Raw genomic sequence first — 45,578 nt, 5'->3', positions numbered from 1 at the left:
CCCCGCCGCCGCTCCGGCCGCGCCGGCGCAGCAGGCCCCCGCCGCGGCGGCCGCCCCCGCGCCGATCAAGGTCGACACGACCCTGCGCGGCACGACGCAGAAGATGACCCGGCTGCGCAAGATCACCGCCGACCGCATGATGGAGTCGCTCCAGACGTCGGCGCAGCTCACCACGGTCGTCGAGGTCGACGTGACCCGCATCGCGCGGCTGCGCGACCGGGCCAAGGCGGCGTTCGAGGCCCGTGAGGGCGTCAAGCTGTCGTTCCTGCCGTTCTTCGCGATGGCGGCCGTCGAGGCGCTCAAGGTCCACCCCAAGCTGAACGCCGTGATCAACGACGAGACCAGCGAGGTGACCTACCACGACGTCGAGAACCTCGGCATCGCGGTCGACACCGACAAGGGCCTCATCGTCCCGGTAGTCAAGGGCGCCGGCGACCTCAACATCGCCGGGCTGGCCCGCAAGATCGCCGACCTGGCCGAGCGCACCCGCACCAACAAGATCAGCCCCGACGACATCGGCGGCGGCACCTTCACACTGACGAACACGGGCAGCCGCGGCGCCCTGTTCGACACCCCGATCCTGAACAAGCCGCAGGTCGGCATGCTCGGCACCGGTGTGGTCGTGAAGCGCCCGGTCGTGGTCGACTCGCCCGAGGGCGAGGTCATCGCGGTCCGCTCGACGGTCTACCTCGCGCTGACCTACGACCACCGCCTGGTCGACGGCGCCGACGCCGCCCGCTTCCTGACGACGATCAAGCGCCGTCTCGAAGAGGGCCGTTTCGAGGGCCAGCTCGGCCTGGCCTAGTCACGCACCGGAAACCCCCGCCTGGCCTTCGGGCCGCGCGGGGGTTTCCGCGTGTACGGGCATTCTCCGCCGCTCGCGGCGATGAGCCGCTCGTGGCGCCTCAGCCGCTCGTGGCGCCTCAGCCGGTCGTGGCGGCGGAAGGCGGGGCGGCGGACGGGCGCTACTTCTGCACGGGCTTGGGCACGGTGACGGCGGTTTTGAGTTTCTTCTTCGGGGTGGGGGCCGGGGTCGCGGTCACGGGGCGCTTGGTCTTTTGGAGGGCCTCCTCCCGGCTCAGGTAGTTCGTGTAGGCGACGTCGTCGGCGTCGACCTCCGGGAGGTGGCTCTCCTCCTCGCTGGACAGGTAGTCGGTCTCGGCTCCCTTGGTCTGGAAGCCGATGAAGGCGCCGACCGCGGCGCTGATCGGGCCCGACCTGATGGCCGTCTTGAGGCGGGTGGCGGCGTCGCCGGGGAGGTGGGGCGGCACGGCGTCGAGGTCGAGCAGGCGGATCAGGACCTCGGGGTCGGAGATCAGCGCGCCGGGCGTTCCCGGGTAGGCGTTCTGGTGGGTGGCCAGGGGGCGGGCGAAGCGGTCGGGCAGGCCCTTGGTGAGGGTCAGATAGCACTGCAGGCAGCAGGCCTTGGAGATGCCGAGGGCGTCGGAGCCGGTGGTCTCGGCGACGGTGGCCGCCAGCATCTCGGCGTGCACGCCCTCGGACTCCTTGTCGTGGTTGACGAAGGCGCGGACGTGCAGGCGGCCGTGCTTGTGCTCCAGTTCCTTCAGGTAGGCGAGGGTCTTGACCAGCCGCCGGTGGATCTTGACGTACTCGCCGTCCGTCTTGCTGCTGGTGGCGTAGATGGTCTTGGTGAGTTCCTCGACGGCGACGTTCTGGCGCTCGGCCGGCAGGCGGGACATCTGGAGGAGCCGGGCCACGCTGACACCCATGGTCGAGGTGCCGTTGTTGGCGAAGACGGCCAGGTCGCGCCCTTTGCGGAGGACGGAGACGCAGACCCGGTCCCGGTTCTGGCAGTAGATCATGTCGGCGAGGCGGTCCATGCTGCGGTCGTCGGCCAGGCCGGGGTCGGCGGCCATGGCGGCGAGCTGCTGCGGGTAGGTGGCGCCGAGCGCCTTCTTCTGGTGCTCCATCAGAGCGGCCACCCACTGCTGGGTGAGCGTCTTGATCTTCCCCCAGTCGGCGTGCTTGGGGAGGTTCTTGCGGTTGGCCGCCCGCATCGCGGGCCACTGCGCGAAGGCGCCCTCCTCGACGATCTCGTTCATCATGGGGCGGAGCTTGGTGAGCAGGAAGCCCTTTCCCCGGAGCCGCTCACATGCGGCCTCGATCGCCTCCACCTGGCCGGGGAACGTCGGCAGGCTGGGCACCCACTTCGCCGACGCGGCGATCTCGGCGAGGATCTCGATCGGATCGGTCGCCTTGACGCTGAACGCGCGGGCCACCAGGGCCCAGAAGTCGGCGTCTTCCGGGTCGGCGGTCAGCAGGAAGTCGTAGGGCGGGTCGGGGAGGACCCGGCGGATGTCGTCGAGCAGAGCACGGCCGAGCCGCAGTTCATCGGTGTCGGCGCCGTCGTCGAGGGCGTCCACGACCGTCTTGACGGTTTCGCGGTGCCGCTCGACGATCCCGCGCAGGACGGACATATCCCTGAGGGGGACCTCGGCGTGGAGCAGGAGCAGGTTCTCGGCGGGGATGCCGTGCCCGGAGTCCTCGTCGCCGTTCTCGTCGCCGTCGCCGTCTTCGGCGGCGTGGTCCTCGGACATGGCGTCGTCGGGCTCGGGCTCGTCGTTCTGGTCGTCGGAGACCTCCTCGATGGAGTCGCCGGAGTCGTCGGAGATGACGATGATCTCCGGCTGCTTCTTCGCCGGCTGCTTCTTCTTCGATTTGTGCATCGTTGTCCTCCCGCCGTGGTCGCGCTCCGGTCATGCTCCATCACGAAACACGTTTGAACGAGACCCTGTCCGGTACGTCACCAAACGGGGGCGTGATACGAAGGGGTGACTATGAAGATCGCGGTGACGGGGGCCTCGGGCCTCATCGGGACGGCGCTGACCGCCTCCCTGCGGCAGTCGGGTCACGAGGTGCTCTCGCTGGTCCGCAGAACGCCCACGAGCCCCGGACAGGTCCAGTGGGACCCGTCGGGCGGGGTGCTCGACCCGGCCGATCTGGCGGGCGTCGAGGCCGTCGTCCATCTGGCGGGGGCGGGCATCGGGGACCACCGGTGGACCGACTCGTACAAGAGGACGGTCATGGAGAGCCGCCGCAAGGGGACCTCGACGCTGGTCAAGGCGCTCAACGCGATGGACAAGCCCCCTTCGGTGCTGCTGTCGGGGTCGGCGGTCGGCTACTACGGCGACACCCGCGACCGGGTCGTCGACGAGACCGCGCCGCGCGGGACCGGGTTCCTGGCCGACGTCTGCGGGGCGTGGGAGGAGGCCGCGCAGCCCGCCCGGCAGTCGGGCATGCGGGTGGTGACCATGCGGACGGGCGTGGTGCTCTCGAAGCGCGGCGGCATGCTGGGGCAGATCCTGCCGATCTTCCGGATCGGGCTGGGCGCCCCGCTGGGGTCGGGCGAGCAGTACCTGTCGTGGATCTCGGTGCCCGACTGGGTGAGCGCCGCGCGGTTCCTGCTGGGGGCCGACATCGACGGCGCGGTCAACCTGACGGCGCCCGAGCCGGTGACCAACAAGACGTTCACCAAGGAGGTCGCGGCGGCGGTGAAGCGGCCGTCGATGCCGCTGGCCGTGCCGGGGTTCGTGCTGAAGACGGCCGTCGGCGGGTTCGCCGAGGAGGGCGTCCTCATGGGGCAGCGGGTGGTGCCGGCGCGGCTGACCGCGGCGGGGCACCACTTCTCGCATCCCACGATCAAGGAAGCCCTGGCAGACGCCCTGCGGTGAGGGAGCGTCTCCCGTAGCATGGGCCCCCTCATTTGGCCGACGACACGGGAGTGAAGCATGGGACGCAGCGGGCAGTCGCACATCGTCGCGATCGGCGGCGGGTCGTTCCGCCCGACCGAGCGGTTCGGGACGCTGGAGGCGACCGGGCTGCTCCGTTACGTGCTCGACCTGACCGGCGTCGACCGTCCCAAGCTCGGCCTGATCGCCACGGCCGTCGGCGACCACCCCGACTGGCTGCTGAAGATGTACGAGGCCTTCCGGTCCTTCGACGTCGACCTCAGCCACCTGTCGCTGTTCCCGATGCCCAACGTCGACGACCCGCGCGAGTGGCTGCTGGAGCAGGACGCGGTCTACGTCAGCGGCGGCAGCGTCGCCAACCTGATGGCGCTGTGGCGGCTCCACGGCCTCGACGAGGCCATGGAGGAGGCGTGGAACAACGGCGTCGTGCTCTCGGGGCAGAGCGCGGGCGCGTTGTGCTGGCACGTGGGCGGCAACACCGACTCGTTCGGGCCCGAGCTGCGGCCGTGGGCCGAGGGCCTGGGGCTGCTGCCCTACTCGTGCGGGGTCCACTACAACAGCGACGTCCAGCGCCGTGACCTGCTGCATCGGTCGGTCGCCTCCGGCGAGCTGCCCGAGGGTTACGCCGCCGACGAGGGCGTCGCGCTCCACTACGTCGGGACCGAGTTCATCCAGGCCGTGACGGTCGACCCCGACGGATACGCGTACCGGATCGAAAGAGATGGTGAAGAAGGGGTCAAGGAGTTCCGTATCGAACCACGGCGACTCGCGTCTACAGTTGACGTGTGAGGCTGGCGATCGTCCGACTTGGTGTCGATGTCCCCTATGAACAGGCGTGGAGCCTGCAGCGGGTCGTCCATCGGCGCCGCGTCGCCGACGAACTGCCCGACACGGCCCTTCTCCTCGAGCACGCCCCGGTCTACACGGCCGGCAAGCGCACCCGTCCGGCCGACCGGCCGTCCGACGGCACCCCCGTCATCGACGTCGACCGGGGCGGCAGCGTCACCTGGCACGGCCCCGGCCAGCTCGTCGGCTACCCGATCGCCAAGATCGACGACGTCATCCCCTATGTACGCCTGCTCGAAGAGGTCCTGATCCAGGTCTGCGCCGACTTCGGCGTGGTCGCCGGGCGGGTCGAGGGGCGGCCGGGGGTCTGGGTGCGCGGCGAGGCCCACCACGGCATCCCCGACCGGCGGCTGGGCGCGATCGGCATCCGGGTCGAGCGCGGCGTGACGATGCACGGCTTCGCGCTCAACTGCGCCAACGACCTGAGCTGGTTCAACCGGATCGTGCCCTGCGGCATCCCCGACGCGGGGGTCACCTCGTTGTCGGCCGAGACCGGGCGGCGCATCACGGTCGACGAGGTCATCCCGTTCGCCGAGAAGCGGCTGGGCGACGCGTTCGGCGCCGAACCGGTGTCGATGTTCGAAGAAGAATTGCTCGGTCGCCGGCAATAACTCCTTGGAATTGGAACACCAGGTGGCCGCATTCCATGCCTAGACTGCGATCATGACGAACGGCGAACCTCGTCCGGACGCGATGCTGGACCACCTGATCGCCGTGCTCTCCCAGCTCACCACCGAAGACCCGCCGAGCGACCCGCAGGCCGCCGAGGCGCGGGCCATGCTGGAACTCGGGATCGACGTGGCCTATCTCGACGACCCGGAGGGCGCGGCGAGGGCCGCGGAATGGCTGCAACAGCGCGTGAAGCTCATTCTGGGGCAGTTGGAGAAATGCCGAATGGGATTCGTCGAGTAGAGGGCTTTACGCCGAGATCGCCTACGCCGGCTTCCCGACGCACACCACACCTCCCGGGTCACGCCCTTCTGGACGATCACCTAACGGATCCCCCACGACGGTCACCGCCCGCGCCGCCGTGACCGACAGGGCGCCCAGGCGTCGGAGGGTGCGACGGTCACCGTCGGCGGCACGACCCGGCCGCTGCCGGCGCTGGGCTCGGCCGCCGAGGGGTTCGCCTCGACCGTGCCGTGCGACGCCGCCGACGGCACGACCCGTTCGGCCACCGCGACCGTGGCCTCCGCCGACGAGGGCCCGGGGCTCACCGGCGACGACACGGCCACGGCGAGCCACATCGTCAAGCGCGCCCAGGGTGACGGTGTCGGTCGCCGCCACGCCGTCGGTGAAGGCGGGTGAGGCCGTCCCGTACGCGGTGACGTACAAGACGCCGCGAGCGACTGACCCTCACCCCGCCGCCCGGGGTGCGCACCACCGAGCCGCTGATCCGCGACGGCCCCCGGTCAGCGGTACGACACCGGCGGCGACGGCACGCTCAGCCGGCAGGAGACGGGCGCGGCGTGCCCGCTGCCGGTGCGGCAGCCCCGTCAGCCGCGCTGCTCAACCTGGGCAGCCGGCGGGTCGACGCCGATACCAGGGTCGAGACCGTCACGATCAGGCGGCCGGGTCTGAAGGCGGTCGGCGACGCCGTCAGGTGTGCCCAGGCGACCCTCACTCAGAGTCCATCTCTTCAGAACGGGATCCGTTACACCGACGCCACACTCTTCGCTCACGGAAATCAACGCGGGTATCGCGAACCGCCATTGATATCGGCGAACGCGGCCGTCCCATTGGTTGTCGCGTTTCCCTTTGTTTACATCACGCCGGAAAGTAACTATCTTGCTCCCACATGGGCGGTGCCATGGGGCGCCTCCGCACGCGTTCGGGGGCGCTGAACGTCGCTCTGAACGAGACGAGAGCCATGGGTTTCAATCGTGACACGATCAGGTCTAAGGCGTTCTCCCTGCTCGTCGTTCCCCTGCTGGCCCTGACCACCGTCTGGGCCTACGTCGCCGTGACCTCGGTGGCCGAAGCCACCGGCCTGTTACGGTCCGGGGAACGTTACACGGCCTACCTGGGCCCCGTGGAGGCGCTGCGCGAGGCCCTGCGGCAGGAACGCCGGTTCAGCGTCGCCGCGCTCCGTGACGCCCGCGTGAGCGCGCGCGAGTACCTGTCGGAGCGCCGCGCCCTCACCGACCGGGCGGTGGCCGACTTCCGCGCGGCGACCGCGCGGCAGGACCCGGCCACCCTGCCGGGCACGACCCGGCTGCTGCTGGCCCGGCTCGACGGGCTCGCGGCCGTGCGGGGGTCCGTCGACGGAGGGGTCTCCACGGCGGTGACCACGGTCGGCGTCTACAGCGACCTCGTCGACGAGATCTACACCTTCTCCTCGACCCTGGCCAAGGACGGCGGCCTCACCCCCGAGCAGTACTCGCAGATCCGGTCGCTGAACTCGCTCGACTTCGGGCTCGACCTGCTGGCCCGGGAACAGAGTCTCATCGGCTACGCCATCGCCGACGAGAACCTGGCCCCCTCGATGCACGCCGCCTTCGTCGAGCTGCTCGTCAGCCGCCGGTTCCTGCTGCGCAACGAGGCGGCGGCGCTCGACCCCGACGTGCGGGCCGGGCTCGACCGGCTCCTCGTCAAGCCCGTCTACAGCGCGCTGACCGAGGGCGAGAACCGCATCGCCGCCTTCGTGCCGACCGACGGCGAGCTCCCCTACGGCCTGCAGCAGTGGCTCAAGGACGGCGCCACGGTCACCGCCGAGGTCGACGGCCTGCGGAGGACCGCGATGGACCGGGCGCTCGGCGCGGCCGGGGAGCGGGTCAGCACGATCCTGTGGCGGACGGCGTTCATCACCGGGGCCGGCCTGATCATCCTGATCGTGTCGGTGCTGATCTCGGTCCGGTTCGGCCGCCGTCTCGTGCGCGAGCTGGGCGACCTGGAGACGACCGCCACCGACGTGGCCCGCTCGCGGCTGCCCGACCTGGTCCGGCGGCTGCGCGCGGGCGAGTCGGTCGACCCGGTCAAGGAGACCCCGCGCGTCGCCGAAGGCCAGACGGTCGAGGTCAGGAACGTTTCGGGGGCGTTCAACCACGTGCTCGGCGAGGCCGTGCGGGCCTCGGTCGGGCAGGCCGAGCTGCGGCGCAGCGTCGGCCAGGTGTTCCTCAACCTGGCCCGACGCAACCAGTCGCTGCTGCACCGGCAGTTGTCGCTGCTGGAGGTCATGGAGCACCGCGTCGACGACCCGACGACGCTGGAGGACCTGTTCCGGCTCGACCACCTCTCGACCCGCATGCGCCGCCACGCCGAGAACCTGATCATCCTCTCGGGCGCGGCGCCGTCCCGCCGGTGGCGGGAGCCGGTCCCGATCTTCGATCTGGTACGGGGCGCCGTCACCGAGGTCGAGGACTACACGCGCGTCGTGCTCCAGGAGATGCAGCAGGCGCCGACCGTGCAGGGCTCGGCCGTCAACGACCTGATGCACCTGGTCGCCGAGCTGATCGAGAACGCGACCGTGTTCTCCCCGCCCGGCACCCGCGTCTTCGTGCGCGGTGAGATCGCCGCCAACGGCTACGCCCTGGAGATCGAGGACCGCGGCCTCGGCCTCGACCACACCAAGCTGGAGGCGCTGAACCGGCGCATCGCCGAACCGCCGGAGTTCGACCTGGCCGACAGCGAGCGGCTCGGCCTGTTCGTGGTGGCCCGGCTGGCCGCCCGGCACGGCGTGCGGGTGCTGCTGCGCAAGTCGCCGTACGAGGGCGTGACCGCGATCGTGATGATCCCGCCGGCCCTGCTGGCGGCGCCCGAGGACCGGCGGGCCGCCTACTTCCCCTCGGCCCCGGCGCCCGCGCAGGCGCCCCCGGTCCGGCGTACGCCGCTGCCGCCGCCACCGCCGCCCTCGGCGCCGGCCGTACCGGACGACCTCGACATGGAGGGACTGCCGCAGCGGGTCCCGCAGACCCATCTGGCGGCCCCGCTGCGGGGCGAGGCCCCCCAGCGGCCACAGGCTCAGGCACCACAGCAGACCGGCTCCGACGCGGCCTCCGCCGAACGGCGGGCCGGGCTGATGACGTCCATGCAGCGCGGCTGGGAACGCGGCCGGCGCGAAACGGGGATAGGGAAGGACAGGACCGATGGCTGATCTCGCCAGGGAACTCGACTGGTTGCTCGACGACCTCATCCGGCGGGTACCGGGGGTGCGGCACGCGGTGGTGCTCTCGGCCGACGGGCTGGCGATGGGCGGGTCCCAGGAGCTGAGCAGGGAGGACACCGAGCACCTGGCCGCCATCGCGGCCGGGAGCCACAGCCTCGCGCAGGGCGCGGGACGGCGGTTCGGGGTCGGCAACGTCCGCCAGACGATCATCGAACTCGACGGGGCGTTCCTGTTCGTCACCGCCGCCGGAGACGGCGCGCGGCTGGCCGTCATGACCAGCCCCGACTCCGATCTGGGCGTGGTCACCTACGAGCTCACCATGCTCGTGAAGCGGGTCGGGGAGCACCTGAGCTCGCGGCCAAGGGCGGTACATGGCCGCTGACGAGGACCCGGAGCCAGGGCCCCTGGTCCGGATGTTCGCCGTCACCGGCGGACGCGCCCGCCCGGTGGGCGAGGCCTTCGATGTGATCGCCGTGGTGACCACGATCGGCATGCCGTACGACCAGGCCGGCCTCTCCCCCGAGCACCTCGCCGCGCTCCGGCTCGCCACCCGGCCCGTCACGGTGGCCGACATCGGCACCCGGTTGCGGCTGCCCCTGAACATCACCCGCGTGCTGCTCGGCGACCTGCGGCACGAGGGTCTGGTGTCGATCGAACCTCCGGCGGCGACGGCCGGAGTCCTGAACGAGCGGATCTACCGGGAAGTGCTAGATGGACTACGCGCGCTCTGACACTCTGGCGATCAAGATCCTGATCGCGGGCGGGTTCGGCGTGGGCAAGACGACCATGGTGTCGGCGGTCAGCGAGATCCAGCCGCTGTCCACCGAGGAACTGCTCAGCGACCGGGGCGCGCGGATCGACGACACCAGCGGCGTGGAGGCGAAGACGACGACCACGGTCGCCCTCGACTTCGGCCGGATCACCCTCCGCGAGGGCCTGTGGATCTACCTGTTCGGCACCCCCGGGCAGGACCGGTTCTGGTTCATGTGGGACGAACTGGCCATCGGCGCGCTGGGCGCGGTCGTGCTGGCCGACACCCGCCGCCTCGGCGACGCCTTCCCGGCGGTCGACTTCTTCGAGCAGCGCCGGATCCCGTACATGGTCGCGGTCAACCTCTTCGACGGGGCCCGCCGCCACAACCCCGACGTGATCCGGAGGGCGCTGGCGGTGCCCGGCCACGTGCCGATGGTGCCGTGCGACGCGCGGGAGAAGGAGTCGGTCAAGGAGGTGCTGCTAACCCTGGTGCGCCACGCACGGGAGGCGTCGCGGGTCGGAGCCTGACGCGTATTGCGAATGACAGGCCGCCCGCCCCGTTTGCACAATGCTGACATGTTTCGCGTGCCGGCCGTCGTGGTGGCCCTCGTGGTGCACCTGTTCACCCTCGCGTTCGTGGCGATCGGCGTCGCGCTGATCGCCGCCGCGCCCGGCTTCCTGCCCGCCTGGCTGCTCGGCGTCTTCCTGATCGCGGTCGGGATCATGCTCCGGCCCCGTCTGGGGAGGGTCGCGCCGGACGCCGAGGTCCTGCCCGAGGAAACGGCTCCGGTCCTGTACGGCCTGGCCGCGCGCGTGGCGGCCGAAGCCGGGGTGCCCCGGCCGCTGGTGGCGGTCCACGACCTGGGCCTGGGCGCGACCTACGCGCGGGTCGGCCTGCGGCGGCGGCCGGTGCTGACGATCGGCCTGCCCGTCTGGCTGGCCCTGTCCCCATCGTTGCGGGTGGCCCTGCTGGCCACGGCGTGCGCGCAGGACCGGCTCGACGACGGGGTGGTCGTGGGCGGGGCGAAGGCGACGCTGGCCGAGGTCAGGGTGGCCCTGTTCGGGCTCGGCCCCAATGAGGTGCGGCAGCGGGCCCACCTGGAGATGGCCATGACGCTGGGGGCGTGGGCACCCAAGACGGCCTACGAGACGGCCGGCTGGTTCGGCCGGATGCTGGGCTGGATCGTCGGATGGCCGGCGGTGCTGGCGGAGGTCGTGCTGAACCGATTGACCCGGGCGAGCACGGCCCGCGCGGAGGCCGGGATCGCCGCGACGGCGGCGGCCGTCGCCGGGCCGGACGCCATCGCCGAGCTCGCCGAAGTGATCACCTCCCGGAGCTACCTGGCCCCGATGCAGGCCGCCGCGCTGCGCGGCGAGGACGTGACCGCCATCCGCCGGGCCGCCCTCGACCGGGCGGCGGTGCGCGAGATGACCTCCGGCGACCCCGGCCCTCCCGTGGCCGTGCTGACCGAGTCGGAACACGTCGATCAGGAGCTGCGGGCGCACTACGAGCGGGCGGTCAGGGGCCTTGGCCTGCTGTCCTGAGGGAGGGCATAAGCTGTCAAGGTGAGTGTTGCCCCTGACGGCCGTAAGCTCCTCCGCCTGGAGGTGCGCAACAGCCAGACCCCGATCGAACGCAAGCCGTCGTGGATCAAGACCCGGCTGAAGACGGGCCCTGAATACACCGAGCTGAAATCCCTCGTCCGCCGCGAGGGCCTGCACACGGTGTGCGAAGAGGCGGGTTGCCCGAACATCTACGAATGCTGGGAAGACCGCGAGGCGACCTTCCTGATCGGCGGCGACCAGTGCACCCGGCGTTGTGACTTCTGCCAGATCGACACCGGCAAGCCCGCCGAGTACGACCGCGACGAGCCCCGCCGCGTCGCCGAGTCGGTCCAGCAGATGGGCCTGCGCTACGCGACCGTGACCGGCGTGGCCCGCGACGACCTGCCCGACGGCGGCGCCTGGCTCTACGCCGAGACCGCCCGGCAGATCCACACGCTGCTGCCCGGCTGCGGCGTCGAGCTGCTGGTGCCCGACTTCAACGGCAACGCCGACCAGCTGGCCGAGGTCTTCTCCGCCAAGCCCGAGGTGTTCGCCCACAACATCGAGACGGTGCCGCGGATCTTCAAGCGCATCCGCCCCGCCTTCCGCTACGAGCGCTCCCTCGGCGTGATCACGATGGCCCGCGAGGCCGGCATGGTCACCAAGTCCAACCTGATCCTGGGCATGGGCGAGGAGCGGGAGGAGGTCGTCCAGGCGATGCGCGACCTCCACGAGGCGGGCACCGACCTGCTCACCATCACCCAGTACCTGCGCCCCACCCCCCGCCACCACCCGGTGGAGCGGTGGGTCAAGCCCGAGGAGTTCGTCGAGCTCCAGGCCGAGGCCGAGGCGATCGGCTTCGCCGGGGTCCTGTCGGGGCCGCTGGTCCGCTCGTCCTACCGGGCCGGCAAGCTCTACCAGCAGGCGATCGAACAGCGCGCCCGCGCCTGAGACCAGCCACACCGGAACGGCCGGGGGATCATCCCCCGGCCGTTTCGCGTGCTACGGGGTGATCTCCAGGTAGGAGACGCCCGGCATCGGGAGGTCGAAGGCCACCCTGATGGTCGAGCCGCTCGTCGTCACCGGAGGCGTGAGCTCCTCCAGGACGTTGGCCGCCCGCAGCGTCTCCCACTCCTCGCCGGTCGGCCAGTCGGTCCGCCCGTGCCAGTGGGCGCGGATGTTGGAGTGCCTCTCGTCGATGCGGTGGTGGGTGACCGTGTGGTCGCCGTCGGCCAGGTCGTCGACAGTCAGGGTGATCGTGCGGGACAGGTCGGGGTCGCCGTCGGCCTTCGCCTGGTTGAGGGTGCCGTTCCAGAGCAGGATGCCGACCGTGCCGTCGGGGCGGCGGGCGGCCCAGACCTCCACTCCCCCGGCGTCTCCCTCGACCTTGGCGGCCAGTTCGTCGTCGCCCAGGCGGTTGGCCAGGTCCAGCGCCCACCATCTCGGTTTGCGCAGGTTGCCGACGCTCAGCAGGCCGAAGCCGCCGTGGAACAGCCTGGGCGGGCGGCCGAGTTCCTCGAAGTGGTCGGAGGCCACCCAGTGGGACAGCGACTCGACCCGGCCGGCCGCCGACTTCATGCCGTGCAGCAGGAAGGACGCGCCGAAGGGGCCGTCGCCGATGCCGTGGAAGTGGGTCGGGGTCGGGCCCCACTCCGTCCACCAGATCGGGGTTCCGGAAAGGCCGTGGCGCTCCAGGGCGGGGCGCCAGTCCAAGGGCGCGTTGCCGTAGGTGTGGGTGGAGACGAAGTCGACCGGCAGGCCGCGCGCGATCAGCTCCTCGACCCACCCGTTGGCCGCCGACGACGGGCCGCCCACGCGGAGCGAGGGGTGGACGTCCTTCACGGCGGCGGCGCTGATCTCGTAGAGGCGGAAGTAGTCGTCGGGGGTGCCGGACCAGAAGACCTCCAGGTTCGGTTCGTTCCAGACCTCGAAGGCCCAGTTGTCGACCAGTTCCCGGACGCCGTACCGGTCGGCGCAGTGCTGGGTGAAGGCGCGGACCAGGTCGCCCCAGGCGTCCCAGTCGTTCGGCGGGCTGATGATCGCCTCGTAGCCGAAGACCGTCTTCGACGGGTCGGCGGCGAGCTTCTCGGGCATGAACGACAACTCCACGATCGGGCGCATGCCGATCTCCATCAGGGTGTCGTAGATCTGGTCGACCCGGGAGAAGTCGTAGCCGTCGTCGAGGATGCCGACCTCGTCCAGGATCGCGTGGGCCCTGACGGTCGCCACGCCCAGCTCCGTGTGGGCCAGCCGGAGGGCCTCGACGAGCTCCTTCTCCTCGAACAGGTACGACAGGTGCTCCGACCCGATCATGAACCGCCACGGCCGGGGCAGCTCCCGGGTCACCGTCCCGGGGACGCCGACCTTGGCCACGCCCGGCCCGCCGGGCGACCCGTGCACGGGCGACCCGGCCGGGCCGCCGACCGCCGACACCCGGTACCAGCTCGGGTCCTGGCCCGTGTCGACGTAGCGGCACGACGGCACCGCGGCGACGTCGACGTCGGGCTGGCTCGTCACCCCGTAGGGGCCCTCGCGGAACGGCGAGCGCTCGACGGTGTAGCCGGTCGCTCCCGGGACCGGCTCCCACGTCAGGGTGACGCAGCCGCGGCCGGGGGTGGCGCGCAGGCCCCCCGGCGGGGGCAGGTCCGCGGCCGGAGCCGGGCTCACCTCCCCCGACGGGCGGTGGATGCGCGCCTGCCAGTCACGACGGGCCTTCACGAACGGACCTCCCAGCTCTCCTGCGACAACACCGGCTTGAGCGCCCTCTCGACGTCGCGGGAGGCGAAGTAACCCCGCAGTTTGTCCCTGGTCAGCCGGTTGCCGAGCGCGATCATGATCATGCCCTGGTCGAGGGCGAGGTACTGCTTGGCGACGGTCTTGCTCTTGACGGCCACCGCGTCGTAGAAGCCGCCGGGGCCGTAGGCGTCGAAGTCCTTCTTGATCTTGGCGAGGTTGGTGAGCGCGTCCTTCTCGGCGTAGCGCAGGGCCAGGAAGGAGGCGTGCGGGGTCACCACGCCGTCGCCGTAGGCGGCAGGCTCGGGCTTGGCCGGGCGGCAGTCGCCGTAGCCGTAGTCGACCGAGGTGCGCTCCTGGTCGGAGGTGTAGCCGTCGGTGTCCATGCCGAGCGCGTCGACGCCGTACTCGCGGTAGCCGCCGGCCGGGTTGTTCGACGGGGAGAAGCCCCAGTAGCCGTACTTGGCGTCGTCGAGGCCGTGGACCTTCTGGGCCTTCACGTAGACCGGGTGGTTGCGGCCCCACGACTTGGCGCCCCAGACGTCCTCGGGGACGAGCTGCGGCACCATCAGCGCCTCGAACATGCTGCCGCCCCAGGTCGGCACCAGCCGCATGCCCTTGTATCCGTAGGTGCCCTCGAAGACGCGCACGCCCTCGAAGGTCTGCCACGAGCCCTCGGCCCGCTGCTCGGCCCAGCCGAAGTCGCAGTCGTCATTGGGGTGGGTGCGCAGCATGCCGAAGTAGTGCGCCTTCGGGATCTGGTTCAGCGCGATGCCCACATACGACGTGATCCGGGTCTCGGTCATCGCGCCGTAGTGGTGGCAGGTGGAGTGGACGGTCGTCCCGGAGCCGTTGTAGTCCGACTCGACCGAGCAGCCCTCGGGCTTGACCGGCCAGAACCCGCCGCGCAGCAGCCCGGTGCCCTGGGCGGCGGCGCCCTGCGGGTCGTAGTAGGCGGAGAAGTCCATGCTGCGCACCAGCCGGTCGGCGTCGCGCGCGACCGACGGCACGGCCGAGCGGATCATGAGTAACGCCGCCCCGAGCCAGCCGTTGTCGACGCTGGAGGCGAACGCCGCGACCGGGTCGCCGCTGTCGGGCCAGGTCGTCACCAGGGCCAGCGTGTGGGGGTCGTACCAGTTGAAGAACTGGCCGGTGGGCTCGTGGCGTTCGAGCTTCTGGACGTTCTGGAGCACCTGCCGCACCCGCCGCTCCGCGTCGCGCGCGGAGATGATCCCGGTGTCGCGGGCCGCGACCGTGCTCCACAGGTAGGTCGCGATGTTGGTCGGGGAGGTCACCTTCGCCCGCGTGGCCGGGTCGAGGGTGCCCTCGATCTTGTCGGCCGGCAGCCCCGTCGCGGGGTCGACCATGGCCGCCATCGATTTCCAGGTGTCCTTGGCATAGGTCTTCAGGGTGTTCTCCGCCGGAGCGGCGGGGGTGACGGCCAGCAGTACGGCCAACGCCAGGTGCATGCGCGCGTTCCTTACTTGAGTCCGGTCGAGGCGATGCCCTGCACGAAGTAGCGCTGCAGGAACAGGAACAGCAGGAGGATCGGGGCGACCACGACGACGGCGCCGGCGATGAGCAGGCCGTACTGGGTCGCCTGGGCGTTGCTGAAGATGGCCAGCGCGACGGGCAGGGTGTACATGTCCTCGCTCTGGGCCACCACGGCGGGCCAGAGGAAGTTGTTCCACGAGGTCATGAACGTGATCAGGCCCAGGGTCGCGAGGGCGGGCCGGCACAGCGGCAGCACGATCGAGAAGAAGATGCGGAACTCCCTGGCCCCGTCGACGCGGGCGGCCTGGATGAGCTCGTCGGGGATGTCGGCGATGAACTGGCGCATCATGAAGATCCCCAGCGGCGCCACCACGAACGGCAGCACGATCCCGAGGAAGGTGTTGACCAGCCCGAGCTTGGCGATCAGCACGAACTGCGGCACCATCACGACGATCGCCGGCACCATCATCTGCACCATCACCAGGCCGAACAGGGTGTTCCTGAACCGGAACCGCAACTTGGCGAAGGCGTAGCCGACCATCGAGCAGAACAGCAGGTTCGCGACCACCAGGGCGATCGCGATGACCGCGCTGTTGAGGAACGCGGTGCCCATGTTCATCCGCTCGAACAGGCCCGAGTAGTTGCTCGTCGTCCACTCGGCGGGCAGCAGCGTCGGCGGGTTGCGCCTGATCTCGCCCTCGGGCTTGAACGACGCGAGCAACGTCCACAGGAACGGGAAGACCACCACGAGCAGGCCGGCGGCGAGCAGGACGTAGGTGGACGCGCGGCGTTTCACGAGCGCCTCCCGATCCGGAACTGGAAGACCGCCAGGGCGACGATCACGGTGAACAGGACGGTGGCGGCGGCGCCCGCGTAGCCGTAGGCGCCCGCGCCGAACTGGTTGTAGATGGCCAGCGACGCCGAGGTGGTCGCCCCGGCCGGGCCGCCCCTGGTCATGACCAGGGGCTCCTCCATGAACTGGGCGAACCCGATGGAGGAGTAGACCGTGCAGAACAGCAGCGCGGGCTTCAGCATCGGCACGGTCACCGACCGGAACCGCTGCCAGCGCCCGGCGCCGTCGATGTCGGCGGCCTCGTAGAGCTCCTTCGGGATGCCCTGGAGGGCCGCCAGCAGCACGACCATGTCGAACCCGAAGCTCCGCCAGGCCGTCATCACGATGATCACCGGCAGGGCGGTGCGCTCGTCGGACAACCAGGCCGGGCCGTCGATCCCGATCCAGCCGAGGAACTGGTTGACCGGCCCGGCGTCCGGGTCGAGCAGGAAGCGCCAGGCCACGGCGATGCCGATGATGCTGGTGATGTACGGGGTGTAGTAGCCCAGCCGGAAGAACGCGGCGGGCAGCCGGGCGATGCCGGAGTTGAGCGCGACGGCGGCGGCCAGGCCGAGCGCGATCGTCAGCGGCAGCGCGGTCACCACGAAGATCAGCGTGTTGAGCGCCGCCTTGCGCATCAGCTCGTCGTTGAACAGGCGCAGGTAGTTCTCCACGCCGACGACGTCGACGGCGAGCGGGTCGCGGACGTCGGTGCTGCGCATGTCGGTGAAGCTCATGCCGAGACCGGCCAGCAGCGGACCGGCCCAGAACACGACGAACACCACGAGGAAGGGCAGCACGAAGATCCAGGCCACCCAGGAGCTCCTGGGCCCTCGCGGCGCGACCGGCGCCTTCCCCAGAACCGGGGGTCTTTCCAGGGTGGTCGCCATGGCTCAGGCCCCGGTGCCGATCTGGTCGGCCTGCTCCTGCATGCGCTTGGCGGTCGCGGCGGAGTCCTGCTTGCCGAGGGCGTACTTCTCCAGCTCGACCTCCATCACCCGGGCGACCTGCTCCCAGGTGGGCACGGCCGGGGCGGGCCTGGCGTCCTTCAGCTGCGCGCCGAAGACCTGCACCCGCTCGTCGGCGGTCAGCGCGGGCTCCTGCCAGGCGGCCTGGACGCTGGGCAGCGACGACGCGGTGGTGTACCACTCGGCCTGCACCTTCGGGTCGGTCAGCCAGGTGAGGAACTTCCAGGCGGCGGCGCGGTTCGGCTTGTCCTTGAAGACGACCATGTTGCTGCCGCCGACGAGGCTGGTGCCGCCCGAGGGGCCCTTGGGGTAGGGCGCGACGGCGAACTTGTCCTTGAACGACTCGCCGCCCTCCTGCTCCATCGAGGTGATCATCCAGGGGCCGGAGTAGAAGGCGCCGACCCGGCCCGAGACGAACGTCTGCGGGAACGCGCCGGTCGGCTGGTTGGTCACGGCCAGGCCGTCCTTGAAGAACGACCCCCAGTGTTCGAGGGCCTGGACCATCTGCGGGGTGTCGAGCGTCCACGTGCCGTCGGCCTGGAAGTCGCCGCCGGCCTGGTAGAGCAGCGGGGCGATCTCCTGCCAGGAGCCGGTGCGGAAGTTCTGCTCGACGCCCAGCTCGGCGCCCTCGTCCTTGAGCTGTTTGACGAAGCCGGTGACCTCCTCCCAGGTGGCGGGGGCCTTGGCGTCCTTGACGATGTCGGTGCGGTAGTAGAAGGCGCGGGTCTCGACGTACCAGGGGATGCCGTAGGCGGCGCCGTCGACGACGCCGGTGGCCCACGCGCTGGGGAAGAAGGCGTTCTGGTCGACCAGGTCGGCCGGGGTCGGCTCGATCGCGCCGGTCTTGACCATCTCGCTCAGCCAGGTGTTGCCGATCATCGAGACGTCGGGGGTGGCGTCCCCGGCGATGGCGGCGGTGATCTTGTCGTGGGCGACGTCCCAGCCCAGGGCCGTGACGTTCACGGTGACGCCGGGGTTGGCCTGCTCGAACTTCTGCGCGAAGGCGTCGAGCTTCTCCCCCTCGGTGCCCATCGCCCAGACGGTCACCGTGCCGCTGGCCTTGGCGGTGTCGACAGCTTGCGCCTCCTCGGCGGCCCCGCTGGAGTCGCGGCCGCAGGCGGTGGCGGCGAGGGCGACGGCGAGCAGTCCTATGGCGTACGTCTTCTTCACTGTTCCTCCGGGGGGTGCACTTGATGGGCGCCACAACTCGCCCGGATGACGAGGTCGGTGGCGAGAACGCGGGTGGTGGCCGTCGGCTCCGCCCCGGCGATCAGCTCGTCCAGGAGGCGGGCGGCGGCGGCGCCGAGCTCCCGCAGGGGCTGGCGCACGGTGGTGAGGGCGGGCCGCGCGTGACGGGCGGCCATGATGTCGTCCCAGCCGGTGACGGCGACGTCGCCGGGCACGCTGAGCCCGAGCTCCTCGGCGGCCAGGATCACGCCGAGGGCGACCTGGTCGTCGGCGCACATGACCACGTCGGGGCGGGCCTTGAGCAGCTCCAGCCCGGCTTCGTGGCCGCCCTCGACCGTGTACGGGCACTCCACCGGCCGGGGCGCGGTGATCCCGTGCTCACCGAGGGTGCGGGCGACGGCCGTCCACCTCTCGCTGACGTCGCCCTCGTCGTGGCCGCCGGCCAGCGCGAACGCGCGGTGCCCGTGGGCGATCAGGTGGACGGTCAGCGCCTCGGCGGCGTCGGCGTTCTCGCTCCGCACCGCCTCGGTGCCGGGGTGGGCCTCGCGGGCCAGCATGACCATCGGCAGCCCCGAGTCGATCAGCTCGGTGAGCAGCGCGTCGGGCAGGGTCTGGCCGAAGACGACGAGCCCGTCGACCCGGGTGGCCAGGTCCTTGACCGTCTCGGGCACCCCGGCCCGGTCGCGGGTCGACAGGATCAGCACCGACCGGCCGAGCTCGGCGGCGACCTCCTCGTAGCCGAGGAGGACCTCGCCGAAGTAGGGGCCGGACAGGTCGGGGAAGACGATCCCGTTGGCGGCGTGGCGGCCCTCGGCCAGCGACACCCCCAGGCGGCTCGGCGTGAACCGCAGCTCCTCGACCGCGCGCAGCACCTTCTCGCGGGTGGCGGCCGACACCGGGCCGGTGCCGCGCAGCGTGCGGGAGACCGTGGCGATCGACACCCCGGCCAGCCGCGCGACTTCGTAGATCGTCGAATCAGGCACCCGTCATCCTTCGCTCTGGGCTGTAAGCGCTTCCACTGCCCGTGCGAAGGGGGATCACACCGAGTTCTGTCACGGTTTCATAACTACGGCTGTGCGGGGTCCAGGTCTCGTTTTCACGATTGGAGCCCGGGATTTGTATCCTTCAGGGCATGGCGAAGGACTCGGCGAACCCAGGCCGCATCAAGCAACTCCGGATGGTCGCGCAGATCATCAAAAAGGCCAATCCCAAGGGGATGCCGATCGTCTACGCGACGGTCGTGGCCGTCATCGCGCTCGCGGTCGTGATCGGCCTGCTGACCGGCGCGTTCTGGTACGTGCTGGTGCTCGGCATCCCGGTCGCGCTGCTGGCCGGCATGCTGCTGTTCGGCCGGTTCGCGCAGCGCGCGCAATATTCCCTGCTCGACGGTCAGCCCGGCGCGGTCTACGCGATCCTCCAGGGCATGCGCGGCAACTGGATGGTCGAGGAGAAGCCGGTCGCGGTCAACCGCGAGCAGGACCTCGTCTTCCGCCTCGTCGGCTACCCCGGCGTGATCCTCGTCTCCGAGGGGCCGGGCACCCGCGTCCAGAAGATGCTGGTCGCCGAGAAGAAGCGGGTCCAGCGGGTCGCCATCGACGTGCCGGTCTACGACGTGCAGTGCGGCGACGGCGAGGGCCAGGTTCCGCTGGCCAAGCTCCAGCGCCACCTGATGAAGCTGCCGCGCAACCTGAAGAAGCCGGCCGTCTCCGAGGTCAACAACCGCATGCGCGCGCTGACCCCGTCGATCCCGATGCCGAAGGGCCCGCTGCCCAAGGGCGCCCGCCTGCCGAAGGGCGTCCGTCCCCGGTGACGACCCCCGACGGTCTCACCTCCGCGCGGGCCAACCGGGGCTACTGGGACTCCGCGGCCGACGACTACCAGGCCGAACACGGCGCGTTCCTGCGTGACGACGGGTTCGTCTGGTGCCCCGAGGGGCTCGACGAGGCGTCGGCCCGGCTGCTCGGCGACGTCCGGGGGCTCTCGGTCCTGGAGGTCGGCTGCGGCGCCGGTCAGTGCGGGCGCTACCTCGCCGCGCAGGGCGCGTCGGTGGCGGCGTTCGACGTCTCGCACCGGCAGTTGCAACACTCCCGCCGCATCGATCTCGATCTCGGTACGGCCCTGCCGGTCGTGCAGGCCGACGCCGAGAGGATCCCGTTCCTGGCCGGCACCTTCGACCTGGCCTGCTCGGCCTTCGGAGGGCTGCCGTTCGTCGCCGACGCCACCCGGGCGCTGGGCGAGGTGGCCCGGGTGCTCAAGCCGGGCGGGCAGTTCGTCTTCTCGGTGTCCCACCCGATCCGCTGGGCGTTCCCCGACGATCCGGGGCCCCGGGGGCTGACGAGCGACCGGTCCTACTTCGACCGCACGCCCTACCTGGAGCGCGACGACGCGGGCGAGGTCACCTACGTGGAGCACCACCGCACGATGGGCGACTGGGTCGCCGCGATCACCGGGGCCGGGCTGCGGCTCGACGAGCTGATCGAACCCTCGTGGCCCGATGGGCACGACCGGGTGTGGGGTGGGTGGAGTCCGTTGCGGGGGCGGCACTTCCCGGGGACCGTGATCTTCCGGGTCGTCTCCCCCTGAGCGACGCGCGGCCGGTCGGCGCCGGCTGCGGCGCCCGGCCGTGAGCGGCGGCCGGGGCCGGGGTGGGCGGAGCCGTAACTGAAGAAGTCTTATTTGTCGCGGAGCACGACGGTGCCGGCGAAGCGGTCGTGCAGACCGCGCTGGTCCTTGTCGAAGATCAGCGCCGGGACCGCCAGGATGAGCAGGACGGTCCGGATCAGAACGGACTTCGGCGACGGCTGGCCGCCGTCGAGGGTGGCGACCCTGATGTTGACCAGGCGCATGCCGAAGGTCATGCCCATCGTGCCGACCAGCAGAATGTATTCGAGCGCGAGAATGCCGATCGTGACGAGCGCGGCGTCGGTTCCGGTCAGCCGGAGCAGCCCCTGGCTGATCGCCCACGCGCAGATGAGCCAGTCGATGAGCAGCGCGCCCAGGCGCCTGACGAATCGGGCAATCGAACCTTTACCCTGCTCAGGCAGGCCGAGCCGCTGTCCCGGATAGTCTTGAACAGCGGGCGTGCCGCTCAACCAGGTCTGCGTCCAGCGGGGCTCTTTGCTCATGGTTCCAGCGTAATGGCCGCCCTATTCGGTCGTAACGATGACCTGCGCCGACGCCGGTAGTTACACCCTGCGGTCAGGTTTCGACAGCGTGCTTCCCATTAACACGTGTGAAACAAACGAGACATGGGACGGAAACGGCACAGTCCTACTTTCAGTCTGCTAAGCCAGTGCCCCTGGGAGGTTCGAGAGTGTTTAACTCCGCCGACGACGTCCTGTCGTACATCCGGGACGAAGGCGTGCAGTTCGTTGACGTCAGGTTCACCGACCTGCCGGGGACGACTCACCACTTCACTTTCCCCGTCGAGAACTTCGGCCCGAACGTCTTCTCCGACGGCCTCATGTTCGACGGGTCGTCCATCCGAGGATTCCAGGCCATCCACGAGTCGGACATGCTGCTGCTGCCCGACCCGAGCACGGCCGTGATCGACCCGTTCCGCCAGCACAAGACCCTCAACATCAACTTCTTCGTGCACGACCCGCTGACCGGCGAGGCCTACAGCCGCGACCCGCGCAACGTCGCCCGCAAGGCCGAGGAATACCTCAAGGGCACCGGCATCGCCGACACGGTCTACTTCGGCCCCGAGGCCGAGTTCTACATCTTCGACGACGTGCGCTTCCAGACCAACCAGCACTCGTCGTTCTACTACATCGACTCGATCGAGGGCGCCTGGAACACCGGCACCGCGACCGAGGGCGGCAACCTGGGCTACAAGCCGCGCTACAAGGGCGGCTACTTCCCGGTCCCGCCGATGGACCACTTCACCGACCTGCGGTCGGAGATGGTGCGCCGGCTGATCGACTCGGGCATCGAGACCGAGATGCAGCACCACGAGGTCGGCACCGCCGGCCAGGCCGAGATCGACTTCCGGTTCGGCACGCTGCTCAAGACCGCCGACAAGCTGATGCTCTACAAGTACATCATCAAGAGCACGGCCCTGGAGTTCGGCCACACGGTCACCTTCATGCCGAAGCCCATCTTCGGCGACAACGGCTCCGGCATGCACTGCCACCAGTCGTTGTGGAAGGACGGCGAGCCGCTGTTCTACGACGAGGTCGGCTACGCGGGCCTGTCGGACATCGCCCGCTACTACATCGGCGGCCTGCTCAAGCACGCCCCGTCGCTGCTGGCCTTCACGAACCCGACGGTGAACAGCTACCACCGCCTGGTCCCGGGCTACGAGGCGCCGGTCAACCTGGTCTACTCGCAGCGCAACCGTTCCGCCTGCGTGCGCATCCCGATCACGGGATCGAACCCGAAGGCCAAGCGCATCGAGTTCCGGGTGCCCGACCCGTCGTGCAACCCCTACTTCGCGTTCGCGGCCATGCTGATGGCCGGCATCGACGGCATCCGCAACAAGATCGAGCCGCCGGAGCCGGTCGACAAGGACCTCTACGAGCTTCCCCCGGAGGAGGCGCGTTCGGTTCCGCAGGTGCCGGGGTCGCTTCCCGAGGTCCTCGACGCTCTTGAGGCCGACCATGACTACCTGCTCGAGGGCGGCGTGTTCACGCCTGACCTGATCGAGACGTGGATCGCGTACAAGCGCGAGAACGAGATCGACCCGATCCGGCTCCGCCCGCACCCGCACGAGTTCGAGCTCTACTACGACGTGTAGCCGGTGGCCGCGCGGTGACCTGCATGGTCATCGCGCGGTGCCGTGCTGGTTCTGCCTCAGTTCCGCCCGAGCGGTGAACACTGCGTCGATCGCGGCGCGGGTCGACTCGTCGGAGTCCGGCCACAGGTGCCCGTAGGTGTCGAGCGTGGTCTTGGCGCTGGCGTGCCGTAGCCGGGCCTGGACGACCTTGACGTCAGCGCCTGAGGCGATCAGGAGCAATGCGAGGTAGTGCCTTAAGTCGTGGAATCGGAAGCCCGTAGGAAGGTCCTGTACCTTGCTGCGGGCTTTTCGTATTGCGCGTTCAAGTTTCCAAAGGCCGACCTGCGCGCGTTGTCGTCCGTCAGAAGCGTTTCGCCGCTGCGGGCGGCCTTCACGTACGCCGAGAGGACGAGCGCGAGCGACCCGGGAATAGGCACCGACGTAAGGGACGCCTCGGTCTTGAGCGCCTCTGCGGGGTACTGCACGGCGGGATGGACGATGCACTGCAAGAAGTCGATGTCAGCCACGCACAGGCCGCAGACTTCGGCCGTTGAAGACCGACGAACGCCCTAAGCAGGACAGCCGCCCGATAGCGCTCAGGCGTCTCGGTCGGCGTGCTCGGCCGCGAACGTCTTCATGCGGGGCAGCAAGTGGTCGGTAATCCACAGCCCGACCGCGGCCTCGTCTCGCTCGACCGCCACGCCGGGCGCTGGACTGACCAGCCGTTACGTCGCAACAGCAGCCAGACGACACCCGACACCGGGTAGCCGATGTGAAACATCCACCCGATGAGCTTTTTGTCCGCATCATGGTCCACTGCTGGTCCGCGAACCCGTGTACCAGAGTGCCGTGTTCCAGTTCGGTCTCCAGCGGCGTGAACTGCGCAGGACTCAGTTTAGGCAGGGAGGGCGGGCTTTGGGAGGCCAGCACCCGCGTGCCGCCTTCCCGCCAGCCACGCCGCCGTCGTTCGACCGTCTTGTTGACGCGCAGCGTGCGGGCCACCGCCGCGTGGGTGTCCCCCGCTGAAACATCCGGCTGTCCGCAGCCGTACTGCCTCGCGATGCTGTTCCTTTGGTGGTGAAGCCGCCGCCTTGCGCGCGTACCGCTCACACCGATCGAACCTCGCAGGTCAACCCTCATCAACTACCCGACAGAATGCATTCAAGGCTAGGTACATGAGCAAAGCGCGATGTTCACCCCGCCATTGAGGTTGTGCTCAGTACAGAGTGTCGTCGCGGGTCGGCATTTCCCTCAGATAATCGATACACCCAGATTCAGTAAGGACCGAAATTCTCAATAAGTCCTTCAAGAGATCACGGCAGCAATGTATTTCGCACCGCCCGGTGGATCTGATCGATTTCTTTGGCGCCCAGGCTCACGCTTCGTTTTGATAGATACCGAGCAATCCTGTTCGCCTGGTAGACATCCACATTGTCAATCTCCAACACGTTCCACGGGATTACCGGGCCGTAAATAGCCAATGATGGCCGTATGGGGACATCGAAACCTAATTTCTCGTTGACAAGTCGGCCAGTCTCGCGCGCGAGCCGCCTCGCCTCGTCAAGCTGGGGTCTCTGACTGAATGGGCCGTGAGTCAAGCCGCTTCGTGACTGGGTTCGCACGGCGAGACGTCGATCCCAGCTCATGGACAGGACGAGGAACACCCCTGTCGGTCCGATCACCAGATGATCGACGCGATCGTCAGTGCCTGGAATGCGCCAGCTGTTCATCATGCGGAAGCCGCTTCTCGACAGACGTTTCAGTCGCCGGCTCGTTCGCTGTTGCGCCTTGGAAGGAGCAGGCGCAGTTGTCTGGCCGCCATCGCCCCGGAGTCGGTCACCGAGGGCGTCGATCGCGATTTCAGAGTCTAAGTCGGCTTTTCGCTTCTTGCGGAGGTGAGAGGCGACGCCGCTGAGCACGTCATGATCGATATCAGTCAGTTCGGCGAGGCGCGCAGCGGCGGATCCGACAATGTGCGCCGCCAATTCTGGGTGTGTGCCCAAGAGAGGTGCTAGGCACTTGGATGCGACGTGGGGCCAGCGTGCGGCAGTCTCGATCAGGACGGTCATGGCCGACCGGGTCCAGATCGGCGCAGGAGGCCGGCTGGTCAGCAGACCGCCTATCGCTTCAATCGCCCAAGAATCGGGGGCGTGTACTGCTCCATGGGAATGCCCGGGGATTGTCAAGCCAAGGAAATCTTCACTCAGTCGATTCGGATGGAGCGGTTCCAACACCATGGACGGGTCGGAGGGTGGATAACATGTGCTGTGATCAGTTAGGACACGATTGGCTCCTTCTGGAGTGCTGGCTATGGCGGTGACATCGATGGCTCTGATGCCTTGGTCATGGGGCAGCGCGCGAGTGAGTGCGGCGACGAACACCACACGCCTCATGGTTCGAGGCTCGGAGTGCAGCGAGTCGGCACCGTTAGAATGCAGCGCATGCCAGTACGCCATTTCCCGGTCGAGTAGGTAGGCCGAGATTCTGCCAGGGTCGTCGGGCGCATGTTCGCCGCGTTGCCAGGCGTCCACCGCAGCCAGAGCTGCCATGTGCACCGCGAGTACATGGTCGAACTCCGGAAGGTCCAGAGTTGACGGGGCCGAAATCTGCCTCGTATTCGGCACGTCGAGGGCTTCGGCGAAACGATCGCGGGCCAAGGCAAATACCTCGCGGCGATCAATGGATTGATTGAGCAACGGGGACAGCATGAGGTCTTCAGAAGAGACATCGGAAGCGCTGATGTTGTAGGCGACGGTCCGCCACCAGACTCCGGCTGGGCGGGACAGAAGCAGAACGCGGGTCCGCCGCCTCTGTCGGGCGCTGTCGAGCACCATCCTTACCAGATCCCTGGTTGGCCAACGTTCCGCGTAGTCGGCCACGACAAGCAGCCCATCCCGATCCGGCGCGGAATGTGGTTGTGGGGTTAGCCTGCCTTCGAACGGCGGCGCTATCACCTCGTCCCCATGCCGAGCGTGGAGCACCTGCCAACCCGCCCGCTCACTGGCTCGCGTAAAATGCGCTGCAAGCCGGGATTTCCCCTGACCGCTCGGTCCATGCATGAGCATCACCGCCGCCGCCCTCGCCGAGTCCCGCCAGTCTTCCAATCGGAGAAGTTCCGTCGTGCGGCCGACGAAGTCGACCACCTCATACCGCGGATGCAATAATTTGCTGGGTTGCAGTCGCGCTTCTTGAACCGCAATGGATTTGCTCGGCGTTGGTGTGCTCAGATAATACAGCGGCCGCTGGCCGTCAGAAATGCTGACGTCACCCTGAACTTCGCTAATCATGGTCAACGACCCGTACACCACCGCCCCGTCAACCCACTGCACCGTTGCCCGATTCGGCGCCTCCGCCGCAAAGCCGTCAGCAGTTGGCGGCTTGTCCTCTGGTTTAGCCCAAGGTGGCCGCCTCCAGACGCGCGTCATGGCGCACACCCGATTTGTACATACACCGTCCCACATGTATGGCTATGGTCGGCAATGCTCGATGTCGCCATCTCCGACTCCCCGGCCTGCGTACCGTATTGATCTTGCCCACTCTTCGGGACAGCCTATTGCCCAATTCGAGTTTCGTCGTTATGTTGACAGCTTTTCCTGATCTTAATTCGTTATGTCAACTTCGGTTGCGAGTGTCAGGCCGGTATCGATGAGACATCCGTCGAACAGGTGCGGCCGGTACTAGATCTTCTTCAGAATGGGACATGTCAGCAGCGGCGAGGTTGGCCAAGATCCCCCGCGTCGAAGTAGGGACCAGATACCGTCGATAGGATCGAGGTCGGGATCATAGGTGGGTACTGGACAACAGTGAGCCAGTCGACGTGCTCGGCGGCGAATGTGTTGATGCCGGGCGCTAAGTGCTGGCTGAGGTCGTCCCAGACCACATGATCGGGCCGCCCAACTGGAGATGGGCGGTGAGAATCAGGACGCTGTAATCCAGCCGAAGGTCTTGGCTCGCCCTTGTGGCCCCGGCATACGTACAGACGGTAGATGAGCCGCAAACGTTCGCCGCTCTTATCGAAGACCAGGGCGGCGGTGTTCACCGCCCGCTCCCGCTGACGCGAACGTGCACCATTGGGTCCGGCCGCCAGTCGGCTGAGTGGGGGCGGCGTAGAAATCATGCAGGGCTGGTGCTCCGACGACGGCTTCTGGTACTTCCAGTCCTGGTTGGTGGGCCTGGGCGGCGATGCATTCGGGTGCGCGGCCACCGATCCTGCCTACCTCGCCGAGATTCCCGAAGTGGGCCTCGTTGCCGTTCAACCGCGATCGAATTGGGCCGTCGACCGATGGCCTGAGCGGGAACTTCTGAACTATGTAGCGCTCAGCGCTTATGACCGCGTCACGGTCAAAGATGGTGGGCTCGACAAGGCTTTGGAAGCGTTGGGTCTTCGCCGCACCTCCGACGGATCGCCCGAGGACAAGCCATGGGACTACGACGGCCCGGATGAGAAGACCTCCAGGCTCGCGCGGCTTACCGCGCTCAGGAAACAGACAGTCCGTTAGCCGAAGGACGGCTCGCAACATCGAAGGAGTGGCGCCCAGCGGATCTTGGCTGTGGTCGAGCGACTGACGACCATTCAGTTCGGTCCGAGGCCATGAAGCGTCGAAAACGTTAGGGGCTCTATTACGACGTCTGATCGTCGCTGTTCACGAAGGCCGCCGGTGCTCCCGGCGGCCTTTCGTCTTTCACCGCGAACCACGTGGCGATCGAGCGTTTGTAGTTCTCCGGCATGCGAAGGCCGCCGACCTCCGCTTCGGTGAACAGGCCGATCTCCCGGTGCTCGTGGCTCAGGACCGGCGCCCCTCCGGTCGCCACCGTGACGCCGTAGGTGACGATCAGAACGTCGGCCCCCGGGAAGACGTGGTACTGCCACGAGTCGAGGATCGGGCCGACCTCGGCCTCCCAGCCGGTCTCCTCCCCGATCTCCCGGGCCAGGCAGTCGATCGGATCCTCGCCCAGTTCGAGCCGGCCGCCGGGGAGTTCCCATTCGTCCCGCTCGTTGCGGAGCAGCAGGACGCGGTCGTCGCGGACGACGACGCCCTTGATCGACACGGGGAACCTCGGCGGGCGCCGGCGGACCGTCACCCCCGCCCGGTCGGCGACCTTGGCCACGTGGGCCTGGTAGTCGCGCCTGGGGTCGTCGCTGAAGGAGGCGAGGGCGATGAGCGCGGTGACGGCGACGTCGCAGAGTTCGTCGACGACGTCCTGGCGGGTGTGGATGCGGCCTTTGCGGGGGTTGTGGCCCAGCAGGCCGATCACCGCCTCGGCGGCTTCGCCCGCCTCTTCGGTGATCTTCATTACGCGCAGGAGCGGGCGTTCCGGGCCGTCGGGGCTCGACCGGTCGAGCCAGTCCACCAGTCCCGCCAGCTGGTCCCAGGAGATGTCGGTCACGATCACTAGGGTCCCTCACATGACCATGTGGGACGATCTCCTCGCGGCCGCTTCCGTCCGGCCCGGCTTGGGCGAAGACGTGGTGCGGGCGCATGAGGAGCGGCTGGGGATGCGGCTGCCGCCGAGCTACCGGGAGTTCCTGACGGCCGCCGACGGCTGGGATCCGGAGACCGCGCTCTGCCCGCCGCTGCGGCGGATCGCCGAGGTCGGGTGGACGCGGGACGTCGACCACCGCCTCGCCGAGGGCTGGGGCGAGGACGAGCCGCCCGTCTCCGACGACGACTACTTCACCTACGGGCCGGAGCAGGACTGCACGCTGCACTTCCGGCCCGGCTACCTGCCCGCCACGCTGTACGTCTCCGATTGGGACGACGGGCAGGTCATCCTGCTCAACCCCGAGATCGTCACCCCCGACGGCGAGTGGGAGGCGTGGGACCTCGCCACCTGGTACCCGGGAGCCGTGCGTTACCGGTCGTTCCGCGAGCTCCTCGTCGGCGTCTACGCCGACGTGCTCGCTCAGGCGAACTGAGTGCCGGCCCCGAGCGGCGTGCCCCCGCACGACGCCGCCGAGCTCGTGCCGGGGCCGGGGGCGGTCCAGGGGCCGTAGACGGTGGAGCGCCAGACCATGCCGCCGGGGCCGCCGACCGACATGCAGGTGATCCAGGCCCGGTACGTGCCGTCGCCCGTCGTGCAGGCGACGACGTAGGTCGTGTGTTCGTAGCGGCCGGTGCAGCCCGAGGGGGCCGCGGCGGCCGGGGCGGCGAACACGCCGAGGGTGATCGCGGCGGCGGCGAGCAGGCGCGTCACGACGCCCACCTGAAGGCGACGCGGTGCTCGCGCATGAAGCGGCCGCGGGTCAGCGCCAGGAGCAGCCGGAGGATCGGCCCGCCGTCGCCGAGGGCCTGGCGGAACACGGCCGGGGGGACCTCCAGAGCCGTCCAGGGCAGGGTGAAGGCGAGGTCGGCGAACCTGAACTCGGCCTGGGCGGCCTTCTCGCTGTCCTGCCAGGCCGCGAGCGGCAGGTGCCGCTGGAGGAGCGGCAGCGCCTCGGTCTCCTCGTGGGCGAGGTGCTCTTCGAGCAGGTCGCGGAAGCGGGCGACGTCGCCGGCCAGGTTGTCGCGGGTGCGGGAGTCGGGGATGAGGGTCATGCCGTGGAAGCCCTCGGCGCACTTGTCGAGCAGCGGGTCGATCAGGTCGTGCTCGGCCTCCATCGCGGCCATGGTCGCGGCCACATCGGCGCGGGCCCGGACGCGGGGCCAGATGGCGGTGTCCTCGATGGTGTGGTGGTGGTGCAGGGTGGTGGCGAAGGCCGTCCAGCGGCGGTGCAGGGCGGCCCAGGACTCGTGGTCGGTGAGGGGGGTGGCGGGCACCGCACGGGACAGGTCGCGCAGGTCTCGCCGGAAGGCGTGGTGCATCACGTACATGGTGCCGAGCGGGATCGGCCCCTCGGCCGTGTAGGCCTGGCCCAGGTAGGGCTGGCGGGCGTTCGCGCGGCCTTCGGCCAGGTCGGCCATGCGGTCGAGCGAGCGGGCCATGTCGGGCCGGCGGTCGCGGTGGCGAGGCAGCATCAGGGCCGCCGCGCGCTGCTGGCCGCGTGTCAGCCGCCGGACCATCTCGTAGCCGTGGGTGACGCGGGTGCCGCCGTCGACCGGCTCGAAGCGGTAACTCCAGATCGTCGAGTCGGTGATCTTCCCGGTCGGGACGGTGCGGAAGGCGAACACGCGGCCGGGGTCGGCGGCGACCACCTCGCACTCGCGGGTCCAGCGCCATAAGCCGTACACGTTGAGGCCCTCGAACCGCGCCCCCACGCCGCGCTCGTCGCCGAGCCAGTCGCACCGCCGGGTCTCGGGGCTCCATTCGGGTGTACGGGTGACGTCGGCCACCCATTCGTAGAGGTGCGCCGGATCGGCCGCGATGACCCGCGACACGCTTCCCTCCGGACGCAGGACCTGGGGCGGTTCGGTGGTCGTGGCCGCCATCACGTCTCCTTTGCTACAGTATTCGAACCAGTCGAACTTGATTGGATACATGATGACTGTAGCCAAAAAACCCGACCCGTCAAGGCGCTACCGCTCGCCCCTGCGCGAAGAACAGGCCCGGCGCACCCACGCCGCCGTGATCGAGGCCGCCAAGGCGTGTTTCATCGAGAAGGGCTACGCCGCCACGACGATGAAAGACGTCGCGGCCCGCGCCGGAGTGTCGGTGGAGACGGTGTACGGCCAGGGTGGCAAGGCCTCCCTGCTGCTGGCGGCCGTCGACCGCACCCTCGCGGGCGACGACGCCCCCGTCCCGGTGATCGAACGCGCCCCGCTGCGCGAGGTCATGGCCTCACCCGACGCCCGGCAGGCCCTGCGCCGCTTCCGCGACGTGGTGGTCGAGGGCATGCCGCAGGCCCTGCCGCTGATGCACGCGTTCCACGTGGCGGCAGGGGGCGACACGGAGATCGCGGCGGCGTACCAGACGTATGAACAGCGCCGCCTGACCGACATGACGAAGATCGCCGAGTCACTGGAACCGGGCCTGCGCGTGCCGGTGGCGGAGGCGGCCGACGTGATCTGGGCGCTGTTCAGCACCCCGGCGATCCAGGCGCTGATGGTCGACCGGGGGTGGGGCGTGGAGAGGTGGGCCGACTGGGTGATCTCGGTCCTGGAACGGACGTTGCTCGACTAGCCCTGGGAGGTGTTCGGGACCTTCGACTTCAGGCCGGTGATGCGGCGGAGCATGTCCCACCAGAACGACGAGCCGAACAACAGCGCCACCAATGTCAGCAGGAAGCCCGGCCAGTGGCTCGGGCTTCTCAGCCGGTCCCACCAGTCGCCGCCGCCCCAGTTCCACACCGGGGTGCCGGTGCCGGGGATCTCGACGCTGACCGGGGCGTGGGTGAAGATCTTGACGAAGGCCGGGGTGCTGAGCACCTCGGTCACGCACTCGTAGGTGTCGGCTCCGGGGGCGCACTGGTCCTTGATCGGGCCGAGGGCCTCTTCGCCCTGTTCGGCGAAGGCGGCGATGGCCGAGCGGTAGGCGCTGTCGTTCAGCAGGGTTTTGCCGTATTCGAGGCTGTCCATGCTGAACAGCAGGGTCACCAGCAGCGACAACATGCCGACGGCCACCCGCACGTAGCGGCGGTAGAGGACGGTCAGGCGTTCCATCTCGCCGTCGAACCACTCTTCGACGCCCTTGCGGAAGGTCTCCAGGTCGACGCCGGCCTTGGCCCACAGGCCGGCCAGGGGGCGGTAGAGCGGGGAGTCGAGGCGCTTCAGTTCGGCCAGCAGGGCGTCGACGCCGCCGCGTTCGCTGGCGATCTCCAGGAGGGCGACGCTGAAGCGCGACGGGGGGATCTCGGCGATCGAGGTCTTGCCCTGGCGGGCCTCGTCGATCTCCTGGAGCCGCTCGTGGAGCAGGTCGGTGAAGGGTTCGCCCTGGTGGTGGGCGGCGGCCTGTTCGGGGGTCGCGGGGGCGATGTCGACGGGGGCGGGGCTGGGGCTGAACTTCGGGCGGGGGTCCTTGCCGAAGGGGAGCTTGACGAAGACGCCCAGGACGGTGGCCGGCAGGCGGGACCTGGTCGCGCTGCGGACGGGCGGGAGGAGGTCGGCGAGGGTGCTCCGGAAGCGGCGGCCCAGCATGGTGACCCCGCGCAGGCGGCGGTCGAGCCAGCGGACGAACCCGTTCACCTTCTGGATCTGCTCGCCACCGTCGAGGGTGTCGCGCAGGTAGGCCCAGAGGAACTTGCTCCGGATGCCGAGTAATCGGACGACGCCCTCGTTCAACCCGCTGACCAGCAGGGATAAGAGCAGGAACGCCAGTATCAGGCCGATGGCCAGATCTACGTAGTACGACACCACTGGACCGTGATACACCCCTGCCGGTCCCACCGCAACCGGGTGATCACCCTTCGTGCAGTGACGCCGCCGTCCATGCTGAAACAAACGATCCCCCGCCGAAGCCCTCCGGTCCTATCCTTGGTCGCCGTTCATCCGGACGAACTCGGGGCGGCGATTCGGGGGAATCAATGACGTACTCGGACGAACTCTCCATCGCCGTCGAGGCCGGCCGCGCAACGGTCCGGCCCGGCGATCGGCTCACGTACACCACGACCGTGCGCAACCTCGGGGCCGACGCCACTCCCGCGCTCGACGTCAGCCACACGCTGGCGCCGGGGCTGGTGCTCGTCTCCGACGGGCTGCACTGGACGAGCCGGATCCCCGCCAAGGCGGACGCCCGGTTCACGGTCACCGTCGACGTGGCGCGGGAGCCGGGCGCGCGGCCGCTGACGGTCACGGCGTGCGTCACGCGGGCCGGTGACGGCACGCCGCTGGTGTGCGCGTCCGGCTCGGCCGCGGTTCAGGCCGGGGCGCCCTTCTGGTGGGGCGCCGCCGGGGTGCTGGTGGTGCTGGTGGTCGTCGCGCTGCTGGTCGTGCTGCGTATGCGCTATCCGTTCGACCGGTTCCGGTGATCAGTCTTCGTAGAAGACCCGTTCGACCACGGCCCTGGCCCGGCGGGTGGTGCGCCGGTAGTCGTCGATGAAATCCTCCGAGCCGTCGTGCGGGTAGCCCAGGGCCCGCGACACCAGGGCGCGTTCGCGCACGACGCCCGGGATCGAGTCGGCCGAGCGGCCCTTGACCAGCATGATCGCGTCGCGGACGCGGGAGGCGAAGCGCCAGGCGTCGGCGAGCGTCTGCTCGTCGGAGGCGTCCAGCAGTCCCTCGCCGACCGCCGAGCGCAGGGTGTCGAGGGTGCGGGTGGTGCGCAGCGCGGGCACCGCCCCGGCGTGGCGCAGCTGGAGGAGCTGGGCCACCCATTCGACGTCGGACAGGCCGCCGCGGCCCAGTTTCGTGTGGAGGGTCGGGTCGGCGCCGCGCGGCAGCCGTTCGGCCTCCATCCGGGCCTTGAGCTTGCGGATCTGCAGCAGCGCGTCGGGGGCCAGGCCCTCCTCGCGGTAGCGCAGCGGGTCGATCAGGGCCGTGAACTCGGTGCCGAGGTCGAAGTCGCCCGCGCAGAAGCGGGCCCGCAGGAGGGCCTGGGCCTCCCACGGCGACGACCAGCGTTCGTAGTAGGCGCGGTAGGAGGAGATGGTTCGGACCAGCGGGCCCTGGCGGCCTTCGGGGCGCAGGCCCGCGTCGACGGCCAGCGGCGGTTCGGGCGTCGGGAGGATCAGCAGGCGGCGCAGCTCCTCGGCGACCGCGTGGGCCGCGTCGGTGGCGTCCTTCTCCTCCACGCCCGGGAGCGGGGCGTGCACGAACATGACGTCGGCGTCGCTGCTGTACGAGCACTCGAAGCCCCCCAGCCGCCCCATCGCGATGACCGCGATGCGGGTCGGGAGCTCGCCCCGGCGTTCCTCGGTCACCTTCCTGACGGCCGCGTTGAGCGCGCCCTCGATGGTCGCGTCGTTGAGCTCCGACAACGCCTGGCCGACGCCCTCGATGTCGAGGTGGCCGCCCAGGTCGGCGCAGGCCACCCGGAACAGCTCCCGCCGCCGCAGCGCCCGGACCGCCGCCACCGACGACTCGGCGTCCTGGCCGTAGCGGGCCACGGCCGCGTTGGCCTCGGCGTGCAGCGCCTCGACGGGACGGACGGCCAGGTCGGCGGGCGAGCCGAGCATGGCCACCGCGTCGGGCGAGTGCTGGAGCAGCGTCGTGACGTAGCGGGAGGTGCCCAGCAGGCGGGCCAGGCGTTCGGCCACGGCCGTCTCGTCGCGGAGCAGCCGCAGGTACCACGGGGTGGTGCCGAGCTTGTCGCTGATCTGGCGGAAGCCGAGCAGGCCGGCGTCGGGGTCGGGGGCGTCGGCGAACCAGCCGAGCATGACCGGCAGCAGCGTGCGCTGGATCGCCGCGCGCCGGGAGACGCCGCTGGTCAGCGCGCTGATGTGGCGCATCGCCCCGGACGGGTCGGCGTAACCGAGCGCCTCCAGCCGCACGTGGGCGGCCGAGGTCGACAGGCGCGCCTCCTCGGAGGGCAGCCGCGCGGCGGCCTGGAGCAGCGGCCGGTAGAAGAGCTTCTCGTGCAGCCGCCGCACTTCGAGCGCGTGGCGCTTCCAGGTCGTGGTGAACTCGCCGACCGGGTCGGTCACCATGCCCAGGCCGCGCCCGATCCGGCGCAGGTCGGCGCTGTCGGAGGGGACGACGTGGGTGCGCCGCAGCCGGTGGAGCTGGAGCAGGTGCTCGACGTGGCGCAGGAACGAGTAGGCCTCGGCCAGCGCCTTGGCGTCGTCGCGGCCGACGTAGCCGCCGCGCGACAGGGCCGCCAGGGCGGGCAGGGTGGCCTTGCGGCGCAGCAGCGGGTCGGTCCGGCCGTGCACGAGCTGGAGCAGCTGCACCGCGAACTCGATGTCGCGCAGCCCGCCCGGCCCGAGCTTGATCTGCCGCTCGGCCTCCGAGACCCGTACGTGGGCCTCGACCCGGCGCCGCATGGCCTGCACGTCCTCGACGAAGTTCTCGCGGGCGGCGGCCTCCCACACCAGGTCGTTGACGAGCTCGACGTACTCGGCGCCGAGTTCCATGTCGCCGGCGACCGGCCGGGCCTTGAGCAGGGCCTGGAACTCCCAGGTCTTGGCCCAGCGGCGGTAGTAGGTCAGGTGGCTGTCGAGGGTGCGGACCAGCGGGCCCATCTTGCCCTCGGGGCGCAGCCCGGCGTCGACCTCCCACAACGAGCCCTCGGGGGTGCTGGTCGTGCAGGCCCGCATCATGGCCTGGGCCAGCTTGGTGGCCGCCTTCAGGGCGAGCGCCTCGTCGACGCCCTCCTTCGGCTCGGCCACGAAGACGACGTCGACGTCGGAGATGTAGTTGAGCTCGCGGGCGCCGCACTTGCCCATGCCGATGACGGCCAGCCGGGCCTGCTCCCAGCCGGGGGTCTCGGCGCGGGCGATCGCCAGAGCGGCGTCGAGCGCGGCGGCGGCCAGGTCGGACAACTCGGCGGCGATCTCGGCCAGGGTCAGCACGCCGGTGACGTCGAGCCCGGCCAGGTGGAGCAGGCGGCCCCGGTAGGAGGCGCGCAGGGCGTCGAGGGCGTGCTCGCCGGCGGCGACCGGCTCGGGCTCCGCCGGGTCGGCGCCGACGGCGAACAGCAGCTCCTCGCGGTGGCTGAGCGGCTCTTCGGGGTCGGGGCCGGTGACGTGTTCGGGGTGGCGGACCACGTGGTCGCCGAGGGCGGCGCTGAGGCCGAGCACCCGCAGGAGGCGGCGGCGCAGGCCGGGGTCGGCGCGCAGCGCGCCCAGCACGCTCGGGTCGCGTTCGACCAGCCGGCTCAGCGAGGTCAGGGCGAGGTCGGGGTCGGCGGCGGAGACCAGATCGTCGAGGAGGTCGAAGTCGGCGACGGCCTCGGGCCCGAGCGCGTCCAGCAGCCGTTCGGCCCTGGCGCCATCGGCGAATCCGAGGCGGGCCAGGCGCCCGGCGGTGGTCTGCATCCGGAACGCGGCGTTCACCGGTCCTTCCTCCGCCTCGATGTCCGCGACGTCAATGCGCAATGGTCTTCCTTTTCCAGGAGGAATCCTCGCGACACGACCACTTGACTCGTTACCCCGCGTTTCTCGGTTTCATGGCCGTGTCGCAAACTTTCGCACACGGTAACCCCACGGCTTGTGCGTCGTCGTTAGTGGTTTCGGACCGTAATCGAGCCACTACGCGCGTTTTCCGCGACGACCGCCGCGAACGCCTCGGCCAGCGGCCTCCACGAGGCCACCAGACCAGCTTCGGCCGCGCTGACCTGCTCGTTCAACTCTGCGGCCTGGCGTGTTGTCAATTCCGTCGTCCATTGCTCGAAAATGGCCGGAGTCGCCTCGGGGTGGAATTGCACCCCCCAGGCGTTGGGCCCGATACGGAACGCCTGGTGGGGATACCGCGTCCCGGTGGCGATCAGGACCGCGTCGTCCGGAAGGACCGTCATCGCGTCCTGGTGGTATTGGATCGCCGGGACCGGGCCGGTCAGGTGCCGGAAGAGCGGATCGTCCGCCATCGGCACGATCTGGCCGAGCCCGACTTCGAGCCCGTTGTCGCCGCGGACCACCTGACCACCGCAGGCGAGCGTCATGAGCTGGGCCCCGAGGCAGATGCCCAGGGTCGGCACCTCCCGCTCGACGGCGGTGCGCAGCAGCGCCCGCGTGGCAGGCAACCACGGATAGTTGGCGTCGTCCCAGGCCGACGCCGCGCCGCCGAGGACGAGCAGGCCGTCGCCGGGCTCCTCCGGCAGGGCCTCGCCCAGGTAGGGCCGGTACACCACCACGTCACCGAGCCACCCGGCGAAGTACCCCAAACCGGCTTCGGCCTCGTGCTCGATCACGGTCACGCGCGCACTCACCCCAGAAGCATAAACACGCGTGTTCGTGGGACAGGATGGCGGGATGTACGTAGAGAACGTCCCTGTGCCCGGCGGGGAACTGCGCCTGGCCCGGTTCGGCGAGGGGCCCCGCCTGATCATCGCCGTGCACGGCATCACCGCCTCCCTGATGGCCTGGGCGGCCGTCGGCGAGGCCCTTCCCGAGGGCTGGACGCTGGCCGCGATGGACCTGCGCGGCCGGGGTCACAGCCGCGACGTGCCGGGGCCGTTCGGGCTCCAGGCGCACGCCGACGACGTCGAGCGCGTCGCCGCCCACCTGGGCGCCGACGAGACGACGGTGCTGACCGGCCACTCGATGGGCGCCTACGTGGCGGCGCTGCACGCCGCCCGGCGGACCTACGCGAAGACGGTGCTGGTCGACGGCGGGCTGCCGCTCCCCCTGCCGCCCGGCCGGGACGTGGACGAGACGCTGGAGGCGACGCTCGGCCCCGCCCTCTCCCGACTTAGCCAGATATTTCCCGATGAAGATTCTTATGTCGCCTTTTTTCAACAACACCCTGCCTTGCAGGACTGGTCCCCGGCGATCGACCGCTATGTCCGTTACGACGCGCTTCCCGTCGAGGGCGGGGTCAGGTCGCGCGCGGTCGAGGAGGCGGTGCGCGCCGACGGCCGCTGGCTGCTGTCGGAGACGGCCGCCATCGGCGCGGCCCTCCATGCCATCGGCCACCCGTTGTCGCTGATCAGAGCCCCGCGCGGGCTGCTGAACCAGGACGTCGGCCTGCTGCCCGACGCCCTCGCGGCGGCCTGGCGGGCCGAACTGCCGGCGCTCGCCGACGAGGTGGTGCCCGACTGCAACCACTACACCCTCGCGTTCGATCCCCGGTGTGTGCGGGTTCTGGTCGAGCGCCTCACCGATATACGGCAATAGCCATTTCTGTTGCGCGCGGCGGGAAATTTCCTGAAACTGTGGCTGGCGCCAGGCTTTCCGGATCACTTGACGGGATTCCTATGCTTCCTGAGCACGATCTGACCTCCGACCTCGCGGCGACCCTGGCGCGGCTCACGGAGGAGGTCGGACGGGAGCACGAACGCGCGGCCCACCGCGAGCAGATCATCGACCGGCTGCACGCCGAGAACCAGGAACTGCGTCACGGCCTGCTCCAGGAGGCGCTCGCCCCGGTGCGCAACGGCCTCTACCGGCTGCACGACACGGTCACCCGCGAGGCCGCCCGGCTGGAGCCGGGCCATTCGCGCGCCCTGCTGGCGGCCATCGCCGAAGAGGTCGCCGAGGTGCTGGCCCGGACCGGCGCCGACCGGATCGAGGTGGCCGAGGGCGACGTCTACGACCCCGCGCTCCACCGCCCGGCCGGCACCGCCGAAGGGCCGCCGAACACGGTCGTGGGCGTGGTCAGCGAGGGGTTCCGCTCCGGGGAACGGGTGCTGCGCAAGGCGGGGGTCGTCATAGGAAAAGAGGAGATCGACTGATGGCCGTGCACGGCATCGACCTGGGCACCACCTATTCCTGCATCGCGAGCGTCGACGACGTGAGCCGGCCGACGGTCCACCGCAACGCCGAGGACGCCGACACGACCCCCTCGGTGGTCTTCTTCGAGACGCCCGAGAACGTCGTGGTCGGCCAGACCGCCAAGGACAGCGCGGTCCTCGAACCCGACCTGGTGGTCAGCCGCATCAAGCGCGACATGGGGCTCGACGTCACCCGGACCATGCACGGGCGGCCGTACACGCCCGAGGAGATCTCGGCGTTCGTGCTGCGCAAGCTGGCGGCCGACGCCGAGATGGCCACCGGTTCCCGCGTCGAGGACGTCGTGATCACCGTCCCGGCCTATTTCGGCGCGGCCGAGCGCGACGCGACCCGCAAGGCGGGCCAGATCGCCGGGCTCAACGTGATCGACATCATCTCCGAGCCGATCGCCGCCGCGATCACCTACGGCGTGCTCAACCCGGGCGAAGACTGCCGGATCCTCGTGTACGACCTGGGCGGCGGCACCTTCGACACCACGGTCATCACCCTGCGCGACGGCGACATCGAGGTGGTCTGCACCGACGGCGACCACGAGCTCGGCGGCGCCGACTGGGACGACCGCCTGGTCGAGCTGCTGGCCGAGCGGTTCCGGCTGGAGCACCCCGACGTGACCGACCCGCTCGACGACAAGCAGACCGAGCAGCAGTTACGCCGCGACGCCGAGGAGCTGAAGAAGTCGCTCACCTCGCGCACGAAGCACACCGTCCGGGTCATGCACGACGGCCGGGTCGCCAAGGCCGAGGTGTCGCGCGAGGACTTCGAACGCCTCACCCGCGACCTGCTCGACCGCACCGTCGAGATCACCCGCCGGACGTTGGCGACCGCCCGGTCGAAGGGGGTCGACTCGTTCGACCACCTGGTGCTGGTGGGCGGCTCGGCGAAGATGCCGGCCGTGGCCGAGACGCTGGCCAAGGAGCTCGGTGTGCAGCCCCGGCTGCAGGACCCCGACCTCGCGGTGGCCAAGGGCGCGGCGCTCTACGCCTTCGAGGAGACGTACCGGAGACTGCTGGCGGGCGGAGCCCGCGAACAGGCCGAGGAGATGGCCGCCCGCGCGGGCCTCAGCTCGGGCGAGCAGCAGCGCATCGCCGGGCGCACGATCAAGACCGTCGCCTCGCGGGCCTTCGGCATCAAGGCCGTCTCGGTGAACACCCGCCGCGAGTACGTCGCCCATCTCGTCCAGGCCAACGACCCGCTGCCCGCCGACGTGACCGAGGGCTTCGCGACCCTCGACGACTACCAGACCCGGGTCGCCATCGAGGTGATGGAGCAGGCCGGGGCCGAGGCGTCGGAGGCGGTCGAGGACAACAACCGGATCGCCGAGGGCGACCTGGCGATCCCGCCGGGGAAACCGGCCGGGTTCCCGATCGAGGTGACGTTCACCCTCGACACCTCGGGGCTGCTGCACGTCACCGCCCGGGAGCACGAGACCGGCCAGGAGCTCAGCCTGAACGTGCAGATCGGCGGAATGACGGAGGAGGACGTCGCCGAGTCGCGGGCGAGCCTGTCGCACCTGACGGTCAGCTGACCCCGCGATGCCCTTCGACGAGGCCCGCTACGTGCGGGAGGTGCTCGATCCGGCCCGCGCGGCGGGCGCTCCGCCCGACGACCTCCTGGTCCGGTACGCCCTGGGCGCCGACCTGGCCGACGTCGGCGCCACCGTCAAAGCCGTGCGGCAGTGCTGGCGGCGGCAGCGCGGCCAGCTGAAGTTCCGGCGGCTCGTCGACCGGCTCGAAGCCGACCACGCGCGGCTGGCCCCCGTCTTCGACGCGGCGGCCGGCGGCGACCTGGGACCGCTGCGCGGCGCGCTCGCGGAGGCCGGGGAGCGCGACCGGGCCCGGCGCGAGGAGGCCCGCCGGCGGCTCGACGACGCGGCCGGGAGGTTGCGGATGGTCACCCCCGAGGTGGCCGAGGGCATCGCCCGCTCCACCGGCTGCGACCTGCGCCCGCTGGCCCACGAGCTGGGCGTCGCCGTCGAGGAGCCCGAGGCGCTGGCGACCGGCTCGCCCTACGCCGCCTACGACCGGGTCCGCGACGCGCTCGACACGCTGGGCGTGCGCCACCTGGCCGCCTTCGTGCTCGGCGACGCCGGGCCCTACCGGGTGCTGCGGCCGGTCAGCCTGCCGCTCGCCGCGGTCGAGGCCGACTGGCGGCGCCGCACCCGGGGACCGTGGACGACCGCGGCCGACACCCTGCTGACCGCGCTGAAGTCCGACCCGGCGGCGCTGATCCGCCACGACCTGGTGACCCGGTTGCGCGAACGGGTGCGCGAGCACCCCTACGACGACACCCTGCTCCGCTACGCCGTCGACGACCTGGGGCTCGAATCGGGCGAGGCACGTCGGCTGGTGTTCGCGGTCAGGCAGGAGACCGGGATCGCGGGCGGACCGGCGGCGCGGCTGCGGGAGCTGGCCGACGCCGGGGAGATCCACGCCGCCGCCGACCTGGCCGCCACCCTGACCGACCTCGACGGGCCCGCCGCAGAGCTGGCCGCCGAGATCCGGGCCCGGCTGGCCGCCGCCGAGGCGTTGCGAGACAGGGCGCTGGCCGCCGCCGACTCCGACGAGGCGTGGCTCGCGCTGGCCGACGCGCTGCGCCGGGTGCCCGACCTCCCCGGCGCGGCCGACCTGCAGCGGCGGCTGGCCCCGCTGCCCGCCCAGGAGGTGACGGCCACGGCCGACGACGCCTCGGTGGTCGTCACGTGGCGGCCGTCGGGGTCGAAGGCGGGCGAAATATCGTACGAAATCTTGAGAAACGGCCTGCCCATCGACGGCGGCGAGCCCTTCCGCGTGACCGACCCCGCCCCGCCGATCGACGAGCCGGTCGTCTACGGCGTGGTGGCCCACCGGGGCACGGCCGCCGCCCGCGCCGTCACCGCACCGGCCGTGACCGTGCGGCCCGAGGTCGCCGACGTGCGGGTGCGGGCGGGCGACGGCCTGGTCACCGGCGGCTGGACGCGGCCCGCCGCCGCGGCCGGGGTCGTGGTGACCCGCGACGGCACGCCGATCGAGATCGACGGCGACGGCTTCGCCGACCGGCGGGTGCGCAACGGCACCGGCTACGTCTACCTGGTCAAAGCGGTCTATTCCGGTGGGGTCACGACGCCCGGGGTGCGCGCCCGCGCCACCCCGCACGCCCGGCCCGTGCCGGTCGCCGAGTTCACCGTCGAACCCGCGCCCGACGGGCAGGTGCTGCTGCGCTGCGCGCCGCCGCCCGCCGGTCACGTGGAGTTCCGGCTGCTGGAGTCAGCTCCCCCGTGGCCCTACGGCACGACGGTCTCGCTCGCCGAGGCCCGCGCCACCGGCCGTGCCCTGGCGGTGCTGCCCGCCCCCGACGGCCACCTGGTCAGGGCCGCCTCGGGGGTGCTGCTGGCGCTGACCGTGGCGGGCGACCTGGCCACGATCGGCGGCACTCGCGAGCACGTCAACCTGACCCCGCCGCGCTCGCTGACCGCCGAGCGCCTCGGCCGGGCCGTGCACGTCGGGCTCGACTGGCCGGCCGACGTGCCCGAGGTCGAGGTGGTGGTGAACGGGACGGCGACGCTGGTCAGCGCGGCCTCCTACCGGGCGCAGGGCGGGATCCGGCTGGACGTCGCCGAGGACGAGCCCGTCACGGTCGAGGTGGTGCCGACGGCGCTGGTGGGCGGGGTGCGGCTGCGCGGGCCGGGCCTGTCGCGGTCGCTGGAGGCGGCGAGCCCGGTGCGGTACGACCTCTCCCGGACCGGCCCGTTCTGGCGGCGGCGGCTGGTCGTCGAGGTCGACGCCGATCGGCCGGTCACGCTGGCCCGGCTGGCGCTGGTGCTGCGACCGGGGCGGGTGGAGCCGCTGGCGGAGGACCAGGGCGTCGTGCTGGCGGAATGGACCGGCGTGCGCACCCCGGCCCGGTTCGAGACGGCCGCGCCCCGGCGGGCGAAGCCGTACTGGCTGAAGTGCTTCGCGGACGACGGCGTCGAGCTGGTCGGCCCGCCGGTGCGACGGCTCAAGGTGGGGTCATGATCACCTGCCCCTACTGCTTCGCCAAGGTGGCCGAGGACCGGATCGCGTTCCGGTGCGCCGGGGGGTGCGAGCCGGTGGCCGACGAACTGCTCGGCAGGCTGCGGGGCGGCGCTCCCCCGTCGTTGCCGCCGGTGTTCCAGGTGCGGCGGCCGGGCCGCCGGGCCGACTGCCCGACCTGCGGACGCGACACCGGGCGGCGGGTCTGCCCCGAGTGCCACAGCGGGCTGGCCGCCGAATACTGCGCCAACCCCGGCCGGATCGTCGCCTTGGTCGGGGCGAAGGGGTCGGGCAAGAGCACCTACATCGCGGTGCTGCTGCACGAGCTGATGAACCGGGTCGGCGCGGAGCTCGACGCGTCGCTGGTGCCGTGCGACGACCGCACGATCGAACGCTACCGCCGCGACTTCGCCCGCCCCCTGTTCGGCGAGCACCGGCTGCTGCGGGCCACCCAGTCGGCGGTGACCGACACCCTGCGCGACCCCCTCGTCTACCTGCTTACCCGGACGGTGAAGGGCCGGTTCCGCAGCCGCCGGGCCGCGCTGACGCTGGTGCTGTTCGACACGGCGGGCGAGGACCTGCGCAGCCGCGAGGTGACCGAACGGCACCTGCGCTACCTGCGGGCCTCCGACGCCGTGGTGTTCCTGGTCGACCCCGCCTCGCTGGAGAAGCCGTCGGACGACCCCGACAGCGACCCGGTGAACGTGATCGCCCGGGTGACGGAGCTGCTGCGTACCGGAGACGGGCCGTTGAGGATCCCCGTGGCGGTGGCGCTCAGCAAGGCCGACGCCCTGCGGCGGGAGCCCGGCTCGGCGCTGCACCGGTCGCGGGTCCCGTCGGGGGCCTTCGACCTCGACGACCACGAGGGCGTGCACGAGCAGGTCCGGGCGCTGCTGGAGGGCTGGCAGGCCGGCGGGCTCGACCGCTACCTGCGGCAGAACTACGCCGACTTCGCGTTCTTCGCGTTGTCGTCGCTCGGCGAGGTGCCCGGGGAGGCCGAGGTCGGCCCCGGCGGCATCCGCCCCTATCGGGTGGAGGATCCGCTGTTGTGGCTCCTGCACCGGTTCAAGATGCTCGACGGCGTGCGGAGGTAGGTCATGGCCTGGCAGCTCCACTACACGTCGGCCGAATCGGGGCCCTCGGGCCGTTCGGGGTTCCAGATCACCGCCGAGACGCCCGGCGTGCCGCCGGTCTTGCGGGAGCGCAGCGCGCCCTACCTGGTCTACCAGCCGCCGCCCGACGCCCCGCTCGCGCCGACGCCTGAGGAGATCGCGGCGCTGCCGGTCTCCATGGCCTACGGGGGCGGCCTGCTCGCCCGGTGCGTCTACCTGGGGCAGGACTATTCAGGACGGTACGGGAACTTCCTGGCGCACGCCGTGCTGCTCGGCGAGGGCGAGCTGGTCGGGCTGCGGCCGATCGAGTTCTGGGAGGCCGATTGGTGGGCGTCCGCGCCCGCCGACGGTCCGGAGCTGCCCGTGCTGGAGCCGGCGCCCGGTCCGGTCCTCGACCCCGAGGGGCTGGTGGCGTGGCTGGCCGCGCTCGGCCCGGACGCCTACGTGCGGCTCGGCGGGCTGCTGGAGGCGGTGCGGCTGTTCCTCACCCGGGGGCACGGGCGGCTGGTGCTGGTCGGCGCCGACGTGGCCGAGGTGGTGCGGTGGATCGCGGTCGTCTCGTTCTCGTTGCCGTGGGCGTCGGCGATCCGGTTGTCGTTCGTGACGTACACGGCCGACCCGGCCTCCTCCGGCCAGGTCATCGCCGGGACCACCCCCGACGTGTGGATCCCGCCCGACGTCGACGCGACCGTGATCCGGCTCGACGAACCGCCCGCGCCGGTGCGGACCGGGCGGTTCGCCGGGACGGTCGCCGGGTTCTGGCGGCGCGGCGACCTCGACGGCCTCGACGCGCTCGGCGAACTGGGCGACGACCCCGAGACGGCGGCCGCGCTGCTGGCGCTCTGCCGGGGCGACCACACCGTCTCCCCCGAGGAGCAGACCGCCGTCGCCCGGCTCTCGGCGGCCGGCCTGCCCGACTGGGCGTGGCAGCGGCTGGCGTCCCGGGCCGGGCTGCTGACCTACGACCTGGCCGCCGCGGTGGCCGTGCACGCCGCCGAGGGCGCGGCCCGGTGCGTGTCGCTCGCGCTGCGCGACCCGGCACTGCCCCTTCCGGTACGGCTCCCGCCCCCCGGCCACGCCTCCGCGCTCGGCGCCGAGGCCACCGCCGCGTTGCGGGCGGCCCTCACCCCCGCCCAGATCGCCGGGATCGTGCGGGTGGCCGACGCCTGCGACCTGCCCGTCGACGCGGCCGAGGTGGAGTCGGCGGCGGCGCGGGCCGTGCCGGGCGACCAGGAGGAGGCGGCGGCCGAACTGGCCCGCGTGCCCGCGACCTGGCGCGAGGCGATGACCGCCGGCTACGTGGCCGGGCTGGAGGCCGCCCCCGGCGAGGTGAGCGCCACCCTGTGCGGCCTGCTCGCCGGAGCCGGCCGCGACTGGCGGCGCGCCCCCCGCACGGGCGTGGCGGTGCTGCGCTGGCAGACCCTGCACGGCGGCCGCGACCGCGTCGAGACCACGGCCGAGCTCATGGACCGCGCCTACGACGGCTTCCGCGAACAGGCCCTCCCGTCGATGTGGACCACCCAGCCCACGCCGGGCGAGATCGGCCGCCTGGTCGACCTGCTCGGCCCCCGCATGGACGCCAGCCCCACCCTGGGCGAACTGCCCGGCCGCGCGTTCGTGAAGGCGGGCCTGTCCAGCGGCGAGGCCCTGGCCCTGGCCGAACGCGTCCGCGACGGGCTGCCCGGCTTCCCCGCCGACGACGCCGAGGCGACCCTGATCGCCGCCCGCCTCCCCGCGGCCCCCACGCCCGTGGAGGCCGCCACCGCCATCGACCGCCTCACCGACCTCACCCGCGAGGGCAACGCCGAACTCGCCGAACTGACCCGGGCCACGGCCGCCAAGGTCCTCGCCACCCGCGACCCCCGCTTCCGCTCGACGGTCGCCAAGGCCGTCACCGACGCGACCCGCCGCTGGCTGATCCCCGAATGGCTCAAACCGCGCCGCAACCGCGACCAGCAGATGGCCCTCCTGGAGATCGCGATCAGGATGCGCGTCGCCGGGGTGATCGAACCCCGCCTGGACGCCTGGGCCCGCTCCGAGGTCAACAACTGGACCCGCTTCGGCTCCATGGAGGCCCGCTTCAAACAGGACGCCGAACTGGCCGCCGGCCTGCGGGAACTGGCCGGACAGCGGAGACGGCTGTTCGGGCGCGGAGAACGGTAGATGTGGTGGCTCGTCCTCGTGGGCTTCTGGCTCGTCGCCATGTGGGCGGCCTTCGCGTTCGTCTTCCCGGTCGTCTTCGCGGCGACCGTGGTGGTGGCGGTGCTGGGGGCGCTGGCGGCGTACTTCGCGACGGCCGCCCGCGTGCTGCTGCCCGACCAGGGGGTACGCGGCCCGCCTGAGGGAGCCGAACCCGCCTACCGCCACTACCTGGTCTCCCAGGTCTG

At 70.7% G+C, this 45,578-nt stretch carries 42 protein-coding genes (1 of these 42 cut by a window edge); 25 read left to right on the top strand and 17 right to left on the bottom strand.

What is annotated here, in order from left to right; all coding sequences use genetic code 11:
- Window positions 1–805: 2-oxoglutarate dehydrogenase, E2 component, dihydrolipoamide succinyltransferase (gene sucB / locus AW274_RS37780; RefSeq protein WP_063813890.1), on the top strand; the 805-nt coding region annotated here is incomplete at its 5' end.
- Window positions 806–965: 160 nt separating this feature from the next.
- Here sucB and AW274_RS37775 read toward each other — a convergent pair.
- The gene (locus AW274_RS37775) at window positions 966–2,687 is read right to left on the bottom strand and encodes a hypothetical protein (RefSeq protein WP_062443747.1); all 1,722 of its coding nucleotides are present in this window, start codon (window positions 2,685–2,687) and stop codon (window positions 966–968) included.
- A 111-nt stretch (window positions 2,688–2,798) separates the two neighbouring features.
- Between AW274_RS37775 and AW274_RS37770 the strand changes: the two genes are divergently transcribed.
- The 4 genes from AW274_RS37770 to AW274_RS37755 are packed head-to-tail and all read left to right on the top strand — an operon-like array spanning window position 2,799 to window position 5,468.
- Window positions 2,799–3,692, top strand: a complete 894-nt coding sequence (locus AW274_RS37770; protein ID WP_062443743.1) for a TIGR01777 family oxidoreductase — start codon at window positions 2,799–2,801, stop codon at window positions 3,690–3,692.
- A gap of 57 nt (window positions 3,693–3,749) precedes the next feature.
- A complete protein-coding gene (locus AW274_RS37765) occupies window positions 3,750–4,499 on the top strand; it encodes a Type 1 glutamine amidotransferase-like domain-containing protein (protein WP_062443740.1) in 750 nt (249 codons plus the stop codon).
- Complete coding sequence (lipB, locus tag AW274_RS37760) at window positions 4,496–5,167, top strand: lipoyl(octanoyl) transferase LipB (protein WP_062339899.1); 672 nt, start codon at window positions 4,496–4,498, stop codon at window positions 5,165–5,167. The genes AW274_RS37765 and lipB overlap by 4 nt, the downstream gene beginning before the upstream one ends.
- A 52-nt stretch (window positions 5,168–5,219) precedes the next feature.
- Window positions 5,220–5,468: a hypothetical protein gene (locus AW274_RS37755; protein ID WP_157520941.1), complete on the top strand. Its 249-nt coding sequence runs from the start codon at window positions 5,220–5,222 to the stop codon at window positions 5,466–5,468.
- 101 nt (window positions 5,469–5,569) lie between these two features.
- On the opposite strand, the gene AW274_RS37750 is transcribed toward AW274_RS37755, so the two are convergent.
- Window positions 5,570–5,809 (bottom strand): hypothetical protein, encoded by a 240-nt coding sequence (locus tag AW274_RS37750; RefSeq protein ID WP_157520940.1) that lies wholly within the window; start codon window positions 5,807–5,809, stop codon window positions 5,570–5,572.
- A gap of 617 nt (window positions 5,810–6,426) precedes the next feature.
- Here AW274_RS37750 and AW274_RS37745 point away from each other — a divergent pair.
- The 6 genes from AW274_RS37745 to lipA are packed head-to-tail and all read left to right on the top strand — an operon-like array spanning window position 6,427 to window position 11,910.
- Window positions 6,427–8,649 carry a sensor histidine kinase gene (locus AW274_RS37745; RefSeq protein ID WP_198169595.1) on the top strand — a complete coding sequence of 741 codons (2,223 nt, stop codon included), beginning with the start codon at window positions 6,427–6,429 and terminating at the stop codon, window positions 8,647–8,649.
- The gene (locus AW274_RS37740; RefSeq protein ID WP_062339903.1) at window positions 8,642–9,043 is read left to right on the top strand and encodes a roadblock/LC7 domain-containing protein; all 402 of its coding nucleotides are present in this window, start codon (window positions 8,642–8,644) and stop codon (window positions 9,041–9,043) included. The genes AW274_RS37745 and AW274_RS37740 overlap by 8 nt, the downstream gene beginning before the upstream one ends.
- The gene (locus tag AW274_RS37735; protein WP_062443727.1) at window positions 9,033–9,392 is read left to right on the top strand and encodes a DUF742 domain-containing protein; all 360 of its coding nucleotides are present in this window, start codon (window positions 9,033–9,035) and stop codon (window positions 9,390–9,392) included. Before AW274_RS37740 ends, AW274_RS37735 begins: the two co-directional genes overlap by 11 nt.
- Window positions 9,373–9,942, top strand: coding sequence for a GTP-binding protein (locus tag AW274_RS37730; protein ID WP_062443723.1), 570 nt, complete (start codon window positions 9,373–9,375; stop codon window positions 9,940–9,942). Before AW274_RS37735 ends, AW274_RS37730 begins: the two co-directional genes overlap by 20 nt.
- A gap of 48 nt (window positions 9,943–9,990) precedes the next feature.
- Entirely contained in the window at window positions 9,991–10,959 is a 969-nt protein-coding gene (locus AW274_RS37725; protein ID WP_062443720.1) for a M48 family metallopeptidase, read from the top strand.
- Window positions 10,960–10,980: 21 nt separating this feature from the next.
- Window positions 10,981–11,910, top strand: coding sequence for a lipoyl synthase (lipA, locus tag AW274_RS37720; RefSeq protein ID WP_062443717.1), 930 nt, complete (start codon window positions 10,981–10,983; stop codon window positions 11,908–11,910).
- Window positions 11,911–11,961: 51 nt separating this feature from the next.
- On the opposite strand, the gene AW274_RS37715 is transcribed toward lipA, so the two are convergent.
- The 6 genes from AW274_RS37715 to AW274_RS37690 form a co-directional block, all read right to left on the bottom strand.
- On the bottom strand, window positions 11,962–13,677 hold the full coding sequence (locus tag AW274_RS37715; RefSeq protein ID WP_157520939.1) for a GH39 family glycosyl hydrolase: 1,716 nt from the start codon (window positions 13,675–13,677) through the stop codon (window positions 11,962–11,964).
- Window positions 13,674–15,161, bottom strand: coding sequence for a glucoamylase family protein (locus AW274_RS37710; RefSeq protein WP_062443713.1), 1,488 nt, complete (start codon window positions 15,159–15,161; stop codon window positions 13,674–13,676). The genes AW274_RS37715 and AW274_RS37710 overlap by 4 nt, the downstream gene beginning before the upstream one ends.
- An 11-nt stretch (window positions 15,162–15,172) precedes the next feature.
- Window positions 15,173–15,982 (bottom strand): carbohydrate ABC transporter permease, encoded by an 810-nt coding sequence (locus tag AW274_RS37705; RefSeq protein WP_062443710.1) that lies wholly within the window; start codon window positions 15,980–15,982, stop codon window positions 15,173–15,175.
- Complete coding sequence (locus AW274_RS37700; RefSeq protein ID WP_198169594.1) at window positions 15,979–16,833, bottom strand: carbohydrate ABC transporter permease; 855 nt, start codon at window positions 16,831–16,833, stop codon at window positions 15,979–15,981. Before AW274_RS37700 ends, AW274_RS37705 begins: the two co-directional genes overlap by 4 nt.
- Window positions 16,834–16,911: 78 nt before the next feature.
- Window positions 16,912–18,156 carry an extracellular solute-binding protein gene (locus tag AW274_RS37695; protein ID WP_062443704.1) on the bottom strand — a complete coding sequence of 415 codons (1,245 nt, stop codon included), beginning with the start codon at window positions 18,154–18,156 and terminating at the stop codon, window positions 16,912–16,914.
- The gene (locus tag AW274_RS37690; RefSeq protein ID WP_062443702.1) at window positions 18,153–19,157 is read right to left on the bottom strand and encodes a LacI family DNA-binding transcriptional regulator; all 1,005 of its coding nucleotides are present in this window, start codon (window positions 19,155–19,157) and stop codon (window positions 18,153–18,155) included. Before AW274_RS37690 ends, AW274_RS37695 begins: the two co-directional genes overlap by 4 nt.
- Window positions 19,158–19,306: 149 nt before the next feature.
- Here AW274_RS37690 and AW274_RS40930 point away from each other — a divergent pair, with 149 nt between their 5' ends.
- Window positions 19,307–19,984: a DUF4191 domain-containing protein gene (locus AW274_RS40930; protein ID WP_062443699.1), complete on the top strand. Its 678-nt coding sequence runs from the start codon at window positions 19,307–19,309 to the stop codon at window positions 19,982–19,984.
- Window positions 19,981–20,757 (top strand): class I SAM-dependent methyltransferase, encoded by a 777-nt coding sequence (locus AW274_RS37680; RefSeq protein WP_062443696.1) that lies wholly within the window; start codon window positions 19,981–19,983, stop codon window positions 20,755–20,757. Before AW274_RS40930 ends, AW274_RS37680 begins: the two co-directional genes overlap by 4 nt.
- Before the next feature lie 89 nt (window positions 20,758–20,846).
- Here the strand turns inward: AW274_RS37680 and AW274_RS37675 are convergent, their stop codons facing one another.
- The gene (locus AW274_RS37675) at window positions 20,847–21,299 is read right to left on the bottom strand and encodes an RDD family protein (RefSeq protein ID WP_062443692.1); all 453 of its coding nucleotides are present in this window, start codon (window positions 21,297–21,299) and stop codon (window positions 20,847–20,849) included.
- Between the two features lie 188 nt (window positions 21,300–21,487).
- Between AW274_RS37675 and glnA the strand changes: the two genes are divergently transcribed.
- Complete coding sequence (glnA, locus tag AW274_RS37670) at window positions 21,488–22,912, top strand: type I glutamate--ammonia ligase (RefSeq protein WP_061300799.1); 1,425 nt, start codon at window positions 21,488–21,490, stop codon at window positions 22,910–22,912.
- Between the two features lie 27 nt (window positions 22,913–22,939).
- On the opposite strand, the gene AW274_RS39910 is transcribed toward glnA, so the two are convergent.
- Complete coding sequence (locus AW274_RS39910; RefSeq protein WP_083975481.1) at window positions 22,940–23,395, bottom strand: tyrosine-type recombinase/integrase; 456 nt, start codon at window positions 23,393–23,395, stop codon at window positions 22,940–22,942.
- 809 nt (window positions 23,396–24,204) lie between these two features.
- Window positions 24,205–26,316 carry an NERD domain-containing protein gene (locus AW274_RS39905; protein WP_198169593.1) on the bottom strand — a complete coding sequence of 704 codons (2,112 nt, stop codon included), beginning with the start codon at window positions 26,314–26,316 and terminating at the stop codon, window positions 24,205–24,207.
- Window positions 26,317–27,006: 690 nt separating this feature from the next.
- Between AW274_RS39905 and AW274_RS37655 the strand changes: the two genes are divergently transcribed.
- A complete protein-coding gene (locus AW274_RS37655) occupies window positions 27,007–27,390 on the top strand; it encodes a DUF4240 domain-containing protein (RefSeq protein WP_062443683.1) in 384 nt (127 codons plus the stop codon).
- Window positions 27,391–27,511: 121 nt separating this feature from the next.
- Here AW274_RS37655 and AW274_RS37650 read toward each other — a convergent pair whose 3' ends face one another.
- A complete protein-coding gene (locus tag AW274_RS37650; RefSeq protein WP_232320687.1) occupies window positions 27,512–28,279 on the bottom strand; it encodes an NUDIX domain-containing protein in 768 nt (255 codons plus the stop codon).
- Window positions 28,280–28,298: 19 nt separating this feature from the next.
- Here AW274_RS37650 and AW274_RS37645 point away from each other — a divergent pair, with 19 nt between their 5' ends.
- Complete coding sequence (locus AW274_RS37645; RefSeq protein WP_062443680.1) at window positions 28,299–28,808, top strand: SMI1/KNR4 family protein; 510 nt, start codon at window positions 28,299–28,301, stop codon at window positions 28,806–28,808.
- On the opposite strand, the gene AW274_RS37640 is transcribed toward AW274_RS37645, so the two are convergent.
- A complete protein-coding gene (locus tag AW274_RS37640) occupies window positions 28,796–29,086 on the bottom strand; it encodes a hypothetical protein (RefSeq protein ID WP_157520938.1) in 291 nt (96 codons plus the stop codon). The genes AW274_RS37645 and AW274_RS37640 overlap by 13 nt on opposite strands.
- Window positions 29,083–30,258, bottom strand: coding sequence for a hemerythrin domain-containing protein (locus AW274_RS39900; protein ID WP_198169592.1), 1,176 nt, complete (start codon window positions 30,256–30,258; stop codon window positions 29,083–29,085). Before AW274_RS39900 ends, AW274_RS37640 begins: the two co-directional genes overlap by 4 nt.
- A gap of 52 nt (window positions 30,259–30,310) precedes the next feature.
- Between AW274_RS39900 and AW274_RS37630 the strand changes: the two genes are divergently transcribed.
- On the top strand, window positions 30,311–30,949 hold the full coding sequence (locus tag AW274_RS37630) for a TetR/AcrR family transcriptional regulator (protein ID WP_062443671.1): 639 nt from the start codon (window positions 30,311–30,313) through the stop codon (window positions 30,947–30,949).
- Here the strand turns inward: AW274_RS37630 and AW274_RS37625 are convergent.
- Window positions 30,946–32,118 carry a hypothetical protein gene (locus AW274_RS37625; protein ID WP_232320686.1) on the bottom strand — a complete coding sequence of 391 codons (1,173 nt, stop codon included), beginning with the start codon at window positions 32,116–32,118 and terminating at the stop codon, window positions 30,946–30,948. The genes AW274_RS37630 and AW274_RS37625 overlap by 4 nt on opposite strands.
- A 170-nt stretch (window positions 32,119–32,288) precedes the next feature.
- On the opposite strand from AW274_RS37625, the gene AW274_RS37620 reads away from it, so the two are divergent.
- Complete coding sequence (locus AW274_RS37620) at window positions 32,289–32,732, top strand: DUF11 domain-containing protein (RefSeq protein ID WP_062443665.1); 444 nt, start codon at window positions 32,289–32,291, stop codon at window positions 32,730–32,732.
- On the opposite strand, the gene AW274_RS37615 is transcribed toward AW274_RS37620, so the two are convergent.
- A complete protein-coding gene (locus AW274_RS37615) occupies window positions 32,733–35,678 on the bottom strand; it encodes a bifunctional [glutamine synthetase] adenylyltransferase/[glutamine synthetase]-adenylyl-L-tyrosine phosphorylase (RefSeq protein WP_062443765.1) in 2,946 nt (981 codons plus the stop codon).
- Between the two features lie 185 nt (window positions 35,679–35,863).
- Window positions 35,864–36,556, bottom strand: a complete 693-nt coding sequence (locus tag AW274_RS37610) for a type 1 glutamine amidotransferase (protein WP_232320685.1) — start codon at window positions 36,554–36,556, stop codon at window positions 35,864–35,866.
- A 55-nt stretch (window positions 36,557–36,611) separates the two neighbouring features.
- On the opposite strand from AW274_RS37610, the gene AW274_RS37605 reads away from it, so the two are divergent.
- The 7 genes from AW274_RS37605 to AW274_RS37575 all read left to right on the top strand — a co-directional run.
- Window positions 36,612–37,475 (top strand): alpha/beta hydrolase, encoded by an 864-nt coding sequence (locus tag AW274_RS37605; RefSeq protein ID WP_062443659.1) that lies wholly within the window; start codon window positions 36,612–36,614, stop codon window positions 37,473–37,475.
- 80 nt (window positions 37,476–37,555) lie between these two features.
- Window positions 37,556–38,032 carry a nucleotide exchange factor GrpE gene (locus tag AW274_RS37600; protein WP_062443656.1) on the top strand — a complete coding sequence of 159 codons (477 nt, stop codon included), beginning with the start codon at window positions 37,556–37,558 and terminating at the stop codon, window positions 38,030–38,032.
- Window positions 38,032–39,615, top strand: a complete 1,584-nt coding sequence (locus AW274_RS37595; RefSeq protein ID WP_062443653.1) for an Hsp70 family protein — start codon at window positions 38,032–38,034, stop codon at window positions 39,613–39,615. The genes AW274_RS37600 and AW274_RS37595 overlap by 1 nt, the downstream gene beginning before the upstream one ends.
- 7 nt (window positions 39,616–39,622) lie before the next feature.
- Window positions 39,623–42,082, top strand: coding sequence for a hypothetical protein (locus AW274_RS37590; protein ID WP_062443649.1), 2,460 nt, complete (start codon window positions 39,623–39,625; stop codon window positions 42,080–42,082).
- A complete protein-coding gene (locus AW274_RS37585) occupies window positions 42,079–43,173 on the top strand; it encodes a TRAFAC clade GTPase domain-containing protein (RefSeq protein ID WP_062443636.1) in 1,095 nt (364 codons plus the stop codon). Before AW274_RS37590 ends, AW274_RS37585 begins: the two co-directional genes overlap by 4 nt.
- 3 nt (window positions 43,174–43,176) lie before the next feature.
- A complete protein-coding gene (locus AW274_RS37580; protein WP_062443634.1) occupies window positions 43,177–45,354 on the top strand; it encodes a GAP1-N2 domain-containing protein in 2,178 nt (725 codons plus the stop codon).
- Window positions 45,355–45,578, top strand: the 5' end (the start) of a protein-coding gene (locus tag AW274_RS37575) for a TRAFAC clade GTPase domain-containing protein (RefSeq protein ID WP_062443631.1). The gene runs 1,399 nt beyond the window's last position; only the first 224 of its 1,623 coding nucleotides appear in the window; its start codon is at window positions 45,355–45,357; its stop codon lies beyond the right edge, outside the window.

It is taken from the genome of Herbidospora daliensis (assembly GCF_001570585.1).
GTDB lineage: Bacteria > Actinomycetota > Actinomycetes > Streptosporangiales > Streptosporangiaceae > Herbidospora > Herbidospora daliensis.
The sequence above is the reverse complement of the archived record's forward strand: the minus strand, read 5'-3'. Positions and strand labels throughout refer to the sequence as shown.

Bases quoted from the DNA above. Each gene is read 5' to 3' on its own strand.
- AW274_RS37775 (WP_062443747.1), bottom strand. From the start codon at position 2,687: ATGCACAAATCGAAGAAGAAGCAGCCGGCGAAGAAGCAGCCGGAGATC.
- AW274_RS37770 (WP_062443743.1), top strand. From the start codon at position 2,799: ATGAAGATCGCGGTGACGGGGGCCTCGGGCCTCATCGGGACGGCGCTG.
- AW274_RS37765 (WP_062443740.1), top strand. From the start codon at position 3,750: ATGGGACGCAGCGGGCAGTCGCACATCGTCGCGATCGGCGGCGGGTCG.
- AW274_RS37755 (WP_157520941.1), top strand. From the start codon at position 5,220: ATGACGAACGGCGAACCTCGTCCGGACGCGATGCTGGACCACCTGATC.
- AW274_RS37745 (WP_198169595.1), top strand. From the start codon at position 6,427: ATGGGTTTCAATCGTGACACGATCAGGTCTAAGGCGTTCTCCCTGCTC.
- AW274_RS37740 (WP_062339903.1), top strand. From the start codon at position 8,642: ATGGCTGATCTCGCCAGGGAACTCGACTGGTTGCTCGACGACCTCATC.
- AW274_RS37735 (WP_062443727.1), top strand. From the start codon at position 9,033: ATGGCCGCTGACGAGGACCCGGAGCCAGGGCCCCTGGTCCGGATGTTC.
- AW274_RS37730 (WP_062443723.1), top strand. From the start codon at position 9,373: ATGGACTACGCGCGCTCTGACACTCTGGCGATCAAGATCCTGATCGCG.
- AW274_RS37725 (WP_062443720.1), top strand. From the start codon at position 9,991: ATGTTTCGCGTGCCGGCCGTCGTGGTGGCCCTCGTGGTGCACCTGTTC.
- AW274_RS37710 (WP_062443713.1), bottom strand. From the start codon at position 15,161: ATGCACCTGGCGTTGGCCGTACTGCTGGCCGTCACCCCCGCCGCTCCG.
- AW274_RS40930 (WP_062443699.1), top strand. From the start codon at position 19,307: ATGGCGAAGGACTCGGCGAACCCAGGCCGCATCAAGCAACTCCGGATG.
- AW274_RS37675 (WP_062443692.1), bottom strand. From the start codon at position 21,299: ATGAGCAAAGAGCCCCGCTGGACGCAGACCTGGTTGAGCGGCACGCCC.
- AW274_RS39905 (WP_198169593.1), bottom strand. From the start codon at position 26,316: ATGACGCGCGTCTGGAGGCGGCCACCTTGGGCTAAACCAGAGGACAAG.
- AW274_RS37655 (WP_062443683.1), top strand. From the start codon at position 27,007: ATGCAGGGCTGGTGCTCCGACGACGGCTTCTGGTACTTCCAGTCCTGG.
- AW274_RS37645 (WP_062443680.1), top strand. From the start codon at position 28,299: ATGACCATGTGGGACGATCTCCTCGCGGCCGCTTCCGTCCGGCCCGGC.
- AW274_RS39900 (WP_198169592.1), bottom strand. From the start codon at position 30,258: ATGGCGGCCACGACCACCGAACCGCCCCAGGTCCTGCGTCCGGAGGGA.
- AW274_RS37630 (WP_062443671.1), top strand. From the start codon at position 30,311: ATGACTGTAGCCAAAAAACCCGACCCGTCAAGGCGCTACCGCTCGCCC.
- AW274_RS37620 (WP_062443665.1), top strand. From the start codon at position 32,289: ATGACGTACTCGGACGAACTCTCCATCGCCGTCGAGGCCGGCCGCGCA.
- AW274_RS37615 (WP_062443765.1), bottom strand. From the start codon at position 35,678: ATGCAGACCACCGCCGGGCGCCTGGCCCGCCTCGGATTCGCCGATGGC.
- AW274_RS37605 (WP_062443659.1), top strand. From the start codon at position 36,612: ATGTACGTAGAGAACGTCCCTGTGCCCGGCGGGGAACTGCGCCTGGCC.
- AW274_RS37600 (WP_062443656.1), top strand. From the start codon at position 37,556: ATGCTTCCTGAGCACGATCTGACCTCCGACCTCGCGGCGACCCTGGCG.
- AW274_RS37595 (WP_062443653.1), top strand. From the start codon at position 38,032: ATGGCCGTGCACGGCATCGACCTGGGCACCACCTATTCCTGCATCGCG.
- AW274_RS37590 (WP_062443649.1), top strand. From the start codon at position 39,623: ATGCCCTTCGACGAGGCCCGCTACGTGCGGGAGGTGCTCGATCCGGCC.
- AW274_RS37585 (WP_062443636.1), top strand. From the start codon at position 42,079: ATGATCACCTGCCCCTACTGCTTCGCCAAGGTGGCCGAGGACCGGATC.
- AW274_RS37580 (WP_062443634.1), top strand. From the start codon at position 43,177: ATGGCCTGGCAGCTCCACTACACGTCGGCCGAATCGGGGCCCTCGGGC.